Below are 55763 nucleotides of genomic sequence, written 5' to 3'. Positions count from 1 at the left end.
CGCTAACGCTGTGCACTTCGCGAACTTGAAGCAGGTCCTGAGCGAATTCCCAGGATTGCAAACCTTCGACCCGGTGCCGTATTTGTGTAGTCAGTCAAGTTGCCGCGCTATGCAAGATGGCAAATTGCTGTACCGCGACAATAATCACTTGACCTACGATGGCGACTTGATGATCGGTGCGCATTTTGCCGCCGAACAGCAGGCAAAGCTGGCGCAGGCAACGCCAAGATAGGGTTTGTCCCCCACCAAGGCGAAGCGGCCGGTGCAGGCGCTTCGTCTTGCGTACTACGCGTTCCGCGCCTGGCAAGGGCGGGGTGCAACGCGCCATCCCTAGCTGCGCGACGCCCTTGCCGTTCTGGAACGGGGGGCCGGCCGTACCTCAGCAAGCCGACGTTGACGGTACGCGACGGTCAGCATGAATATATCTTTACTGAGCTTTAGCCCTTGCCAAGCCCACCGCTGAATTGGTGGGGTTTTTTGACTTTGTGCATTAGAATGGCTTGCATCCAGGAGACGCAGCCCTATGCCAGGTTACGCAACCCGTTCCATCCTTTTATGTGGCTTGCTCTTGCTGGCGCTCGCACCTATTGCGCGCGCCGCGCCGCTCAGCCTGCGGTTCGAACACCTCGGCATCGAACAGGGACTGACCCAGGAATCCGTCACGGCGGTATTGCAGGACCGTCACGGCTACATGTGGCTGGGCACGCAGGCTGGCCTGAACCGCCACAACGGCTACCGCACCACCGCCTTCAAGAACGATCCGGCCAATCCCCACAGCCTGCTCGACAACTACATCCATGCGCTGTATGAAGACGGCAACGGCACCATCTGGATCGGCAGTAAAGGCGGACTGGACCGCTACGATCCCGCCACCCAGTCGTTTGTCCACCAGCTCCGCCGGAGCGGCAACCTGACGGTGTTGAGCATCGTCGGCGACGGCGCGCAGGGACTCTGGCTGTCCACCAGCGAAGGCTTGCAGCATCTCGACATCGCCAGCGGCCAGGTGCGGACGCTGCGCCACGCGGCCGCCGATGCCGACAGCCTGGGCGACGACCGCATCGGCCCGCTGGCGCGCGATTCGTTCGGCAACCTGTGGGTGGGCACGGCCGGCGGCCTGGAAATGTTGAAGGCCGGCGGCCACAAGTTCAAGCACTGGTCTGCGCGCGATGGCGCTGCGCCGTCCAGCCATATTCTGTCGCTGTCGATCGGCGCCGACGGCGTGCTGTGGGCCGGCACCATGCAGGGCTTGCAGGCATGGCGCCTGGCCGGCGATGGCGCCGAGCGCATGCCGCTGGCGGCGGCCGATGATTTGCACGAACTGCGCATCACGGCGCTGCTGCACGACAGCGACGGCGTGCTGTGGGCCGGCAGCTATAGCGACGGCTTGAAACGGCGCGATCCGGCCACGCGGCGGTTCTACACCTACCGCCACAACAGCCAGGACCGCCACGGCGTCGGCGACAACCAGATCAGCGCGCTGTACCAGGACCGCACCGGCACGCTGTGGGTGGGCAACTGGTACACCGGCCTGGACTGGGTGGACCTGACCAGCGGCGGCTTCGAGCGCTACACCGAATATCCCGGCGTGATGCCCAGCATCAGCAACAACAAGGTGCGGGTGATCACCGGCGCGGGGCCCAACAAGATCTGGCTGGGCACCGGCAATGGCCTGACCCTGCTCGATACCGCCAAGGGCGATACCGAGGTCTGGCATCATGACGAGCGCGATCCGGCCAGCTTGCCGGGCGACCAGATCCAGGCGCTCCAGACCGACCGCCGCGGCCGCCTGTGGGTCGGCAGCATCACCGGCCTGGCCTGGCGCGATGCGGCCGGCGGCCCGTTCACGCGGGTCGTGCTGGATGCCGATCCCGCGGCGGCGACGATACAACGCATCGTGGTCGATCGTGGCGGCGTCATCTGGGTGGCGTCGCGCGCCGGCTTGCACCGGGTTGATCCGCACACCAGCGCAGTCAGCACCTGGCGCCACGACGTCGCCGATCCGAACAGCCTGGGCGGCCGCATCTATTCGCTGATGGAGGACAGCCGCGGCGTGCTGTGGGTGGGCACGGAAAACGGCCTCGACCGTTTCGAGCGCGCCAGCGGCACCTTCCGTCACTATCGCCATGAGCCCGGCAAGGCGGACAGTCTCAGCCACAAACGCGTGCACTACACCTACGAAGACGACCAGGGCCGCCTGTGGATCGGCACGGCGGCCGGCTTGTGCCGCGCCGAGCCGGGCGTCGACGGCGCACTGCATTTCCGCTTTTATCCGACCAGCAGCGGCCGCGCGCCGGACCCGGTCGGCGCCATCCTCGGCGATGACCACGGCCGGCTGTGGATCAGCAGCACCTCCGGCCTGGCGATGCTCAATCCCGACACCGGCGTGTTCAAGGAATACACCTCGCGCGACGGCCTGATCGACGGCTCCTACTTCATCGGTTCCGGCTACAAGGCGGCCGACGGCACGCTGTTCTTTGGCGGCCTGTCCGGCGTGACCGCGTTCCAGCCGTCGCGCATCCACGACAACCCGCATGCGCCGCCGGTGTCGATCACCGATTTCTCGATTTTCAACCAGTCCATCCTGACCGGCCAGGCGCGCAGCGACGTGCTGGACAAGGGACCGATCTACGAAGCGAAGTCGCTCAGGCTGGGCTACCGCGACGCGGTCTTTTCGTTCGAGTTCGCCGGCCTGCACTACGCCGATCCGCAGCGCAACCGCTACGCCTACCAGCTGGAGGGCTTCGATCCGCAGTGGGTGACGGCCGACGCCGGCAAACGCTTCGCCGCCTACACCAATCTCGACGCCGGCCGCTACGTGTTCCGCGTCAAGGCCGCCAACAAGGACGGGGTCTGGAGCAGCGAGCCGGTGGCGATGGAAGTGATCATCGCGCCGCCGCTGTGGAAGACCTGGTGGTTCCGCCTTGCGCTGCTGTGCCTGGCCTTGGGCGGCGTCTACCTGCTGTTCCGCATCCGCATCCGCATGCTGGTGAACCAGAAGCATGCGCTGGAGGCGGAAGTGGGCAACCGCACGCGCGAGCTGGTGCAGCAGAAGGAATCGGTCGAGCGGCAAAAGCGCGAAGTGGAGCACCAGAAGGAAAGCGTGGAGCTGGCGCACCGGAATATCTCGCTGCTGTCCGATATCGGCCGCCGCATCACGGCCAACCTGGACAGCGAAGCCATCATGTCGATGCTGTACCAGCAGGTGCATGCGCTGATGGACGCCAGCGTGTTCGGCATCGGCATCTACCGGCCCAAGGAGGAGGTGATCGAGTATCCGTTCGCGATGGAGAAGGGCAAGCGCTACACGCCCTACACCCGCAGCATGCGCGAGCCCAACCAGCTGGCGGTGTGGTGCATCACGCACGCGCAGGAAGTATTCATCAACGACCTGGAGCATGAGTACCAGCGCTACATCGACCATCTGCAACTGGTCTCCGGCGCCGACGACATGGGCACGCTGGAAGACGGCTCGCTGCCGACCGAGCCGCGCTCGCTGATCTATGTGCCGATCTCGGTGGCCGGCCAGGTGCGCGGCGTGATCACGGTGCACAGCTACCGCGCCAACGCCTACCAGCGCATCGACCTCGACATGCTGACCACGCTGGCCTCCTACGTGGCGGTGGCGTTCGCCAACGCCGATTCCTACCGCCAACTGCAGGACACGCAGCAGCAATTGGTGGAGCGCGAGAAATTGGCGGCGCTGGGGGCGCTGGTGGCGGGTGTCGCGCACGAGCTGAACACGCCGATCGGCAACAGCCTGGTGATCGCCAGCACGCTGGAAGACAAGACGGCGGAGATCGACCTGCGGCAGGCGCAGAACACCTTGCGCCGCTCCGACCTGACCAGCTTCATCGAGGCGGCGCGCGAAGCGTCGCTGCTGCTGATGCGCAGCCTGCGCAACGCGGCGGAATTGGTGAACAGTTTCAAGCAGGTGGCGGTGGACCAGGCCAGCGCCAAGCGGCGTCGTTTCAATCTGCACCAGGCCAGCCAGGAAATCGTGACGACGATGAAGAACCAGATCCGCAAGGCCGGCCATCAGGTGGAGCTGGAAATGCCGGACGATATACAGATGGACAGCTTCCCTGGTCCGTATGGCCAGGTCATCATCAACCTGATCAACAACGCGCTGCTGCATGCGTTCGAGGGACGCAGCGGCGGCGTCATCAAGCTGTGGGCGGTGCGGCTGGGGCCGGACCAGGTGCGCATCGTGTTCCAGGATGACGGCAAGGGCATCCAGCTGGAACACCAGGCGCGCATCTTCGATCCCTTCTTCACCACCAAGCTGGGGCAGGGCGGCAACGGCTTGGGGCTGAGCATCACCTACAACATCGTCACCTCGCTGCTGGACGGCACCATCCGGGTCGACAGCGCGCTCGACGTGGGTACGCGGTTTACGCTGGACTTGCCGCTCAACGCTACGCTGTTGGGCGACTAATTAGCGGGGCTCAGATGCCCCAGATGATGCTCTCGTTTTCCTGCTTGGCAGAGCGCAGCATTTCCAGCAGCGGGAAGGCGCGGGCGGCAAAACCGACCCGTTGCATCACCGCGTGTTCCATCGATTCGCCGTCTTCCTTTTCATGGGTGTGGGCGTCGTGCTCGACGTCGGTTTCCGGATGTAATTTACTCGCAGCAACTTCCCCTTCGAGCAGGGACAGCGCCTGGGCCGCTTCCTCCGCCGTGATCACGCCGCGCGTAGGATTCTTGTGCAGCAAGTCCAAGATGCGTTGGGCATGTTCCTGGTACATCAGGACTTCCGGACTGGACTTCGATTTGAAGGAAATTAACATGGCGTGCTTTCTTAATCTTGTAGTTGGAACGATAGCACGGTGCACCGTTTCTTGCTGTAGCGGTCACCGTATTCCAGACATCAGGCCTGAAGGTCACTATACAAGAGGCAAGTCGATCTGTATGAGCGCTAGCGCACATCGGATTAAGCATTTTCTAAGCCTGCGCCAGCGTCTCAGTTCAGTTTGAAGGAGCTGAGATAGGTTTCGACGTGGTCCTGCACGATATGCTTGTCGCGGCCCATGACGATGACCTGGTAAATCCGCTTGTCCCTGGCGACGAAGTGGCCGATCAGGCGCATCGCCTCGCCGTTCTTGCTGCCCTTGGCTTCGACATCGAGCGTGGCCTGTTTGCCGTCGCCGGATGATTTGGCGCTGGTGACGGTGGCGCCGATATTGTTGACCAGCGCGGTCTTCATGGCCTCGATCGCGGCCGCGCCCTGGGCCGCGTCCGGCAGCTGCGCGCTGCCGACCGCGAAGATGACGCCGTCCACTTCGGCCGCCGTCATGGTCATGTTCACCGACAGGGTATCGAGCTGGATGTTGCGGGTCTGGCTGGCCGGCTTGCCGGGGAACAGCACGGCGTAGGGCGCGTCCGTGCTGCGGTAGTCGCGCCAATCGTATTGCGGGCTGCAGGCCGACAGGGCGGCCGCCAGCAGCAGCGCCAGGGAGATTTTTTTCATCAGGATTTGGCTTTCTTTTTACGTTGTTCTTCCTGGCGTTTCCAGTCGTCGATATGGACTTGCTGGCGCAGCACGCGGGAGTTGGGATCGATGGTGTAAAGCGCTTGCGGCGGCAGCGTCAGTTCGCCCTTGCCGTCAGCCATGGCCAGTGTTTCGATGCGGCCGTTGACGCGCACTTCGAGCGGCATCGGGAAGGCGCCGCCGTCCTTCAGCAACCAGCTCAGCTTGAGCTGCTTGCCGCTGCGCTCCTCGACCAGCTCAGGCAGCGCCGCGTGGTACAGGTAGGCGTCGAAGAACCAGCCCAGGTCGCGGCCGCTGGCCTGGTTGGCGATGGCGATGAATTCGGTGGTGCTGCTGTAGCGCGGCGTGAAGCTGCCCGGCTTGGGTGTCTCGGTGCCGTAGACCATGCGGCGCGTGGCGCGGAAGAAGGCGTCGTCGCCGATCAGCTTGCGCAGCGTGTGCAGGATCAGCGAGCCCTTGGTGTAGATATCGTTGCCGGGGCCGCCCCGTTTGTCGTCGTAGACGTCTTCGATGCGCTTCGACTTGCCGCTGACCACGGGCACCTTGTTGAGCAGCGATTTGCGCTGGGTGAACAGCTCGGCCTGGAATTCCCTGTCGCCGCGCAGGTGCTCCAGGTACAGCGGCTGCATATAGCTGCCGAAGCCTTCGTGCAGCCACATATCGTCCCAGTCGGCGTTGGTCATCTGGTTGCCGAACCATTCGTGCGATAGCTCGTGGTGCAGCAGCCAGTCGTAGCCCAACGGCGACTTGGCGTAGCCGTTGCCGTAGGCGTTGATGGTCTGGTGCTCCATGCCCAGGTGCGGGGTTTCGACCACGCCCATTTTCTCGTCGCCGAAAGGATAGGGGCCGATGCGCGCTTCAAAGAAATCCAGCATCGGTGCGAACTCGGCGAACAGGCCCTGGGCCTGCTTGTCGTGGCCCTTCAGATACCACATGCGTAGCGGGACCTTGTTGCCGTAGCGGCTGTCGTATTCGCCGGACAGCAGCTCGTAAGGCCCAATGTTGAGGGCGACGCCGTAGGTGCTGGGGTTCTGCGCGCGCCAGTGGTAGGTGCGCCAGCCGTCCTTCTCGTCCATGCCGAGCGCGACGCCGTTGCCGGCCACCACCAGCGGCGACGGCACGCTGATGTGCAGGTCGATCAGTTTCGGCTTGCCTTGCGGATGGTCGATGCACGGCCAGAACAGGTCGCAGCCCTCGCCTTCGACGGTGGTGGAAATCCACGGCTGGCCGTCTTCGGTTTTGCTCCACATAAAGGCGCCGTCCCACGGCGCGCGCGAGGCCACGTGCGGCACGCCGTGGTAGCGGATGCGCACGGTGGTGCGGGCGCCGGCGGCGAGCGGCGCCGGCAGCGTCAGGTAGAGGCGGCCGTCCGGGTTGTTGATCGCCGACGGCGCCAGCTGCACGCCGTCCACGCTGGCGTAATCGATCGGCAGGTTGCGGTCCAGCTCGACCGCGATGCGGGTCAGCGGCGCGCTGGCCAGGAAGGTCAGCGCGGCGTCGCCGCTGATGCTGCGGGTGGCGGGATCGACGCGCAGCGCCAGGTCGGCCTGCTCGAACGTGACGGCCAGTTGTTCCGGCGCGCGCGGGTTGCCGGAGTTGGCGGTGAAGTCGGTCAGCGGCAGCTGGCTGGTGGCGCAACCGGCCAGCAAGGCGCTGGCGGCAAGGTAGAGGGGCAGGCGTGTCATCGAATTCCCGGCAGGTTGTGTGGCATCGAGCAATATAGCAGCACGGCCAACAAAGAGGTGATGCTTAGCGCCGGGATCGGCAGAATTTAGCACGGTCGCGTTATCAGCGGTCGCGCAACGCCCGCCGGTACTGGACCGCTTCGCGGACATGCGGTTCAAGGATGCGTTCGCTGCCGGCCAGGTCGGCGATGGTGCGGGCCACGCGCAGGATGCGGTGGTAGGCGCGGCCGGACCACTGGAAGTGTTCCATGCTCTGTTTCAGGCTGGCCTTGCCGGGGCGGTCGAGTTTGCAGTATTGGTCGATCTCGCGCGTGCTCAGGTATTGGTTGCGCTTGCCCTGGCGTTGCAGTTGGCGGTTGGTGGCCGCCTGCACGCGGGCGGCGATCACGCGTGACGGTTCGCCATTGGCGTCCGCCGCTAGGATGTCGGGATCGACCGCGGCCACTTCCGTCTGGATGTCGATGCGGTCCAGCAGAGGACCGGAAATGCGGCCCTGGTAGCGCTGGATGATGTCCGGCGAACAGCGGCAGATGCCGCTGATGTGGCCGTCGTAGCCGCAAGGGCAGGGATTCATCGCGGCGATCAGCTGGAAGTGCGCTGGGAAGTCGGCCTGCCGGGCGGCGCGCGAAATGGTGATGCGGCCCGACTCCAACGGCTCGCGCAACACATCCAGTACGCTGCGCGCGAACTCGGGCAATTCATCCAGAAACAGCACGCCCCTATGCGCCAGCGAAATCTCGCCCGGCCTCGGCACGCTGCCGCCGCCAACCAGCGCCACGCCGGATGAAGTGTGATGCGGCGAGCGGAACGGACGGCGCTTCCATTGCTCGATGCGGAAGGCGCCCGTCAGCGATTGCACGGCGGCCGCTTCCAACGCTTCCTCGTCCGCCATCTCCGGCAGCAGGCCGGGGAAGCGCACCGCCAGCATGGTCTTGCCCGCGCCTGGCGGACCGACCAGCAAAACCGAATGATTGCCCGCCGCCGCCACCTCCAGCGCCCGCTTGGCGAACACCTGTCCCTTGACGTCGGCAAAGTCGGGATACTCCAGCGGCGCCACCAGCGGCGCCGAGTCGTGGCGCGACAGCATGGACTCGACCGACCTGGCCGCGAAATGGCTGCACACCTGCAGCAGCGATTGCGCCGGGTAGATGGCGGCGTTGCCGACCAGCGCCGCCTCGTCGGCATTGGCCAGCGGCAGGATGAAGGCCAGGGTGCCGCCGTCGCGGCGCGTGGCCAGCGACATCGCCAGCGCGCCGCGTATCGGCCGCAACTCGCCGGACAGCGACAGCTCGCCGGCAAACTCGTATTGATGCAGGCGGGACGAGGGGATCTGTTTGGAGGCCGCCAGGATGCCCAGCGCGATCGGCAAATCGAAGCGCCCGGATTCCTTGGGGAGATCGGCCGGCGCCAGGTTGACGGTGATGCGTTGCGCGGGGAATTCGAAGCCGCCGTTCTGGATGGCGGCGCGGACGCGGTCCTTGGCTTCCTTGACCTCGGTGTCGGCCAGGCCGACGATGGTGAAGGCCGGCAAGCCGTTGGCCAGATGCACTTCGACGCTGACCTCCTGCGCCTCCATGCCCGCCAGGGCGCGGCTTTTGAGTACGGCTAGGCTCATGGGTTAGCGGACGACCAGTGGGGAGACCAGCCGCCAGCGTAGCCCAGGCCCGCTGTGGTGCTTTGCGCTAGCCCAAACGGGCGCGGCGCGGACCTGCTTTATTGACCGGCTTTGGCTTCCAGTTCCGCCAGGCGCGCTTCCAGCGCTTCCAGCTTGGCGCGGGTCTTGGCCAGAACTTGCGCCTGCACATCAAATTCCTCGCGCGTCACCAGGTCCAGCTTGGCAAAACCCTGGGTCATCATCGACTTCACATTCTTCTCGATGTCCTTTGCTGGTGAGTTTTCGATGGCTTGATTGATCTTGCTTTGCAAGTCGTTAAAAAAAGTGTTCATATCCATAATATTCCTTGATCTCGCCAGCAATGCACTGCACCATTGCAGTGCACTCCAGCCTTAATGTGGTGCGAAAATCGGCAAAATCACCGCCGCACCCATCCCATTCTCACATTCTTTCAAATGCGGTCCCGTTGCCTTGGTTGATACGGCGGCTATCACCACGACAACATTAGCTGGCACGCATTCTGCTACAGAAGCTATGAAAGCATTCACCGCTTCGCTACACACAGGATTTTAAACCGCAACTGCTAAATAAGTTCAACTACACAAGGAAAACAACGATGAAAAGCTTGAGCAAGAACTTCACCCTGGTCGCAGCGTTGACTTTAGCATTCGCCTCCATGAGCGCCGGCGTGGCGCGCGCCGCAGACGCGGCACCCGCGGCGGAAGCGAAACCGGACAATGAAGTCAGCTTCAACGCGGCCATTGTCAGCGACTACCGCTATCGCGGCGTATCGCAAACCCGTCTGAAACCTGCACTGCAGGGCGGCGCCGACTACATCAACAATCCTACCGGCCTGTACGCCGGCACCTGGCTGTCCACCATCAAGTGGACCAAGGACGCCGGCGGCGACGGCGATGTCGAATGGGATCTGTACGCAGGCAAACGCGGCGAGATCGTCAAGGATGTGAGCTATGACGTCGGCGGCCTGTACTACTTCTACCCGTCGAATGGCCTGCACCCTAGCGCCAACACCTTCGAATTGTACGGCCAGATCGGCTACGGCCCGGTCACGCTGAAATACTCGCAATCGACGACCAACCTGTTCGGCTTTGCCGACAGCAAGAACAGCGGCTACCTCGACGCCTCCGGCAACTTCGAGCTGGCCGACGGCTATGTGCTGAACGCGCACGCCGGCCACCAGAACGTCAAGCACAACGGCGCCTCCAGCTACACCGACTACAAGCTGGGCGTGACCAAGGATTTCGGCGTCGTGACGGTGGCATTGGCGGCGATCTATGCCGACACGAAAGCCTACGTCGGACCGAATGGGAAGAACCTGGCCAAAACCGGGGCTGTCCTGACCATTTCCAAAACCTTTTAAGCGAGGCCAGCATGAAAATGATTACCGCCATTATCAAGCCGTTCAAGCTCGACGAGGTCCGCGAGGCCCTGTCGGCGATCAACGTGCAAGGCATCACCGTCACCGAGGTCAAAGGCTTCGGTCGCCAGAAAGGCCACACCGAGCTGTACCGTGGCGCGGAATACGTGGTGGACTTCCTGCCCAAGACCAAGATCGAAGCGGCGGTGGACGATTCCATCGTCGAGCAAGCGATCGAAGCGATCGAAGGCGCTGCCCGCACCGGCAAAATCGGCGACGGCAAAATCTTCGTGTACAACCTGGAACAAGTCATACGCATTCGTACCGGCGAAACCGGCAACGAAGCTCTTTAAGGGGAAGCTTGATGAAGAAAACTATAACAACGTTGCTCGCTGGGGTATCCATCCTGTTCGCGCTGTCGGCGCCGGTGCACGCCGAGGATGCCAAACCGGCTGCTTCGGCCCCGGTCGCCTCCGCTGTCGCAGCGGCCGCCCCGGCGCCTGAAGCGGCCCCGGTGGCCGCCGCGCCAGCCGCTGCACCAGCCGCCGTAGCGCCGGCGGAAGCCGCCCCGGCCGCCCCGGCCGCCGCCCCCGTCCCGAATAAAGGCGACACCGCCTGGATGATGGTCTCGACCATCCTGGTCATCATGATGTCGATTCCCGGCCTGGCGCTGTTCTACGGCGGTCTGGTCCGTTCCAAGAACATGCTGTCCATCCTGCTGCAAGTGTTCACCATCTTCGCGCTGATCATCGTGCTGTGGTGCGTGTACGGCTACTCGCTGGCCTTCACCGAAGGCAACGCCTTCATCGGCAAGTTCGACCGCCTGTTCCTGAACGGTATCTGGGATCCGGCCAAGGCCACCTTCTCCACCGCCGCCACCTTCAGCAAAGGCGTGGTCATCCCGGAGTTCGTGTACGTGGTGTTCCAGGCGACCTTCGCCGCCATCACCTGCGGCCTGATCGTCGGTTCCTTCGCCGAGCGCGCCAAGTTCACCGCGGTGCTGGCCTTCGTCGTGCTGTGGTTCACCTTCGCCTACCTGCCAGTGGCCCACATGGTCTGGTTCTGGACCGGTCCTGACGCGATCAAGGATGCCGCGACGCTGGTGACCGAAACCGCCAAGGCCGGCTTCCTGTGGCAAAAAGGCGCGCTGGACTTCGCCGGCGGCACCGTGGTGCACATCAACGCCGCCGTTGCCGGCCTGGTGGGTGCCTACATGATGGGCAAACGCGTCGGCTACGGCCGCGAATCCATGGCGCCGCACTCGCTGACCATGACCATGATCGGCGCTTCGCTGCTGTGGGTCGGCTGGTTCGGTTTCAATGCCGGTTCGGCACTGGAAGCGGGCGACGTCGCCGCGCTGGCCTTCGTCAACACGCTGCTGGCCACCGCCGCCGCCACCATGTCCTGGTTGCTGGGCGAGTGGATCGTCAAAGGCAAGCCGTCGATGCTCGGTGCCGCTTCGGGCGCCGTCGCCGGCCTGGTGGCCATCACCCCGGCTTGCGGCTACGTCGGTCCGATGGGCGCGCTGATCATGGGCCTGCTGGCCGGTGTCATCTGCCTGTGGGGCGTGAACGGCCTGAAACGCCTGCTGGGCGCGGACGACTCGCTGGACGTGTTCGGCGTGCACGGCGTCGGCGGTATCCTGGGCGCGCTGCTGACCGGCGTGTTCGCTTCGCCATCGCTGGGCGGCCAGGGCATCTTCGACTACGTCACCAACAAGATGTCGGCCGATCCATACTCGATCGTCACCCAGGTCACCGCCCAGGCGACCGCGATCGGCACCACGGTCATCTGGTCGGCCGTGGTGTCGCTGATCGCCTACAAGCTGGTCGACATCGTCATCGGTCTGCGCGTGCCGGAAGAAGAGGAGCGCGAAGGCCTGGACATCACCAGCCATGGCGAGTCGGCCTACCATGCATAATTGCTAATGTTGTGTGGACCCGCCACGGCGGGCCCATCGAGAAGCGCCTCCAAAAGAGGCGCTTTTTTTATTTCCCGCCTTTAAAATAGGGTTTTCGCCCCGATTTGGGGTATCTGCACGGTAATATCTGATGTTCTGCGTGCCTGGAGGGTCGTCCTCCCGCATCATTTAAGGAAGTAATCATGGTTCCCCATCTTGTCACGGCCCTGACCGGACCGCTGCTCGACCTCGAAGAAAAGATCCTGGCCGCAACGCCAGCCATTGAGCGCTGGTTCCGCCTGGAGTGGCAGGAGCACACGCCGCCGTTCTATTGCTCGGTCGATATGCGCAATGCCGGCTACAAGCTGGCGCCGGTCGACACCAATCTGTTCCCCGGCGGCTTCAACCATCTGGCCACGGAAATGCTGCCGCTGTCGGTGCAGGCCGCCATGGCCGCGATCGACAAGTACTGCCCGGACGCCCGCAACCTGTTGCTGATCCCGGAAGTGACCCAACGCCATCCGACCTACTGGCAGAACGTCGCCCGGCTGATGCAGATCTTCCGCCAGACCGGCCTGCACGTGCGACTGGGCTCGCTGTCGCCGGAGATCACCCAGCCGACCCCGCTGGCCCTGCCGGATGGCAACATGCTGGTGGTCGAGCCGCTGGTGCGCTCGGCCAACGGCCGCCGCGTGGGGCTGAAGGATTTCGATCCCTGCACGATCTTGCTGAACAACGACCTGTCGGCCGGCATTCCTGAGATCTTGCAGAACATCCACGAGCAAAGCCTGCTGCCGCCGCTGCACGCCGGCTGGGCGGTACGCCGCAAGAGCAACCACATGAACGCCTACGACGAGGTGGTCAAGAAGTTCGGCAAGCTGATCGGCGTCGATCCGTGGATGCTCAACCCGTTCCACGCCAAGTGCGACGCCGTCAATTTCCGCACCGGCGAGGGCTACGACTGCCTGGCCGCGAATATCGACGCGCTGCTGTCCAAGATCAAGAAGAAGTACAAGGAATACGGCATCAAGGACCAGAAGCCGTTCGTGATCGTCAAGCCGGACGCCGGAACCTACGGCACCAGCATCCTGACGATCAAGGATTCCGGTGAAATCAAGGACTTGAGCCAGGCCCAGCGCGACAAGATGATCGTCATCAAGGATGGCAGGGAAGTGACCGACTTCATCATCCAGGAAGGCGTGCCGACCTTCGAGAGCATCAAGGACGCGGTGGCCGAGCCGGTGGTCTACATGATCGACCGCTACGTGGTGGGCGGTTTCTACCGCGTGCACGCGGAAAAGGGCATCGACCAGAACCTCAACGCGCCCGGTTCGCAGTACGTGCCGCTGGCGTTCGCCCAGCAGCACGCGGTGCCGGATTTGAAGGCCAAGCCGGGCACGGCGGCGCCGAACCGCTTCTACGTCTACGGCGTGGTGGCGCGGCTGGCCTTGCTGGCGGCGTCGCTGGAAATGGAACGCACCGATCCCAACCCCGAAGTCTACTAAGCCCCAAGGGAGCGGACTGGTCCGCTCCCCCGGTGCGTCAGGCGAATCTCGGCTAAAATCAGGCATTACCCAGAATGGATGCGCCCATGAAAATAGCTTTCCTCGCCGATCCCTTGGCCGGTTTCAAAACCTACAAGGATTCGACCTACGCCATGATGGTGGAAGCGGCCAAGCGCGGCCACACCGTCTACGCCTTCGAGCAAAAAGACATGGCGCTGGACAGCGGCGTGGTCTACGCCAACGCCGCCGCGATCAGCATCACCGGCGACAGCCACGACTGGTACCGCGCGGCGCCCGCCCACGAAACCAATCTGGGCGAGTTCGACGCCATCATCCAGCGCAAGGATCCGCCGTTCGACATGGAGTACATCTACGGCACCTACCTGCTGGAGCTGGCCGAAAAGCAGGGCGCCAAGGTGTTCAACAAGCCTTCCGCGATCCGCGACCACAATGAAAAGCTGGCCATCGCCCAGTTCAACCAGTTCACCTCGCCGACCCTGGTGACGGCCGACGAAGCGCGCATCCGCGCCTTCCACAAGCACCACTGCGACATCATCCTCAAGCCGCTGGACGGCATGGGCGGCGCCGGCGTGTTCCGCGTGGCGGCCGACGGCATGAACCTGGGCGCCATCATCGAAACGCTGACCGACAACGGTGCCCGCACCATCATGGTGCAGCGCTATATTCCCGAGATCGTCAAGGGCGACAAGCGCATCCTGGTGATCGCCGGCAAGCCGGTGCCGTTCGCGCTGGCGCGCATCCCGCAGAACGGCGAAGTGCGCGGCAACCTGGCGGCCGGCGGCATCGGCGTGGCTCAGCCGCTGACCGAGCGCGATTATGAAATTGCCAACACCCTGGGCCCGATACTGGCCGCCCGTGGCCTCTTGCTGGTAGGATTAGATGTTATTGGCGATTGCCTGACGGAAGTAAACGTCACCAGCCCAACCTGCTTCCAGGAAATCACCCAGCAAACGGGCTTCCAGGTGGCGGCGCTGTTCGTCGACGCCGTCGAAGCGGCCGCGCAGGGCAAATAACTCACACACACACGCGCGGACGTTAAAAAAACGTCCGCGCTTACTGGCGGTTTAAGAATATGGTTGGCATACTGCTTATGACGCACGCACCACTGGGACAGGCCTTCATTGCCGCCTGCGCCCATGTGTTCCGTGGTCCCACCGAGCGGCTGGAGGCGATCGACGTGATCGCCGACCAGGACCTCGGCGAAGTCCAGGTACTGGCGGCGGCGGCGATCAAGCGTCTCGACGACGGCGACGGGGTGCTGGTCATCACCGACGTCAAAGGCGGCACGCCCGCCAACTGTTGTAACCGCCTGGCGGACGCCGGCCGGGTGGAGGTGATCGCGGGCATCAGTTTGCCGATGCTGCTGCGCGCCATCACCTACCGCCGCGACGCGCTGGACGTGGTGGTGGAAATGGCCCTGGCCGGCGCGCAGAGTGGGGCAGTGCGCGTCGATAACCGAATCCGGGTCGGGCAATCCTGACTCCGGAATTATTTTTTGCAGTGCGCATTTCTGATTGAGACAAAAGAAAAATGATTCAACAAGAACTTGAGATTATCAACAAGCTTGGTTTGCATGCGCGTGCCTCCGCCAAATTCACCCAACTGGCAGCAAAATTTCAAAGCGACGTCTGGCTGACCCGCAACGCGCGCCGCATCAACGCCAAGTCCATCATGGGCGTGATGATGCTGGCCGCCGGCAAGGGCGCCAAGGTCACGCTGGAAGCCGACGGCGCCGATGAGGGCGATTGCATCGCCGCGCTGACGGCGCTGGTCAACGACAAGTTCGGCGAAGGCGAGTAATGCCCGCGGAACGCAGCCGTCCCCGCACCCCCACCGGCCCGGCCATGGCATCCTTCACGCTGCATGGCATCCCGGTGTCGCGCGGCATCGCCATCGGCCGCGCCCACAAGCTGGCGCCGGCGGCGCTGGACGTCAAGCACTACCTGGTGGCGGAAGAGCACCTGGAAGCCGAAGTGTCGCGCCTGCAGCAGGCGCTGGTGCAGGTGCACAAGGAGCTGCAGACGCTGTGGAACGAACTGCCGAAGGATGCGCCGACCGAACTGGGCGCCTTCATCGACGTCCACGCGCTGATCCTGTCCGACCCGATGATCTCGGAAGCGCCGCTGGACATCATCCGCACCCGCCACTACAACGCCGAGTGGGCGCTGCTGACCCAGATCGACGAGCTGTCGGCGCAGTTCGACGAAATCGAAGACCCCTACCTGCGCGAGCGCAAGGCCGACATCCAGCAGGTCGCCGAGCGCGTGCTGAAGGTGTTGATGGGCACCGCCCAGATCCTGCCCGCCACCACCGGCGAGGACGGCTTCCAGGCGCAGATGATCATCGTCGCGCACGACATCTCGCCGGCCGACATGCTGCAGTTCCGCGACCGCTCCTTCATCGGCTTCGTCACCGACGTCGGCGGCCAGAACTCGCACACGGCCATCGTCGCCCGCAGCCTGGACATCCCGGCGGCGGTCGGCATGTCCGGCGCCTCGACCCTGATCGAGCAGGACGACTGGCTGATCATCGACGGCGACGCCGGCGTGGTGATCGCCAACCCGAGCGCGCTGGTGCTGGAGCAGTACCGCGAACGCCAGGGCGCCGCCGCCCGCGCGCGCAAGAAGCTCAATAAACTGAAGAAGACGCCGGCCATCACCAGGGATGGCGTCGAGATCATGCTGATGGCGAACATCGAGCTGCCGGACGATTGCGTCTCGGCGATGGAGGCGGGCGCCAACGGCGTCGGCCTGTTCCGCTCCGAGTTCCTGTTCATGGGCCGCAACAGCAAGATCCCGTCCGAGGACGAGCAGTTCGAACAGTACAAAAAGGCCGTGGTGGCGATGAAGGGCCGGCCGGTCACCATCCGCACGCTCGACATCGGCGCCGACAAGCCGCTCGACCAGACCGAGCACACGGCGCTCAATCCGGCGCTGGGCCTGCGGGCGATCCGCTACTGCCTGGCCGAGCCGCAGATCTTCCTGACGCAGCTGCGCGCCATCCTGCGCGCGTCGGTGTTCGGCAAGGTGCGCATCCTGATCCCGATGCTGGCGCACGCCTTCGAGATCGACCAGTCGCTGGCGATGATCGCCCAGGCCAAGGCCGAGCTGCGCGAGCAGAACATCAAGTTCGACGACGAGGTCGACGTCGGCGCCATGATCGAAATCCCGGCCGCCGCGCTGGCGCTGCCGATGTTCGTCAAGCGCATGGACTTCCTGTCGATCGGCACCAATGACCTGATCCAGTACACGCTGGCGATCGACCGGGTTGATTATGAGGTCGCACACCTTTACAATCCGCTGCATCCGGCTGTGCTGCAATTGATCTCGATGACGATTGCGGCCGGGCATAAAGCCGGGATCGACGTCGCCGTGTGCGGCGAAATGGCGGGCGACATCAAGCTCACGCGCCTGCTGCTGGGCATGGGCTTGCGCGAATTCTCGATGCACCCGGCGCAACTGCTGTCGGTCAAGCAGGAAATCCTGAACAGCGACCTTGCGCGGCTGGTGCCGCAAACCCGCAAGATCATGCGCTCGATGGAACCCAACGTAATTGCAGACGCGGTCGAACAATTGCAGTTGTTATAGTAAGTGGTGGGACCCATCCTCGCGGTCCCACCTTGATAGATGGCCCGCGGGGCCGACCCCTATAAAAATTAAACCACATGCCATCCTTAGGATACGTTACTCCGCAAACCATGCATTTTGCGCAGCCGCTGCCGCTGCAAAGCGGCGCATCGCTGCACGACTACATGTTGATGTATGAAACCTACGGCACCCTGAACGCCGACCAATCGAACGCGGTGCTGGTCTGCCACGCGCTCAACGCCTCCCATCACGTGGCCGGCGAATACGAAGGCCAGCCGAAAAGCCAGGGCTGGTGGGACAATATGGTCGGCCCCGGCAAGCCGCTCGACACCGACCGCTTCTTCGTCATCGGCATCAACAACCTCGGCTCCTGCTTCGGCTCGACCGGGCCGATGCACATCAATCCCGCCAGCGGCAAGCCATACGGCGCGGCCTTCCCGGTGGTGACGGTGGAGGACTGGGTCCACGCCCAGGCGCGCCTGGCCGACCAACTGGGCATCACGCAGTTCGCCGCCGTCATGGGCGGATCGCTGGGCGGCATGCAGGCGCTGGCCTGGTCCATCATGTACCCGGACCGTTTGCGCCACTGCGTGGTGATCGCCTCCACCGCCAAGCTGTCGGCGCAGAACATCGCCTTCAACGACGTCGCCCGCCAGGCCATCCTGTCCGATCCCGACTACCGCGGCGGCGACTTCTACGAACACGGTGTGGTGCCGAAGAACGGCCTGCGCGTGGCGCGCATGGTCGGCCACATCACCTATCTGTCCGACGACGACATGGCCGAGAAGTTCGGCCGCAAGTTGCGGGATTCCGCCGAGGCGGGCGACTACAAGTTCGGCTTCGGCGTCGACTTCGAAATCGAATCCTACCTGCGCTACCAGGGCGACAAGTTCAGCGAGTACTTCGACGCCAACACCTACCTGCTGATCACCAAGGCGCTCGACTACTTCGACCCGGCGCGCGCGCACGGCGGCGACCTGGCCAAGACCTTGGCGGGCACCAAGGCCAAGTTCTTCCTGGCCTCGTTCACCACCGACTGGCGCTTTTCGCCGGAGCGCAGCCAGGAGATCGTGAAGGCGCTGATCTGCAATCGCCGCCAGGTCACCTACGCGGAAATCGATGCGCCGCACGGCCACGACGCCTTCCTGCTGGAAGACCCGCGCTATATGAACCTGGTACGCGCCTACTACGATCAGGTGTGGAACGACATTGACAAGAAAGTGGCAGCATGAACTTCAGCGAATTAAGCAGCGCCCGGCCGGACCTGGCCTTCATCGCCCACTGGGTGCCGGAGCATGCACACGTGCTCGACGTCGGCTGTGGCGACGGCGTGATGATGGACTATCTGCAAAGCGACAAGCGGTGCAGCGGCTACGGCATCGAGATCGCCGACGACAAGGTGCTCGACTCCACCAGGCGCGGCGTGCGCGTGATCCAGCAGGACATGGAGAACGGCCTGGCCCTGTTCGGCGACAACAGCTTCGACACGGTGCTGTGCCTGTCGTCGCTGCAAATGATGAAGCACGTGGAGCCGCTGTTGCGCGACATCGTCCGCGTCGGCAAGGAGGCGATCGTCTCGTTCCCCAACTTCGCCTACTGGCCGCACCGCGTGGCCTTGCTGAAGGGCCGCATGCCGGTGTCGGAATCGCTGCCCTACGAGTGGTACGACACGCCGAACATGCGCTGCGCCACCATCACCGATTTCCGCGACCTGGCCGAGGAGTGCGGGCTGGAAGTGATCGATTGCGTGGCGCTGGCCGAAGGCCAGCGCGTCTCGTTCCTGCCCAACCTGCGCGGCGACCTCGCCGTGTTCCGCCTGCGTAAAAAGGTCAGCCACTGATGACGATCCAGGAACAGCCAACGAGCGCGCCCGGCTGGCGCACCTACCTGAACGGCCGCACCGTCGCCATCCTGTTCCTGGGCTTCAGCTCCGGCCTGCCGCTGTACACGCTGATCTACCTGATGCAGGCGTGGCTGGCCAAGTCCGGGCTGGACGTGAAGGCGCTGGGGCTGTTCGCGCTGGTGACCTTCCCGTACACCTTCAAGTTCCTGTGGGCGCCGCTGATGGACCGCTACGCCATCGGCTCGCTGGGCCGGCGGCGCGGCTGGATGGCGCTGACGCAGTTGTCGCTGTTCCTGGTGATCGGCGGTCTCGGCATGCTGGATCCCAAGCTGGAGCTGACCCTGATCGCCGGCTGCGTGTTCGTGATCGCCTTCCTGTCGGCCAGCCAGGACGTGGTGATCGACGCCTACCGCCGCGAGATCCTGGCCGAGAACGAGCAGGGCCTGGGCGCGGCCATCATCGTCAACGCCTACAAGGCCGCCAGCCTGATTCCGAGCGCGCTGGGGCTGGTGCTGGCGGACAGCATGTCGTGGCAGGCGGTGTTTTGGATCGTCGCCGCCTTCATGCTGCCCGGTTTCGTCTGCACCTTGCTGGCCAGGGAGCCCGCCGTGTATGGCGCGCCGCCGAAGAACCTGCAGGAAGCGGTGGTGCTGCCGTTCCGCGAGTTCGTGCAGCGCGACGGCTGGAACCAGGCCTTGCTGATCATCGGCTTCGTGCTGCTCTACAAGATCGGCGACAGCATGGCGACCGCGCTGTCGACCAAGTTCTTCCTCGATATCGGCTTCACCACCAAACAGATCGGCCTGGCGGCCAACGCCACCGGCTGGTGGGCGGCGCTGGCCGGCGGCGCCGTCGGCGGCATCTGGATGATCAAGCTGGGCATCAACCGCGCGCTGTGGGTGTTCGGCGTGTTGCAGGCGGTCGCCATCCTGGGCTTCGCCTGGCTGGCCCGGACCGGGCCCGATCCGCTGCTGTTGAGCGCCGTGTTCGGCTTCGAAGCCTTCGCCAGCCTGGGGCTGGGGGCGGCGGCGCTGGTGGCGTTCATGTCGCGCGCCACCGATCCGCGCTACACGGCCACCCAGTACGCCTTGTTTTCCAGCCTGGCCGCGGTGCCGCGCACATTCATCAATTCCTCGGTCGGGTATATAGTGGCGGAAACCGGATGGTTCTGGTTCTTTATTGTGTGCTTCATCCTGGCGTTTCCTGCCATGATGATGCTGCCTAAAATCGCCCCATGGAATACCAGCAATGAAAAAGCTTAAATTAAACGCCGCCTTGCTGGCGCTGGTCTGCTGCGCCGGCGCCATCACGCCGGTCGCCGCCGGCGGCCAGGACGACGGCATCCCCGTCAGCAGCATGTCGCGCCTGCGCGGCCTGGGCGGCGACGCCCGCCAGTTCGACCAGCAGTCCAAGCTGCAATACGACCAGATGCTGGCCCAGGCCCACCAGAAGGACGCCGTCGCCACCGAGCGCAATCCGCAGCTGATACGGCTGCGCGCCATCGCCAAGCGCCTGATCCCGTTCACCGCGCGCTGGAATCCCGACTCCGCCAGCTGGAAGTGGGAAGTCAACCTGCTCAACTCGCAGACGGTGAACGCCTTCTGCATGCCGGGCGGCCGCATCGCCTTCTACAACGGCATCCTGACCAAACTGAACCTGACCGACGACGAAGTGGCGATGGTCATGGGCCACGAGATCGCCCACGCCTTGCGCGAGCACGCGCGCGAGCAGGCCGGCAAGAACACCATCACCTCGGTCGGCACGCGCATCCTTGGCGCGGTGGGCTCGGCCTACTTCGGCGTCGACCCGCGCCTGGGCGACGCCGCCGCCGGCATGGTGGCGCAGGGCGCCGCGCTGAGCTTCTCGCGCGGCGACGAGAGCGAGGCCGACCTGGTCGGTCTGGACCTGGCGGCCCGCGCCGGCTACGATCCGCGCGCCGGCATCGCCCTGTGGCAGAAAATGAGCGCGGTGAACAAGAGCCAGCCGCTGCCCTTCCTGTCCACCCACCCGAGCGGCAGCAAGCGCATCGAGGACATGAACAAGAATATGCACCTGGTGCTGCCGGTGTATGCGCGCGCCAAGGGGCTCAATCCCAACGCGCTGCCGGCGTATCACTCGCTGGCGCTGCCGCGTACATAATGTCGCGTGCTCCGCTGCCGATGCGCGACGGTGTCGCGCCCAGCTATCTGTGGCTGCCGGAAGGGCAGTGGCCGGACCTGCTGACCTTTTTGATCGCGCGCTATCCCGACGTGACGGAAGCCTCGTGGCGCGACCGCATGGCGCGCCATGAGGTGATGGACGGCGACGGCAACGCGCTGGCACCGAACAGCGCCTACCAGCGCGGCATGCGCATCTTCTACTACCGCGAGCTGGATGCCGAGACGCCGATTCCGTTCGAGGAGGAGGTGCTGTTCATGGACGAGCATCTGGTTGTGGTCGACAAGCCGCACTTCCTGCCGATGATACCGACCGGCCGCTTCCTGCACGAGACGCTGCTAGTGCGGCTGAAGAAAAAGCTGGGCGAGCAGGATTTGACGCCGATCCACCGGCTGGACCGTGAAACCGCCGGCGTGGTGATCTTCTCGCGCCGGCAGGACAGCCGTGGCGCCTACCAGTCGATGTTCCAGAAGCGCGTGATCGAGAAAGAGTACGAAGCGCTGGCGCCGCGCCTGCACGGCCGCGACTTCCCCTTTACCTACCGCAGCCGGATGGTCGACGGCGACAAGTTCTTCATCATGAAGGAGGCGGCGGGCGAGCCGAATTCTGAAACGCGGATCGACGTCATCGAGCACCGCGCCGACTGCACCTTGTACCGGCTGCATCCGCACACCGGCCGCAAGCACCAGCTGCGCCTGCACCTGGCGTCGCTGGGCATCCCCATCATCAACGACGCCTTCTACCCGGTGGCACTGCCGTGCAAGCAGGACGACGTCTCGCAGCCACTGAAGCTGCTGGCGCGCCGCATCGCCTTCACCGACCCGCTGAGCGGCGAGCGCCGCGAATTCAGCAGCCGCCGCAGCCTTTAAACCGGTGGGGTCAAGTCTGACATTCGGACACGAGCTCTGCCATAAGCGGCGCTACGGCAGAGCTCGTGTCCGAATGTCAGACTTGACCCCCAATGGGTTAGGCGTAGGTGATCGTCAACGGCGCGTGGTCGGAGAACTTTTCTTCCTTGTAGATCGCCACCGTGGTGGCCTTGGCGGCGATGCCCGGGGTGGCGACGTGGTAGTCGATGCGCCAGCCGACGTTCTTGGCGTAGGCCTGGCCGCGGTTGCTCCACCACGTGTACTGCTCTTCGCGCGGATCGAGGCCGCGGTGCACGTCGACGTAGCCGACTTCGTCGAAGATGCGCGTCATCCATTCGCGCTCTTCCGGCAGGAAGCCGGAATTCTTCTTGTTGCCCTTCCAGTTCTTCAGGTCGATTTCCTTGTGGGCGATGTTCCAGTCGCCGCAGATGACCACTTCGCGCCCTTCGGCGTGCAAGGCTTGCAGGTGCGGCAGGAACAGGTCCATGAAGCGGAACTTGGCTTCCTGGCGCTCCGGACCGGACGAACCGGACGGGCAGTACACCGAAATCACCGTCAGGTTGCCGAAATCGCAACGCACGTAGCGGCCCTCGGCGTCGAACTCCGGCGCGCCGAAGCCGATCACCACGCGGTCCGGCTCGATCTTGCTGTAGACGCCGGTGCCGGAATAGCCTTTTTTCTCGGCATAGTGGAAGTGGCCGTGGTAGCCGCCCGGATTGAGGAATTCCGGCGTCATGTCCGGCGCCTGCGCCTTCAATTCCTGGACACAGACGAAATCGGCGTCCTGCAGGACCATCCATTTGAAAAAGCCCTTGGTGTTGGCGGAACGGATGCCGTTCAGATTGGCAGAGATGATTTTTGGCATGGTCGATTCGATGCGTAAATTTTGGAATGCGCTAGTGTAGCGTTAAAATACAGGCACTTTACAGAAATGAGGCAGTATGACGAATCCACTGAACCCCCTGCGCCAGCAATTTATCGAATTTTCGGTCCAGACCGGCGTGTTGCGCTTCGGCGACTTCACCACCAAGGCCGGGCGCCAGTCGCCGTACTTCTTCAACGCCGGCCTGTTCCATGACGGCGCGACCCTGGCCCAACTGGCCCAGTTCTACGCGCAGACGCTGCTGGACTCCGGCATCGAGTTCGACATGCTGTTCGGCCCCGCCTACAAAGGCATCACCTTGGCCTCGGCCACGGCGGTGGCGCTGGCCGGCAAGGGCCGCAACACCTCGTTCGCCTTCAACCGCAAGGAAGCCAAGGACCACGGCGAAGGCGGCACCATCGTCGGCGCCAAGCTGCAAGGCAAGGTCGTCATCATCGACGACGTGATCTCGGCCGGCACCTCGGTGCGCGAATCGGTGGACATGATACGCGCCGCCGGCGCCGAACCGTGCGCCGTGCTGATCGCGCTGGACCGCATGGAGCGCTCCGGCAAGGACGACCAGCTGTCGCCCAGCTCGGCGGTGCAGGAAGTGGCCAAGGCCTACAACATCCCGGTCATTTCGATCGGCAACCTGGACGACCTGTTCAGCTACCTGAACGGCGCAGGCGCCGATCCGCAACTGTTGCAGTACAAGGACGCCGTGGCCGCCTACCGCAGCCGTTATGGCATTGCCTAACTAGCCATATTGCTAGACTTTGAAATTTCTTTGATGTAACCTTATCCGGTATACCGGAGACTAGGGGCAAACCCATGAACATCGCAACACTGAAGGTGCACGGCGACGACGACGGCCTGTACGACATCCGCGACGGATTGCCGACCGAGCCGGACAGCGACTGGGAAAAGGGCGACGTCAAGCCCGACGGCCGGGTACGCATCGATTCGGGTTTCTACGTGGCCGTCGGCGCCGACCTGAACCCGGACCAGCTGCTCAAGCAGATCCGCCACTACCTGGCCGAGTGCCAGGCGCGCGGCATCCACTTTGAGCGCTCCGATGTGGCGGCCGAACTGCGCATCTCCTTCACCACCGAACGCGGCGAAGCGACCCCCAGCCTGGACTTCACGCTGGCCGACCTGAAGCTGCTGGTCGACATGGGCATCAACCTGAGCATCACCGCTTGATGCGGTTTTCCGAAGACCGCCTGGCCAGCTTCCGCGCCGGTCCGCAGGCCGAGCGCCGCGTCCACATCTGGGAACCGGCCGCGCCGCGCGCGGTGATCCTGGCCATCCACGGCGGCATGGCGCACGCCGGCGACTATGTCACGCCGGCGCTGTACTTCCGCCAGCACGGCATCGCCACCGTGGCCTACGACTTGTGCGGCCACCAGGATGCGCGCCGGGTCGACATTCCCGGCTTCGGCGTCTTCCTGGACGACAGCGTGGCCTTCCTCCAGTGGGTCAAGCAGCAGTATCCGGGCCTACCCGTTTATGTGATGGGCCATTCGATGGGCGCGTTGATCGCCACCCATCTGGGCCTGGGCCACTTCGCCGGCGATGCCGCCATCAAGGGTTTCATCCTGTCGTCGCCGTACTATGTGAACGCGATCAAGGTGTCGCCGGTGCTGCTGGCGCTGGCCGGCGTACTGGGCGCGCTGGCGCCGCGCATGAAAGTGCCGCTGGCGCCGCTGACCGATATGCTGACCCACGACCGCGCCATCACCGCCCGCCATCACGACGATGAACGCGACGGCATCCGCGCCACCGAGATCACGGTCCGCTTCGGCAACGCGCTGACCCATGCGCAGCAAGGGCTGGCGCCGCGCATGGCTGGCTGGACGCATCCGCTGTTCGCGGTGGTGGCCGGCGACGACAAGCTGGCCGACGCCGATGCGGCGGAACGGATGCTGAAATCGGTGCGGCCGGCGCTGTTGACCTATCAGCGGCATCCGCAGAACTACCACGAGAACTTCAATGAGCTCAATCGCGAGCAGATCTTTGCCGACATCCTGGACTGGATGGGGCTCGACGCCAAGCACTGAGCTATAAGGTGATGGTGATGCGGGCGCCGCCCAGCGGCGAACCGTCGATGGCGATGGCGCCGCCGTGCAGCTGCACGGCTTTGGCGCTGATGGCCAGACCCAGGCCGTAGCCGCTGGCGGCGTAGTCCTGTTCGCGGGCCAGCCGGTAGAACGGTTCGAACACGCGCTCCCGCGCCTCGGGCGGGATGCCGGGGCCGTCGTCCTCCACCGTGATGCGCACGGCGGCGCCATCGCGCTCGGCCGACAGCACGATGCGCGAGGCCGCATACTTGGCGGCGTTACCCAGCAGGTTGTTGACGGCGCGCGCCAGCAGGCGGGCATCGCCTTGCAGCTCGCCCAAATCGTCGGGAATGCTGGTGCTGAACTGCTGCGCCGACGCTTGCGGCGGTGCGCAGCCCTGCAGCAGCGGCGCCAGCGCGAACAGCTGGCGCGGCATGGACTGCGCCTGGTCGAGCTGCGTCAGGCCAAGCAGCTCGTTGACCAGGGTTTTCAATTCGTCGACATCGGTCTCCATCGCCACGATGCGCTTTTGCAGTGCCGGGTCGTCGGCCGCATGGCGCTCGCGCAGCAACTCCAGGCCAAACTCCAGCCGCGCGATCGGCGTACGCAGCTCGTGCGATACGGAACGCAGCAGGTTCTTGTGCGCTTCCATCAGCAGGCCGATACGCTCGGCCATGTCGTTGATGCGGCCGGCCAGCGGCGCGATGCTCGACGCCGGCCGCACCGCCGCCCGCGCCGCCAGGTTGCCCTGGCCGAAATCGTCGGCCACCTTCGACAGCGCCAGCAAACCGCGCCAGTGCCGGCGCGTCCACCAGCCTATCGGCACCAGCAGGAACAGCGCGATCACGCCGAAGCGGATCGCCTCCATGCCCAGCGCCTGGCCGATGTCGATCGGCAGGCGCTGGGCGTGGATCACGTCTTCGTCGCTGCCGATGTAGCGCGCACCGGTGGTGTCGACCCGGCGGTAGAACGCCTTGCCGCCGACGTCGATAACCACTGCGCCTTGCAGCAGCTGCTCGCGTTTGGAGGCGGGCAGCGCTGCCAGCACCGCTGGCAGCGGTTGCAGCTCCAGCGTGGCCTCGGACACTACGCGCACCTTGTTCAGGCGCGGCAGCCATTCGTCGCTGGGCGCCTGGTCGATGTACTGCTCCAGCAGGAAGATCTGGCCGGCCGCCTGGCGGCGCGCGATCTCCTCCAGCGGATCGCCGAACAGGCGGCCGAAGGTGAAGTAGATCGCGCAGGTCGCCAGCGTGATGGCCAGCATCACCAGCAGTGCGAAGCGCCAGAAGAGACGGTTCATTCCCAGGCTGAGGGGCTGAACAGATAGCCTTCGCCCCAGACGGTCTTGATGCGTTCCGCGCCGCCGTCGCCGAACTTGCGGCGCAGGCGCGAGATGCAGTTGTCGATGCTGCGATCGAGGCCGTCGAATTCGATGCCGCGCATCTTGACCAGGATGTCGTTGCGCGACATGACCTTGCCCGAGGCGTCGGCCAGGATCACGAACAGCTTGAACTCGGCGCTGTTCATCGCCACTTCGCTGTCGCGCCAGTAGACGGCGCGGTTCTCGCGCGAGATGCGCAGCTGGCCGATGACGATGTCGCTGTTGGCGGCGCCGCTGCCGCGTCGTTGCAGCGCGCGCAGGCGGGCCAGCAGCACGCGCGGCTGCACCGGCTTGTTGACGTAGTCGTCGGCGCCCTGTTCGAGGCCGGAGACTTCGTCGAAGCTGTCTTCGCGCGCCGTCAGTATCAGGATCGGCACGGCGCTCAGCTGGCGCAACTGGCGGCACACTACCAGGCCGTCGACGCCGGGCAGGGTCAGGTCGAGTATCACCAGGTCCGGCTGGGTGTCGCGGAAGTGGTCGAGCGCGCGGTCGCCGCGTGTCACCACGTCGACTACGTAATCGTATTCGTCCAGGTATTCCTTGACCAGCGCGGCGAGCCGCGCATCGTCTTCCACCAGCATTACTCGCTGCATCGCGCCTCCATTTCGCAGGTATTGTAGTGGAGCGCGGCGTCGAAGTGGCATTTTCGACAATCGGGTACACATTCGTACACTTTCTATACAAATGCCGCCTACAAATTGAGGACAATTCAACGACAGACCGAGGCGGATTCCGCAGCGTAGGGTGCCTACCATTGGAGGCTCTTACTTCAACCTGGAATCCGAACATGAAAAAGATTGTATGCAGTGCCCTGATCGCTCTCGCCGCAAGCTCGCTGGCGCATGCCGAAGGCTTGTATGTCGGCGCCAATATCAGCCCGCAGACCAATGGCAATGTCAAATTCACCGAGAACGGCGTAACGACCGGTCGCAGCGAGGTCAAGAAGGCGACGCCATTGGGTCTGTTTGCGGGATATGAGCTGTCGCCGTTGTGGGCGCTGGAAGCCGGCTATCGCACCGACAGCAACTCGACCGCCTTCGACCTGTCCCCCGGCTACCAGCTCAAGACGCGCGTCAGCACGGCCTATCTGGCGGCGCGTGGCACGTGGAAGCTGAGCGAAGACTGGTCCCTGTTCGGCAAGGCGGGCCTGGCGCAGGGGCGCATGAAGATGAATGTCAGTGGCAAGGATGCTCCGCCGGGTGTGTCGGAGCACAAGACCGGCTTGTACCTGAGCGTGGGCGCTTCCTACCTGATCAGCAAGGACGTGGCGTTGCAGCTGGAATTGGAACGCACCGCCAAACTCAAACACGACGGCTTTACCGCCAACACGAATCGTATCGCCTCGGGCGTGCGCTTCGGATTTTAAGGAATACATGAAAAAGCTATCCCCGTTATTTTTGCTGCTGGCCGCGTGCGGTCCGGCGCTGGCCGAGAACACCACCGAGTTGATGATGCCCGATGGGAGCAAGGACATGTATGCGGGGGTGGCCTTCAGCACCAAGACGGCGGTGGAGGAGGGCGAGGTGCGGCAGGTGATGCTGCGTCCGTTGTTCCAGATCCAGTGGAGCAACGGGATATTTGCGTCGGCCAACGGGGTGCTGGGCATGCATCTGTCGCGAACGACGGGCGTGGAATATGGGCCGCTGATCGTTGGCAGCAATACGCGCGACCCCGGCGACAGCAGGCGCCTGCGCGGCACGCATCCGATCCGGGGTTCGGCCGATGTCGGCGGTTTTTTTAACTACTACCTTGGCGATCAGGCCCGCCTGACTTCGAACCTGATATACGACACCAGCGCGCGCGGCTTCCGTGGCCAGCTTGGCTTGCAAAAGACCTTGCCGTCGCCGGCGCCGCACCATACGGTGTCGTTGTCGGCCGCCGTTTCGCTGGCCAGCGATCCGGTGATGCGCGAGCAGTATGAAGTGAGCATCGCCGCCGGTGGCGTGCGCGATTACCGGCCGTCCGGCGGCGTGTCGGCTGTGAATGCCGGCGTCAACTGGAACTGGGCCATGAGCAGCAAATGGCTGGTCAACAGCTCCTTGACCGGCACGCTGCTGGGCAGCGGACCGGCCGAGGCACCCTTCGTCGGTCGCCGCAATTTCATCACCTGGTCCAGCGGACTGGCTTACCGGTTTTAAACGCCATGTTTAAACTCCTCCTGCTCTGTCTTGCCTTGCTGCCGGCGTTCGCCAGCGCGCAGGAGGACTCCGACTGGGTCGAGTATCGGGACGCCTATCGCCAGATGATCTGGTTCGAGAAGTATGGCAAGCCCAAACAGTTTTTGCAGAATCACTTCCGGATCCGGCCGCGCGACAAGAGCGTGTCCACGGACGGCCTGCGGCTGACGCTCAACAGCAAGGCCACGCACCTGGCGCTGCCGCTCGATGCGTTGGGGCGCGCGCTGTTCCCGTTTTCCAAAGCGGCGTATGACGACAACGCGGAACTGACGGTGAACCGCAAGGCGGGACAGCTCAGGTCCGGTGCCTGGGTATCGATCGTGACGCGGCCGGACGGTGTCTACGCGGCCGCCGATCTGCGCACCGCCTGCGATCAATTGCTGGCCTACCTGCGCTACTCCGGCGAGGCTGCGGGAAAAAGCTGCGCCGGCGTGCAGTTGTCGTATCCGAAGAATGACAGCTCGCAGGTGCAGTTCCATGCGGCCGGCGGCGCCGTCACCATGCTGGCCGCGAAAGAGGGGCCGGCTTTTGCTGGCGATGTGGTCGCCACTTTCAGGGTGTTCGTCTATCGCTTTGCGGCGCTGCCGGAAGCGGGGCAGATCGTCACCAGCAGCACCCCGCTGGCGATTGCCGCGCTACTCGAGTGATTCGATAGCCAGCAGCGGCCAGCGCTGCGCAAAGGCTTTGGAAACGACGCGGCGCCGGTAGGTGTCGGCATCGGCGCGGGCCGGATTGTGGCGCACGCGCAGTCCGAACAGATCTTCCAGTCCGTGCGGAGCGACCACGTGGATGGTATTGTTCGCGTCCAGCGAAACGCCGACGCAGGTCGCGTATTCCGGCCAGGTCGCCACGCCTTCTTCCAGCGACAGCAGCGGCGCGACCTCGCGGCCGAATTCGCGCATGAACCATGCGTGGACATGCGCCTGGTTGGTCACTTCCCACGCCAGCGCCGGCATCAGCTGCCGCAGCCGTGCTTCCAGTTCCGCGTCGCGCTGCGGCGGCGCGCCCGGCGCGAAGTAGACCAGGTCGACGTCGGCCAGTGGCGTAGGGCTGGCGTGGCCGTGCAGCGCATCCCACACCAGCGTGCGCACGGCGCCCGCACCGATGCACCAGCTATCGAGTCCAAGACTGCGGGCGGCCGACAGCGCGGCCATCAGCTCCGCCGAGGAATGGACCAGGTCGCGCAGGTCCTGCTCCAGCGAGGACGATTTCATTGTGTGCCAGCCCTGATGGGATTGAAACACACATCATATCGTGGCTGCGTCTTTATAGCGGGTATAGGCATGGCTGGCGATCGTGTCACGCTGTCGTAACACGGCATCAATACACTTCCGCGTTCTTATTCATTCGACAGGAAGTGCCATGCCATCCTCCCGCTTCAACAGCGCCGCGCGCGCCATCGCCTTGTGCGGCGTCTTTGCCTTGCCTGCCGCACCGGCCTCCGCGCTGAACATCCTGCTGTGCAACGATGACGGCATCACTGCCGCCAACCTGCGCGCGCTGAAATCGAAGCTGATCGCCGCTGGACATAGCGTGGCGGTGGCAGCGCCCATCGACAATCAATCGGGGCGCGGCGGCTACATCGCCTTCCTGACCCCGATCGGCGCGCTGACCGGCAAGGAGCGCGGCGCGGTGGCGCTGGGCCTGGCCGCCGGCGCTCCCGGCGTCGGCGTCGATGCCGGCGATGCCGATGTCTCCTACGTCAACGGCACGCCGGTTGCGGCCTGCCTGTACGGCGTCGATGTGCTGGCCAAGAAGAAGTGGGGCGCTGCGCCCGATCTGGTGATCTCCGGGCCCAATGAAGGCAACAACACCGGTGCGATCAACGCCAGCAGCGGCACGTTCAACAACCTGGTCTACATGATCAACCGCGGCTTGCCGGCAATGGCCGTCAGCGACGCCACCACCACCCAGGTGACCTGGAGCGGCGCGCTGCCTGCATCGCATCGCGTGTATGAAGTGGCCGGCATCGTGGTCAAGCTGGTGGATACGCTGATCGCCAACAAGACCAAGGCCGGCGGACTGCTGATGCCGGAAGGCGTGGGCCTGAACGTCAACGTGCCGGACTTCAGTGCCGGCGCCGGCGCGGCGCTGCCGTACCGCTTCACCCGTATCGGTAAAGCCAGCAGCTACCTGCCGGCGTTCTACGAGAAGCTGTCGGACAGCCCGCTGGCCGTGGCTTCCGGCGTCAACTTCCCGGTGCCGGGCATCAGCCTGGCCACCGGCGGCACGGTGCTGCCGAGCGGCGTGACGCTGCCCAAGGATACCGCCGCGACATCGGAAGACAATGTGATCGGCACGAAGACCGCGGTGACGATTTCTCCGGTCGAAGGCGTGCCGCAAGCGCGCCGCGCCTTTGAGGACGCGATGAAGATCAAATTGAACGGGATCGCTCAATGAACAACTCGATGAAGGCGGCCTTGCTGGCCGTGGTTGCCGGGCTGGCGGGATGCAATGGCTCGACCACCAGCGAGCCGGCGCCGACCAGCAGCGTGCCGGTGTTGGCCGAGGGCGCGCTGCAAGGCTATGCCAATGGCGACACAGTGTCCGGCGCCAGCATCTACACCAACAAGGACGGCAAGGGTTATGTGCTGCTGTCGGCCGATGGCGACGGCGCAGCGACGGTGATACACGTGGTCGATGGCAGCAAAGGCCGGCGCGTACCGGTGGCCAGCAGCGGCATGGTGACGCTGGCATACGACCGCACGCAGGCGGTGGCGCTGAACGCGCTATCCGCCGCCAATGCGGCCGGCAGCTACCAGGTGCTCATCGACGGCAAGCCGGTGCTGTTCACGGTGGCCGCCGACGGCGCTATCAGCGCTGGCAGCAGCGACTGCAAACTGTCCGGCAAGGTGGACTTCAGCTCCACCTACGGCGGCGCAGCGGCGCTGACGTTGATCGCCAGCGGCTGCGGCAGTTCCGCCGAAGGAAACTACAAAGGCCTGGCGCTGGCATCGGCCGACACCGCGCCCGCCGCGTTGCAACTGGTCGGCGAGAACGGCAGCGTCGTGCTGGACCTGCTGGCCTATCGCTGACGCCGCCGCCAATATTGATGGGGTCAAGTCTGACATTCGGACACGAGCTCGGCCATATAGGGGCGTTACTGTAGAGCTCGTGTCCGAATGTCAGACTTGACCCCATTGTTTAATGTGTCGGCACCCAGTTCATCAGCCGGTCGTTCTGGGTTTGGTACTGCTTGCCCAGGCAGGCGCTGATGTCGGCGGCGGTGGCGCAGGTGGCGTCGCGCTCTTTCAGCCATTTGCGCTGGAAGTCGCGTAGCTGGTTGCGGGCGTCGACGGTGTCGTGGCCTTGGCGCAGTTCCTTGACCAGCTTGGCCAGCGCCAGATCCTGCCTGGCCAATGCCGCATCGGCGCAGATGGTTTTTTCAACCTTCGTGGCGGCGGCCTTGCAATCGTAGGACGGACCGTCGGCTGCCGGCTCGAAGCGTGCCGTCGGCTTGAATTGTGCGGCGTCCATGTTGGCGCTGGCGCCGGCGCGGTCGACGAATACTACGCTGACGGGCGCAACGTCGTTTGCGCTCATCCAGTCGATCAGCGCGCGGCGTGCCGCCGCTGGAATCTGTTGTGCGGACAGGCTGTTGGAGCCGAGGCGTAGTTCGCCGTCGATGATATTCGCGCCCAGGCCTTGGCCGGTCTGGGTGTCAATCCAGAAGAAGCCCTTGAACGGGCAGGCGTGCGCCTCGCAGGCCGATACGCTGACGTAGCGTTTATCCACCACAAACACCGGGTCCGGCGGGCCGCCCAGTCCCGTCAACACTTCCCTGGAAAATTTTCCGGGAAGGCGAGTCTCGATCAGCGCTTTGGCGCGCTTGTCCCAGATGAAGGCGTTGCTCGACTTGCCCTCGTAGCTCAACGGCCAGTCGATCGTGGCGGCGTGGGCCAGCATGGACAGCGTCAGTGCCAGCAGGGCAATCAGGTTTTTCATTGGGCTTCCGTAAACAGACGCTTGAGTTTGCGGCCGCCGGTGATTTCGAAGCCGTGACGCTCATAGAACGCCAGGCTGCGGTCGAATTCAGGCAGCGGCGGCGTGCACACTTCCAGACGGTTCCAGCGCCGCTTGCGCGCCAGTTCGGAGGCGGCGTTCAGCAGCAGGCCGCCGACGCCGTTGGCGCGGAACGGCGGGGCGACGAAGAATTCCTGCATGGTCGCCAGCGCGCCCTCCGCGTACAGCGCGCGGCCTTCGGAGATGCCGACGAAGCCGATCGTTTCGCCTTCCGCGATCGCGATCAGCGCAAGGTATTTTTCTTCGCGCAGCAGCAAGTGGCACAAGCTGGCGGTTTTTTGCGGATCCAGGTTGAAGGTCTTCACGCCCAGGCGCTGGGAGATTTCTTCGGTCAGCGCCACGGCCATCGCGGCGATGGCGGGTGCGTCTTCAGGAACCGCCAGGCGTATTCTCGTATCGGTCATTGAATTTGTCTTCAGTCGTAGGGTTGAACAGGATAGCAGTTTACGATCCGTGAATACTCGCGCATTCTCACGGATGGGGGATGGAGATAAAAAAACCGTCTGCGCCGAACGCGATCTTGAGCGCGTTCAGGCAGACGGTTTTTGAAGGAATACAGCGCTTAACCGGCCAGCTTGGCCTTCAACAGCTCGGTCAGTTGCGCCGGGTTGGCTTTGCCGCGCGAGGCTTTCATCGCCTGGCCGATCAGCGAGTTGATCGCCGCTTCCTTGCCGGCACGGTACTGTTCCACCGATTTTTCGTTGGCGGCGATGACCTCGTTGACGATCGCTTCCAGCGCGCCGGTGTCGGAGATCTGCTTCAGGCCCTTGGTGTCGATCAGCACGTCCACCAGGTTGTCGTCGGCCGACTTGGCCGCCCACATGTCGCTGAACAGTTCTTTCGCGGTCTTGTTGTTGATGGTGCCGTCGGCGATACGCTTGAGCATCAGCGCCAGTTGCGCCGGCGAGACCGGTGCGTCGGCGATATCCACGCCTTCGCGGTTCAAGGTCGACGCGACGTCGCCCATCAGCCAGTTGGCGGCGGCCTTGGCGTTTTCCTTGCCGGCCTTGTCCACCACGGCGACGAAGTAGGTCGCCATCGCTTTCGACGCGGTCAGCACCAGCGAGTCATATTCCGGCAGCGCGTATTCGTTGACGAAGCGCTCGCGCATGGCGGCCGGCAGCTCCGGCATCGAAGCTTTCACCTGGGCGATCCACTCGTCGGAGATGACCAGCGGCGGCAGGTCAGGGTCCGGGAAGTAGCGGTAATCCTGCGCGTCTTCCTTGCTGCGCATTTCGCGCGTCTCTTTGCGGTCCGGATCGTACAGGCGGGTGGCTTGCACCACCTTGCCGCCGTCTTCGATCAACTCGATCTGGCGGCGCACTTCAACGTGTACGGCTTCTTCGATGAAACGGAACGAGTTCAGGTTCTTGATCTCGCAGCGGGTGCCGAGTTTCTCGTCGCCTTTACGACGCACCGAGACGTTGACGTCGCAGCGGAACGAGCCTTCCTGCATGTTGCCGTCGCAGACGCCGAGCCACATCACCAGCGAGTGCAGGGCCTTGGCGTAGGCCACGGCTTCGGCGGCGCTGCGGATTTCCGGCTCGGAGACGATTTCCAGCAGCGGCGTGCCGGCGCGGTTCAAGTCGATGCCGCTCATGCCGGCGTAGTCTTCGTGCAGCGATTTGCCGGCGTCTTCTTCCAGGTGGGCGCGCGTCAGGTTGACGGTCTTGGTGACGAATTCGCCATCCTTCTCGTAGCCGAAGGTCAGCGAGCCGCCGATGACCACCGGGTCTTCGAACTGGCTGATCTGGTAGCCCTTCGGCAGGTCGGGATAGAAGTAGTTCTTGCGGGCGAAGATGGACGCCGGCGCGATCTTCGCGCCAACCGCCAGTCCGAAGCGAATCGCGCGGTCCACCGCCTGCTTGTTCATCACCGGCAGCACGCCAGGCAGCGCCAGGTCCACCGGGCTGGCCTGGGTGTTGGGCTCGGCGCCGAACTTGATCGGCGATCCGCTGAAAATTTTAGATTCGGTCGTGAGCTGCACGTGGTTCTCAAGACCGATGACGACTTCCCATTCCATATTGTTCTCGCTGTATTTGGTGTATTAGATGCCGGCAGGTGCGCGGGTGTGCCAGTCGGTCGCCAGCTGGTACTGGTGGGCGACGTTGAGCAGTTTCGCTTCGCCGAAATGCTTGCCGATGATCTGCAATCCCACCGGGCGGTTCTTGGCGCCGAAGCCGACCGGGATCGACATGCCTGGCAAGCCGGCCAGGCTGGTGGACAGCGTGTAGATGTCGGCCAGGTAGGCGGCCACCGGGTCGTCGGACTTGTCGCCCAGGTCCCAGGCCACGGTCGGCGCGACCGGTCCCATGATGACGTCGCAGACGGCGTTCGGGCCGTTCAGCACCGCTTCGAAATCCTGCGCGATCAGGCGGCGGATCTTTTGCGCCTTCAGGTAGTAGGCGTCGTAGTAGCCGTGGCACAGCACATAGGTGCCGACCATGATGCGGCGCTTGACTTCGGCGCCAAAGCCTTCGGCGCGGGTCTTGCGGTACATCTCGGACAGGTCCTTGTACTCCGACGTGCGGTGACCGTAGCGCACGCCGTCGAAGCGCGACAGGTTGGACGAGGCTTCGGCCGGCGCGATCATGTAGTAGGCCGGGATCGACAGCGCGGTGTTCGGCAGCGAAATATCCACCAAAGTCGCGCCCAGGGTCACGTATTGCGCCAGCGCGGCGCGCACGGCGTCCTCCACGTCCTTGGCCAGGCCTTCGCCGAAGTATTCCTTCGGCACGCCGATGCGCAGGCCCGCCAGCGGCTGGCCCAGTTCGCGGGTGTAGTCTTCGTCGATGCCGCCCATCTCAGGCGTCAGCGAGGTCGAATCGCGTTCGTCGAAGCCGGCCATGGCGTTGAGCAGCAGCGCGCAGTCTTCGGCGGTTTGCGCCATCGGGCCGCCCTGGTCCAGCGACGAGGCGAAGGCGATCATGCCGAAGCGCGATACGCGGCCGTAGGTCGGCTTGATGCCGGTGATGCCGCAGAACGCGGCCGGCTGGCGGATCGAGCCGCCGGTGTCGGTGCCGGTGACGGCCGGCGCCAGGCGCGCGGCCACGGCGGCGGCGGAACCGCCCGAGGAGCCGCCAGGCACGGCGGTTTTGTCCCACGGGTTTTTCACCGGACCGAAGGCCGAGTTTTCATTGGCCGAACCCATCGCGAATTCGTCGCAATTGAGCTTGCCCAGCGTGACCATGCCGGCCGCGCGGAACTTCTCCACCACGGTGGCGTCGAACGGGCTGACGTAGTTGGCCAGCATTTTCGAGCCGGCGGTCGAGCGCCAGTCGCGGGTGACGAAGATGTCCTTGTGGGCGATCGGCACGCCGGTCAGCGGGGTGGCGGTGCCGGCGGCGATGCGGGCGTCGGCTTCGGCCGCCTGCGCCAGCGTCAGCGCGCGGTCCACGTGCAGGAAGGCGTTCAGGTCGCTCTTTTCGATACGGTCGAGGAAGTGCGTCGCCAGCTCGGTGGCGGTGATGGCTTTGCTTTGCAGCAGCGCGGACAGCTCTTTAATGGTTTTGGTGTGCATGGCGTTTCAATTCAGATTCGGTGATCGGGAAGGGGGCGGGACACAACGGTCCTTACTCGATCACCTTCGGCACCAGGTACAGCCCGTCCTGGGTCTTGGGCGCGACGGCCTGGTAGTCTTCGCGGCGATTGGCCTCGGTGGCCACGTCTTCGCGCAGGCGCAGGGCGATGTTGTTCATGTGCGCCGCCAGCGGGTGGCTCAGCGGGGCGACGCCGTCGGTGTCGACCGCCTGCATCTGTTCGGCCAGCGCAAAAATGCCGTTCAACTGGTCCAGCGCGGTGGCGCTCTGCTGCTCGCTCATCTCAAGTTGTGCCAGTTTGGCAATGCGTGTTACGTCGGATAGGGTCAGGGACATGGCGAATGGCGCGGATGGGCCGCGCAAGGTTTAATTGTTATATTGATAAAAAACTGGAAATACTGCCTTTTCGCTGGCAAAAGCAAAGGATTACCGCTTAACTCGCGGACTCAACCGATACACTTTTGGCGGGATTTTCGGCAAATCGCATTCAAATTATAAGGTAGAATGGCGGGTTGATGCGTTGCCGGCGCTGAATCATTGCAGCCGCCGCGTCACCACAGGATTTCTTTCTAACGGCTTACGCGCACATCAGTCGCGCCACAGGACACACATGTTTGGTTTTTTACGCAGGTATATTTCCACCGATCTGGCCATCGACTTGGGCACGGCCAACACTCTGATCTACGTTCGCGGCCAGGGCATCGTCCTGGACGAACCGTCGGTCGTCGCGATCCGCCAGGAAGGCGGCCCTAACGGCAAGAAGACGATCCAGGCAGTTGGTAAAGAAGCAAAGCAGATGCTGGGCAAGGTCCCAGGCAACATCGAGGCGATCCGCCCGATGAAAGACGGCGTGATCGCCGACTTCACCGTCACCGAACAGATGCTGAAACAGTTCATCCGCATGGTGCACGACTCCAAATTCTTCCGTCCTTCGCCGCGCATCATCATTTGCGTGCCGTGCGGTTCGACCCAGGTTGAGCGCCGCGCGATCCGCGAATCGGCGCTGGGCGCCGGCGCTTCGCAAGTGTACCTGATCGAAGAGCCGATGGCGGCGGCGATCGGCGCCGGCCTGCCGGTGTCGGACGCCACCGGTTCGATGGTGGTCGACATCGGCGGCGGCACCACCGAGGTGGGCATCATCTCGCTGGGCGGCATGGTCTACAAAGGTTCGGTGCGCGTGGGAGGCGACAAGTTCGACGAAGCCATCGTCAACTACATCCGCCGCAACTACGGCATGCTGATCGGCGAACAGACCGCGGAAGCGATCAAGAAGGCCATCGGTTCGGCCTTCCCGGGTTCGGAAGTGAAGGAAATGGAAGTCAAGGGCCGCAACCTGTCCGAAGGCATTCCGCGCTCGTTCACGATTTCGTCCAACGAGATCCTGGAAGCGCTGACCGACCCGCTGAACAACATCGTCTCGGCCGTGAAGAACGCGCTGGAACAAACGCCGCCGGAACTGGGCGCCGACATCGCGGAAAAAGGCATGATGCTGACCGGCGGCGGCGCGCTGCTGCGCGACCTCGATCGCCTGCTGATGGAAGAAACCGGGCTGCCGGTGCTGGTGGCGGAAGATCCGCTGACCTGCGTGGTGCGCGGCTCGGGCATGGCGCTCGAGCGGATGGACCAGCTGGGCTCGATCTTCTCCTACGAGTGATCTGACAAAGACGGGGCCGCGAAACAGCGGCCCCGATGCATTGGGATGAGTTGACAGTCTCGTTGGCGCGCGAGCGCCGGATTATTGGAAGTCATGGAATACAGTCCTCCGCCACTTTTCAAGCAAGGCGCCTCCGCCCGCGTCAAGATGACGGTATTCGCGTGCATATCGATCGCACTGCTGCTGATCGATTCACGCATGCACAGCTTGACCACGGTGCGCAAAGGGGCGGCCACCGTGCTGTATCCGCTGCAAATGGCGGCCTTGCTGCCGCGCGACGCCATCTACGGCGTCGGCGATTATTTCTCCACCTTGTCGTCGCTGGAAAAGCAGGTGCGCGAGCTCAAACGCCAGCAGATCGCCGGCGCGCTGGTGCTGCAGCAGGCCCAGCTCCAAACCGCTGAGAACGGCCAGCTGCGCCGCCTGATGGACGCCCGCCAGCACCTGCCGGTGAAGTCGATGCTGGCCGAGATCCTGTACGACGCGCGCGACGTCAACAGCCGCAAGGTGATCCTCGACCGCGGCACCCAGCAAGGCGTGGCGCTCGGCCTGCCGGTGATCGACAACCAGGGCGTGGTCGGCCAGGTCACGCGCGTGTTCCCGTTTACCTCCGAAGTGACGCTGCTGACCGACAAGGAGCAGGCCATCCCCGTGCAGCTGCTGCGCAACGGCTTGCGCAGCGTGGCGTATGGCCGCGGCAAGTCCGGCGCGCTGGAGCTGCGCTTCACGGCGCCCAACGCGGACATCCAGGTGGGCGACATCGTCGTCACCTCGGGCCTGGACGGGGTCTACCCGGCCGGCCTGGCGGTGGCCCGCGTGAGCCAGGTGGAAAACAGCGCGGCCGGTTCCTTCGGCGGCGTGGTGTGCCAGCCGCTGGCCGGCATCGCCAACAATACGCAGCTGCTGATTTTGATGTCGACGCCGGAGATGCCTCCGCGCCCGCCGGAGGAAGAGCTGCGCGCGCTCAAGAAGCACAACAACAAGATGGCGCCGATCAAGGAGGCGCCGAAAGAGGGCGTCGACCCGGCACCCGCCGCCGCGCCTGCGCCTGCGCCGGCCGGCCCGCCCGGCCTGATGCCGGTGATGCCGCCGCCCGCGCCCAAGCCGGCGCCGGCCGCCGCCACGCCGGCCACCGCACCAACCGCGACACCGGCCGCCGCGGCCGCCCAGCCTGTGCCTGCAGCCACCACACCGAAGGAACCGGCACGATGAACCGTCCCCACTATATCCTGCTGCCGGTCAGCCCGCTGTTCATCGCCTTCAGCCTGTTCTGCGCGTTTCTACTGAACCTGCTCCCCTGGGGGAACTTCGTCGGCGTGCCCGATTTCGTGGCGCTGGTGCTGGTGTTCTGGGGCGTGCACCAGCCGCGCAAGGTCGGCATCGGCACCGCCTTCTTCCTCGGCCTGCTGATGGACGTGCATGACTCCACGCTGCTGGGCGAGAATGCGCTGGCCTACACGCTGCTGTCCTACTTCGCGATCATGCTGCACCGGCGGGTGCTGTGGTTCCCGCTGCTGACGCAGGCCATGCACGTGTTCCCGCTGCTGCTGATGGCGCAGTCGGTGCAGCTGGTGGTGCGCTTCTTCGTGTCCGGCAAATTCCCCGGCTGGTTCTACTTTGTCGAAAGCGTGATCGCCGTGGCCCTGTGGCCGCTGGCGACCTGGTTGCTGCTGGCGCCGCAGCGCCGCGCGGTCGACCGCGACCACACCCGGCCGATCTGACGCCCCGGCCGGGCAGTGACTGAACACCATGACTGAACTCAAGGACAACCAACGCGAGCTGCACCAGTTCCGCCTGCGCCTGACGGTGCTGGGCGTGCTGGTGTTCTTCTGTTTCGCCTCGCTGCTGGCGCGCTTCATCTGGCTGCAGGTCTACAAGCACAGCGACTACGTCGCCCAGGCCGAAGAGAACCGCATCGCCATCGTCCCGATCGAGCCCAATCGGGGCCTGATTTTGGACCGCAACGGCGTGGTCCTGGCGCGCAACTACTCTGCCTTCACGCTGGAGATCACGCCGTCCAAGCTGGTCATGACGCTGGATGAAACCATCGACGAGCTGTCCAAGCTGATCACGGTGGAGACCAAGGACCGCAAGCGCTTCAAGAAGCTGCTGGAGGAGTCCAAGGGCTTCGCGAGCGTGCCGCTGCGCACCCGCCTGTCCGACGAGGAAGTGGCGCGCTTTTCGGCGCAGCGCTTCCGCTTCCCCGGCGTGGAAGTGCAGGCGCGCCTGTTCCGCCAGTATCCGCTGGGCGAGATCGCCTCGCATGTGATCGGCTACATCGGCCGCATCAACACCACCGAGGCCAGGGCCATCGCCGACACCGAGGACGCCGCCAACTACAACGGCACCGACCATATCGGCAAGGAAGGCCTGGAGAAAAGCTACGAGAAGCAGCTGCACGGCATCACCGGCTACGAGGAAGTGGAAAAATCGGCCGGCGGCCGCGCCATCCGCACCTTGTCGCGCACGCCGGCCACGCCGGGCAGCAACCTGATACTGTCGATCGACATCGAGCTGCAAAAAGTGGTGGAGGAAGCCTTCGGCGAATGGCGCGGCGCGCTGGTGGCGATCGAACCGGAGACCGGCGACATCCTGGCCTATGTGTCGCGGCCCGGCTACGATCCCAACCTGTTCGTCGACGGCATCGATACGCAAAGCTGGAACGAACTCAATACCTCGCTGGACCGGCCGATGGTGAACCGTCCGTTGTCGGGCACCTATCCGCCGGGTTCCACCTTCAAGCCGTTCATGGCGCTGGCCGCGCTGGAGCTGGGCAAGCGCACGCCGAGCCAGACCATTTTCGATCCGGGCTCGTTCACGCTGGGCGGCCACAAGTTCCGCGACGATAAACCGGGCGGCCACGGCACGGTCGACATGTACAAGTCCATCGTCGAATCCTGCGACACCTACTACTACATCCTCGGCAACGAGTTGGGCATCGACGCCATCAGCGATTTCATGAAACCGTTCGGTTTCGGCCAGCTGACCGGCATCGACCTGGAACACGAGAAGCAGGGCGTGCTGCCGTCCAAGGAATGGAAGCGCAACCGCTTCAAGAAGAATCTGGCGGCGCAGAAGTGGGTCGGCGGCGACACCATCTCCATCGCCATCGGCAACGGCTTCAACACCTACACGCCGTTGCAGATGGCGCACGCGGTATCGAACCTGGCCAACAACGGCGTCGTCATGAAGCCGCACCTGGTGAAGATCATCGAAGACAGCGTCACGCGCGCGCGCAAGCTGACGGTGCCCAAGGAAAGCTACCGCATCGCGCTCAAGCAGGAGCATATCGATATCGTCAAGAACGCCATGGTGGGCGTGACCACCGGCGGCACGGCGGCGCGCGCGTTCGCCGGCGCCGGCTACACCTCGGGCGGCAAGACCGGCACCGCGCAGCTGGTGGCGATCAAGAAGAACGAGAAGTACAACGCCAACCTGATCGCCGAGCGCCTGCGCGACAACGCGCTCTACACCGCCTTCGCCCCGGCCGACAAGCCGCGCATCGCCATCGCGGTGGTGGTGGAGAACGGCGGCTTCGGCGCCAGCGTGGCCGCGCCCATCGTGCGCAAGGCGCTGGACTACTACCTGCTGGGCAAGCGCCCGCACGAAAAGGAAACCACCCGCGTGCCGAAGGAAGACGCCGAGCTGCGCTCCGTGCAGGACGTCCAGGCCGAGCAGGGCGTCAGCGACGAGAAGAAGCCGGGCGCTGAAACCCCCGGCAACAAGGAATAAAGGATACGCATGCGCATCAACGAAAGGCGTTCCCTGTGGCGCCGCCTTCGCCCGTACTTCATCGTTTTCGACCTGCCGCTGATGTTGATCATCTGCGCGCTGCTGTCGGTCGGCCTGGTCACGCTGTATTCGGCCGGCATCGGCATTCCCGGCAAGGTCGAAGACCAGCTGCGTAACATCTTCCTGGCCTTCGTCGTGATGTGGTTCGTCGCCAATGTCTCGCCGCAGATGATGATGCGGATCGCCGTGCCGGCGTATGTGGTCGCGGTGGCGCTGCTGGTCGGCGTGGCGCTGTTCGGCACCATCAAGCTGGGCGCGCGGCGCTGGCTGCACGTGGGCATCGACATCCAGCCCTCCGAATTCATGAAGATCGCCATGCCGCTGATGCTGGCGTGGTTCTTCCAGCAGCGCGCCGGCCATCTGCGCTGGCAGGACTACGGCATCGCCGCCGTGCTGCTGGCGATTCCGGTGGGCCTGATCGTCAAGCAGCCGGACCTGGGCACCGCCCTGCTGGTGGTGGCCGCCGGCTTCTGCGTGATCTTCCTGGCCGGCCTGGCATGGAGGGCGCTGATCGCGCTGGGCGTGGCCGGCGCCGCCAGCCTGCCGGTGGTCTGGTCGGTGCTGCACGACTACCAGCGCGAACGCGTGATGACGCTGATCGATCCCACCTCCGACCCGCTGGGCAAGGGCTTCCACATCATCCAGTCCACCATCGCGGTGGGGTCGGGCGGCATGACCGGCAAGGGCTGGACCCACGGCACCCAGGCCCACCTGGAGTTCATCCCCGAACGCACCACCGACTTTATCTTCGCCGTGTTTTCCGAGGAGTTCGGCCTGACCGGCAACCTGGTGCTGATGTTCCTGTACCTGCTGCTGATCGGCCGCGGCCTGATGATCGCCGGGAACGCGCCCAACTTCTTCACGCGCCTGCTGGCCGGCGCCATCACGATGATTTACTTCACCTACGCCTTCGTCAACATGGGCATGGTCAGCGGCATCCTGCCGGTGGTCGGCGTGCCGCTGCCGTTCATGAGCTACGGCGGCACCGCCCTGCTGACGCTGGGCCTGGGCGCGGGCATCCTGATGAGCATCCAGCGCCACCGCAAACTGGTGCAGACCTGATGCGCATGCATGACGGGCGTACGCTGTGGCAGCGCGTACGGCCTTATTTCACCGTGTTCGACGCGCAGTTGGCCATCATCATGCTGATGCTGCTGTCGGTGGGGCTGGTCACGCTGTATTCGGCCGGCATCGCGATTCCCGGCAAGGTGGCCGACCAGTTGCGCAATATTTTCCTGGCCTTCCTGGTGATGTGGATGGCGGCCAATACGCCGCCGCAGATGATGATGCGCATCGCCGTGCCGGCCTATGCGCTGGGCGTGGCGCTGCTGGTGGCGGTGGCGCTGGTGGGCACCATCAAGGGCGGCTCGCGCCGCTGGCTGACCTTGGGCGTGCAGTTGCAGCCGTCCGAATTCATGAAGATCGCCATGCCGCTGATGATGGCCTGGTTCTTCCAGCGGCAGCAGGGGCAACTGCGCTGGCATTCCTACCTGATCGCGGCGCTGCTGCTGGCGATACCGGTCGGCCTGATCGCGCGCCAGCCCGACCTGGGCACGGCGCTGCTGGTGGTGGCCGCCGGCGCCTGCGTGATCTTCCTCGGCGGCCTGTCGTGGAAGGCGATAGCGGCGCTGGGCGCGACCGCTTGCGCCGGCCTGCCGGTGCTGTGGTCCGTGATGCACGACTACCAGCGCGACCGCGTGCTGACCTTGATCGATCCATATCACGACCCGTTGGGCAAAGGCTTCCACATCATCCAGTCGATGATCGCCATCGGCTCGGGCGGCATGGCCGGCAAGGGCTGGACCCACGGCACCCAGGCCCACCTGGAATTCATCCCCGAGCGCACCACCGACTTTATCTTCGCCGTGTTCTCCGAGGAGTTCGGCCTGGCCGGCAACCTGGTGCTGCTGGCGCTGTACCTGCTGCTGATCGTGCGCGGCCTGAATATCGCGGTCAACGCTTCCACCTTCTTTACGCGCCTGCTGGCAGGTTCCATCACCATGATTTACTTCACTTACGCCTTCGTCAACATGGGCATGGTCAGCGGCATCGTGCCGGTGGTCGGCGTGCCGTTGCCGTTCATGAGCTACGGCGGCACCGCCTTGCTGACGCTGGGCCTGGGCGCCGGCATCCTGATGAGCATCCAGCACCACAGCCGCGGCGTGCGCGGCGGCGCCTCCACCCGTGCCTGGGGAGCGGCGGCATGATGGAGATTAAGGACACGGAGCGCGAGCTCCAGCAGTTCCGCAGCCGCGTCACGGTGCTGGGGGCGTTGGTGTTCATCTGTTTCGGCCTGCTGCTGGCGCGCTTCATCTGGCTGCAAGTGGTCAAGTACAAGGACTTCGCCGTCAAGGCGGAAGAGAACCGCATCGCCATCGTGCCGATCGTGCCCAATCGCGGCCTGATCTTGGACCGCAACGGCGTGGTCCTGGCGCGCAACTACTCTGCCTTCACGCTGGAGATCACGCCGTCCAAGCTGGTCATGACGATGGATGAAACCATCGACGAGCTGTCCAAATTGATCGAGATCGAGGTCAAGGACCGCAAGCGCTTCAAGAAGCTGCTGGAGGAATCCCGCGGCTTCGAGAGCGTGCCGCTGCGCACCCGCCTGTCCGACGAGGAGGTGGCGCGCTTTTCGGCGCAGCGCTTCCGCTTCCCCGGCGTGGAGGTGCAGGCGCGCCTGTTCCGCCAGTATCCGCTGGGCGAGACGGCGTCGCACGTGATCGGCTTCATCGGCCGCGTCAGCCGCGCCGAGGCCAAGGCCATCGAAGACACCGACGATGCCGCCAACTACAAGGGCACCGACCATCTCGGCAAGGAAGGCCTGGAGAAAAGCTACGAGAAGCAGCTGCACGGCGCCACCGGCTACGAGGAAGTGGAAGTGTCGGCCGGCGGCCGCGCCATCCGCACCTTGTCGCGCACGCCGGCGGTGGCGGGCAGCAACCTGATCCTGTCGATCGACATCGAGCTGCAAAAAGTGGTGGAGGAAGCCTTCGGCGAGCGGCGCGGCGCGCTGGTGGCGATCGAACCGTCGACCGGCGACATCCTGGCCTATGTGTCGCGGCCCGGCTACGATCCCAACCTGTTCGTCGACGGCATCGACACGCAAAGCTGGAACGAGCTCAATACCTCGCTCGACCGGCCGATGGTGAACCGTCCGCTGTCCGGCACCTACGCGCCGGGTTCCACCTTCAAGCCCTTCATGGCGCTGGCCGCGCTGGAGCTGGGCAAGCGCACGCCCAGCCAGACGACCTACGATCCGGGTTTCTACTACCTCGGCGGCCACAAATTCAACGACGACGTGGTGGGCGGCCACGGCTCGGTGGACATGCACAAGTCGATCGTCGTCTCCTGCAATACCTACTACTACGCGCTGGGCCACGACATGGGCATCGACGCCATCAGCGGGTTCATGAAGCCGTTCGGCTTCGGCCAGCTGACCGGCATCGACCTGGAAAACGAAAAGACCGGCGTGCTGCCGTCACAGGAATGGAAGCGCAAGCGTTTCAAGGGTGCGGCGGGCAAGTGGGTGGGGGGTGATACCATCTCGGTTAGCAATGGTTCGGGCTACAACGCCTACACCCCTTTGCAGATCGCGCACGCGGTGGCCAACCTGGCCAACAACGGCGTGGTGATGAAGCCGCACCTGGTCAAGATCGTCGAGGACAGCAAGACGCGCGCCCGCACGCTGACCGTGCCCAAGGAGAGTTATCGGATTCCGCTCAAGCAGGAGAATATCGACTTTATCAAGGATGCGATGGTCGGCGTGACCACCCAGGCCGGCGGCACCGGCGTACGCGCCTTCGCCGGCGCCGGCTACACGGTGGGCGGCAAGACCGGCACCGCGCAGGTGATCACCATCCGCTCGGGCGAGAAGTACAACGCCGCGCGCCTGGCCGAACGCCTGCGCGACAACGCGCTGTTTACGGCCTTTGCGCCGGCCGACAAGCCGCGCATCGTGCTGGCGCTGGTGGTGGAAAACGCCGGCAAGGGCGGCGCCGAAGCCGCGCCTATCGCCCGCAAGGCGCTGGACTACTACCTGCTGGGCAAACGCCCGGCCGGGAAGGACACCACCAAGGTGCCGAAGGAAGATGCCGAAACGGTGCTGCCGGTCGAAGGGCAGACGCTGGAAGAACAAGCCGCAGCGGCCGAATTCGAGCGGCGCGCGCCGACGCAGCCAGTGCCGCCGGTGCCGCCGGTGCCGAAGAAACCGTAAGGAAGAAGTGATGGGGATGAACCGTAGCCGTATTTTGAATGTCTGCACCGGGCTGGCCTTGCTGGCGCTGGTCGGCTGCGGCACTGCGCCGACAGTGACCGATACCAGCACCACGCCCAAGGCGCCCCGTACCTCCGGCCCGGTCATCAAGGCGCCGTCCAGCGGCAAGCCGGATACCAGCCTGCCGGTGCTGCCGCCGGCGAATTCGGGACGCGGCGGCTACTACCAGGACGACGGTCCCGGCGACGCGCCGCCATCCAACCTGGCCAACGTGCCGGACGCCGATGTGCGCAACGATCCGCTGCTGCCGTACTCCAACCGTCCCTACGTCGTCTTCGGCAAGACCTACACGCCGATCAGCGGCAACCAGCCGTTCACGCAGATCGGCGTCGGCAGCTGGTACGGCAAGAAGTTCCACGGCCAGCGCACCTCGTCCGGCGAGATCTACGACATGTACAAGATGACGGCCGCGCATCCGACGCTGCCGATTCCATCCTACGCGCGCCTGACCAACCTGGTGAGCGGCGCGGTGGTCATCGTGCGCATCAACGACCGTGGGCCGTTCCATGCCAACCGCGCCATCGACGTGTCGTACACGGCGGCGCTGAAACTGGGCCTGCTGGGCAAGGGCAGCCATGAACTCCAGATCGAACGCATCCTGCCCGATGAGGTGGACCGCATGCTGGCCACGCGCGCCGGCGTGTCGGGCACGGTGGCGCCGCGCTTGCAGTCGCAGTCTTCGCCGCGGAAGGCGTCCACCGGCGGCCTGGGCAACAACAACGGCGGCGGTCCGCTGTTGCTGATGCCATCGACGACGCTGAGCGAGCCGCTGGTGCTGGCGCCGAAGGCCATGCCGGCCGCGCCATCGTCCGAAGCGGAAGCCCTGATGCTGACCGACCGCGCGCCGGCCAACAGCGAAGCGCTGGCGGCCAGCACCGCCAGGGGCGGCTTCTACCTGCAACTGGGCGCCTACTCGCGCGCCGAGAATGCGGAGGTGGTGCGCAACAAGCTGTCCGGCAAGGGCCTGAATGGATTGGAAGTGGTGCAGGGCGGCGCCGTGCACCGATTGTTCACCGGCCCGTTCGCCACCCGCCAGGAAGCGCTCCAGGCGGCGCAAGGCCTGCCTTCATCATTGAACCTCAAGCCCATGGTCGTCCAGCGCTGACGTCCGACCGGCGCGGCCTATCCATGCGCTACATCAATGGGGGACATGGGTTCGCTGACTAAACTGGATTTCCACTATCAATGGAGGAAATCATGGAAATCCAGGACGATACCGATGTACTGCGCAAGCTGTTCGCAGAGATGAATCCCGACTCGGGCGAAGTGGAGTCTATCCACCGGGCCGAGTTGGATCCGGATGCGGCGCTGACGCTGATGGCCAATCCCAAGGCGGCGCTCAAGGCGATGAATATTCCGGTCAGCGCCGAATCGCGCGTGGACCTGACGATGAAAAACCGCGCCGACCGCGCCACGACGGAGCTGGGGTTGGCGTCGGCGGCCCGGCTGCGACGCATCATCGTCATCGTCATCCACTACCGCAACTGCGACGCCGACATCATCATCATCGCCACGCGCTGAGTGCCGCGCCCATCGTCGTCCAGCGCTAATCCGCCGACAGTAGTTGCGCCAGCCGCTCGGTGCGGAAGCGCTCGACGACAAATTCCACGAAGGCCCGCGTCTTTGCCGGCAGCAGTTTCTGCGCCGGATAGTAGATCGATACGGAGCCGCCATCCACATGCCAACCGGGCAGCACGCGCACCAGCGTGCCCGCTTCCAGGTGCGCCAGCGTTTCCGAGTAGTTGATCAAGGCGATGCCCAGGCCCAGTGCCGCGGCGTCGCAGGCGGCGCCGGGATCGCTCATCGTCATGCGCACGCGCAGCGTGACGGGCGCCTGCTGCTTGCCGCGATTGACCAGCGCCCACGGGCGTATCCGGCCCGTTTGCGGCGAGCGGATCAGGATGCCGTCGTGTTGATGCAGGTCGGCGGGCGACTTCGGCGCGGGATGTTCGGCCAGGTATGACGGCGACGCCACCAGCACCCGGTTCGCGGGCGCCAGCTTGCGCGCCACCACGCCGGGCGACAAGTCGATGCCGCCGCCCAGCGCGGCGTCGAAACTCTGCGCGATCAGGTCCACCGGACGGTTGTCGAACGCCCAGTCGGGCGCGATGGCGGGATAGCGCTGCAAAAAATCGCCCAGCATCGGCACGATGTACTTGCGGCCGAAATTGGTCGGCATGCTGACCCGCAGCGTGCCGGCGGGCTGGCCGCCGGCGCTGGACAGGTTGGCGACCGCGTTCTGTATCGTCGACAGGCTGCCGCCCACTTCATCGAGGAACTGCCGCCCGGCCTCCGTCAGCGACAGGCTGCGCGTGCTGCGCTGGAACAGGCGCACGCCCAGCCGCGCCTCCAGCCGGGCGATGTTCTTGCCGACGGCGGCCGGCGTCAGGCCGAGCCGGCGCGCCGCTTCCGAGAAGCTGCCCGCTTCGGCGCTGCGCACGAAGCATTCGATGCTGGTCATGGTTTCCATGGTTTTCATTTTAAACCAATTGGATCAACTGCTTAGAGCGATTACCGTCTAGTCGCGACATAATCATCGGCGGATACTACAGGCTCCAAATCACCAACCAGGAGCTACACATGAGCAACGGTAAAATCGCATTGGTACAAGGCGGCTCGCGCGGCATCGGCGCGGCCATCGCAAAACGGCTGGCGCGCGACGGCGCCACCGTCGTGCTGACCTATTCCAGCTCGGCCGACAAGGCCGCGCAAGTGGTGGCGGAGATTGAAGCCGCCGGCGGCAAGGCGCAAGCCGTCAAGGCCGACAGCGCCGACGCCTCCGCATTGAAAGCGGCCATCCGCAACGCGGCCGAAGCCCACGGCCGTATCGACATCCTGGTCAACAACGCCGGCGTGTTGGCGATCGCGCCGCTGGAGGAATTCACGCTGGAGGATTTCGACCGCACGCTGGCCGTCAACGTGCGCAGTGTGTTCGTGGCGACGCAGGAGGCGGCGCGCCACATGGGACAGGGCGGGCGTGTGATCACCATCGGCAGCACCAACGCCGACCGCATGCCGTTCGCCGGCGGCGCGGCCTACGCGATGAGCAAAGCGGCGCTGGTCGGCCTGACCAAGGGCATGGCGCGCGACCTCGGCCCGCGCGGCATCACGGTCAACAACGTGCAGCCAGGTCCGGTCGATACCGATATGAACCCGGACGGCAGCGATTTCGCCGGCGCCCTGAAAGCCATGATGGCCTTGCCGCGCTACGGGACGGTGGAGGAAATCGCCAGCTTCGTCGCCTATCTGGCGGGACCGGAAGCGGGCTACATCACCGGCGCCAGCCTGACGATCGACGGCGGCTTCGGCGCCTGACGCTTACCTGCAGGCGTGGCTTTCCGCGTTCGGGTAGCCGGCGCGGAATTGTTCCAGCTTGGTCTTGAGCTCCGGGTCCACATCGCGGAACTGGAAGGCCAGCAGCTTGCTGCCGCTCATGCGCGGGGCCACGCGCGCGCTGCGCACGCCTTGCTTCATCACGATCGCCAGCTGGTTCTGCGCCGCGCTTTCGGTCTTGAACACGCCCAGCGAAATCCCCCAGCGCAGCGGCGAGTTGTCGTTCATGATGAAGTAGTTGGTCACGCCCAGCGCGCGCAGTTCGCCGGCTTTCTTGTCGGCGCCCTCCTTGCTGCCCTGCGACGGCATATAAACGATATAGCTCGATACCTCGGTGCCCGGCAGGTTGTGGCGCGACTGGCGGTCGCCCAGGTTCAGCGGCGCCAGCTGGGTTTCGAAGCGGCGCGCTTCGGCCAGCACGAAGCTGCCGATTTCCACGCAGGCCAGCAGTTCCGGCGCCGGCTTGGCGCTGGCGGCGGCGCTGGCCGTCGCGGCCGATGCGTCGTTGGCCTTCTCGGGAGAGATGATGGCCAGTTTGCTGGCGTTGAGTTGATTGAGCAGGCGCTCCGGTTCGCGCTCGTTGCCGCTGAAATGGCCGAGATACCCTTTGCCGTACGCGAACAGCGCGGCATTGATGGCGACCAGCGACCAGAAAATAAACTTCAGCACGTAGCTTCCCTTGCAACCTTAGTCGGCGCTGCCGGCGGCAGCATGCAAACCGATTAACACGATATTGTCGACGATACGGTACGGCACCTTCAGCATCGGCGCGATATACGGCGCCGCGCCGCCGGAGATGATGCACTCGCTGGCGCCGTGGCGCGCGTACGCGTGCTCGATGGCGCCGCTCTGCGCGGCCAGGCAGCCGCTCAGGATGGCGTCGTCGGTATTGTCGGCGAATCCGTCCGGCAGCTTACCGTCTTGCGCAATTTGCGGCAACTGCGCCGTGTTGCGCGCCAGCGAACTGGCCATCAGGCCCAGTCCCGGCAGGATCATCCCGCCCAGGAACATGCCGTCGGCCGTGATGGCGTCGATGGTGGTGGCGGTGCCGCAGTTGGCGACGATGACTTCGCGCCCGGCCGCCAGCGCGTGGCCGGCGATGGCGGCGGCGAAGCGGTCGCAGCCCAGCTGCGCCGGATTGCGGTAGCCGTTGCTCACGCCGGCCAATGCCGGCACAGAGGCGAACCATTCGATCGCCTGCTGCGGCAGGATCATCGCCGGGAAGGTCCGCTGCAACACGTATTCCAGCTGCACCCGCAGCGCGCCGCCGGCCACGTTGGCGATCAGGATGCGGTCGACGCCGCGGTCTGCCACCGCCTCGCTCAGGTGCAGCTCCAGCTGTTGCAGGTCGGCGTGCATGACGGCGCCGTGGGCGATCCATGCGCCCAGTTCCGTGCCCGGTTCGGCCAATGCCCATTTGACGCGGGTGTTGCCGGCGTCGATCAGTAGAATCATGTTAGTCCGATCAAAGAAGCGATAGTTGACGACAGGCGCAGCGAAACGTCGCCGGACAGCACTTCGGCGCGGCCCTGTTCCGTGTCGAGCATCAGGCGGCCGATGGCGTCGACGCCGGCGGCGCGGCCTTGTTGCAGCACCTTGCCCTGGTCGAGGATGACGACTTCCCGGCCCTGCCACGCGTGCAGCAGGTTCCAGCGCTCGGCGAAGGGGGCGAAGCCGGTGTCGTCGAATTCGGCCAGCACGGCGGCCAGGCGGCTGAGCAGCGCGGCCATCAGCTGGTTGCGGTCCATCTTGGCCAGCCATGGTGCGGCGGCCACTTCGCGGCCGATCTGCGCTTCCAGCTGGTCCGGCATGAGCAGGTTGATGCCGACGCCGATCACGGCCCAGATGGCGCCATCGCCGTCCTTGCGGGCGGCCTGGGTTTCGACCAGGATGCCGGCCAGTTTTTTACCGTCGCGCAGCAGGTCGTTGGGCCACTTGATCTGCACCGGCACGCCGAGCGAGGCGATGGTCTCGGCCAGCGCGACGCCGACCGCCATCGGCAGGCCGGACATGCTGTGCAGCGGGCCCTTGAAGCGCCAGGCCAGCGAGAACATCAGCGCGGCGCCGGGCGCGGACAGCCAGCTGCGGCCGGCGCGGCCGCGACCCGCCGTCTGGTTGCCGGCGATGCGCAGCACCGGGCCTTCGAGCGTGTCGATGCGGGCCAGCAGGTCGGCGTTGGTGGAGCCGGTTTCTGCCACGGTTTCTATCGCCACGTGCGCGGCGCTGGTGGCGCAGTGGCGCTGGATGGCGTCCGCAGCGAGAGTGATCATGGCGCGGCCTTGCGTGGTTTGTGCGGCGCCTTGGCAAAGGCCAGGTCGTAGAGTGGATTGGGCAGCATGCGCAGCACCTTGGCGACGATGCCCATCTGCCACGGGATCACCTTGTAGCTGCTGCCGGCGGCGATGGTGCGCGCGGCCTTGGCGGCGAAGGTGGCGGGCGCCATCAGGAACGGCATCGGGTAGGGATTCACCTGCGTCATCGGCGTGTCGATGTAGCCGGGGCAGAGGGTGACGACGCGGATGCCGTAGGGCTTCATCTCCAGCCGCAGCGATTCGCAGTAGCTGATCACGGCCGCCTTGGAGGCGCTGTACGCCTCGGCGCCGGGCAGGCCGCGGATGCCGGCCACGCTGCCGATGCCGACCAGCCGCGCCGGTCGCGCTTGCGTTGCCTGCTGCGCTTTCATCACCGGGATGAACGGCGCGAAGGTGGCGGCGGTGGCCACCACGTTGGTGGCGATGACGGCTTCGAATACCGGGATGTCCTCGGCGAACTCGGTCAGCGTGCCGACCGAGATGCCGGCGTTGGCGATCACCACGTCGATGCCGCCGGCGTGCGCCATGAAGGCTTGCGCGGCGGCGGCGATGGCGGCATGGTCGCGCACATCGACCGCGTAGGCGCGGTGGCGTTCGGGGTTGGGGAGGGTGGCGATCAGCTGGTCCAGCAGTTCGCTGCGGCGGGCCAGCAGGCCCAGTGTGGCGCCTTGCGCCGCGTATTCGGCGGCGAGGGCCGCACCCAGGCCGCTTGAGGCGCCGGTGATGAAGACCCGCTCCGGCCCGGCGCCCTGTTTGCTCATCTTTATTTCTTTTCCGCTTTCGCCTTGGCGACCAGGATGTCCATCACTTGCGTGACGCCAGCGTGCAGTTCGGCTTCGGTGGTGGCGGCCTTGGTGCCTTCGTTGGACATGGTCGGCGAGGTGATGAACTTGCCGTCGATGGCGATCATCGGCCACGAATCGACGCCGTAGGCATCCATCATCGAAGTCGCGCGACGCACGCTGCCGGCGACGCCCAGGCCGCGATAGACCTCGATGAACTTCTGGCGGTCCACGCCCTGCTTGGCGGCGAAGTCGAACGCCATTTCATCGCGGTTCATGCGGTTGCGGTTGACGTGCATCTCGGTGAAGATCTTGGTCTGCATGGCGTCGTTCAGCAGGCCCATGGCGCCGAGCGTGAAGAACAGCTTCTGCTGCGGCAGGTCGGTGCCGCTGCGCGAGATGTGCATGCGCTTGAAGACGATGGCGTCGCCCTGTTTCTTGACCCAGGCCGTCAGCGACGGATCGAAAGCGAAGCAATGCGGGCAGGCGTAGTCGAAGAACTCGATGACTTCGACCTTCTTTCCGCTATCGACGGCTTGCGGCGTCGGCAGCGTCTTGTATTCGACGCCGTTCTTCGGATCGGCCGGGGAGGCCGACGACAGGGCTGCAACGCTCAACATCAATGCACCGACTACGAATTTCATGAATCGCATCTGAATACTCCTGGCTTGTTTTTGCTTATTTCTGATTCCGCACGACGGCGACGTCGATGCCGTTTTCGGACAGCTTGCTACGAACTCTGTTCATCGTTTCGACCTGGTTGAACGGGCCGAGGCGCACGCGGTGCAACACGCCGGTGTCGGTGGCGCGGTCGGACAGGTTGGCCTCGAAGCCCAACAAGGCCAGCTTGGCGCGGGCGTTTTCGGCGTCGGCGACTTCGCGGAAGGCGCCGGCTTGCAGGTAGTAGATGAATTTGTCGTCGCCATTGTCGGCGGCGGCCGGCTTGGCAGGCGTCGGTGCGACGTTGGCGGCGGCAGGGACGGCTGGCGCCGCGGCCTTGGGCTTTTCAACCGGCGCCGGCGCTGGCGCTGGCGCGGCCTGGATCTTGTCGACCACCGCTTGCAGCGGATCGGCCGGAGGCGGCGCCTTCGGCGGTTCCTTGGCGAAGTCCTTGGCCGCTTCGCGCACCGCTTCCTTGTTGCCGTACATAGGCTTGTTCGGATCGGCGGCTTGTCCCGCGGTCGGTTCCGCAACCTTGCTGGTACGCCCCTTGTCGGTGAACGGCGTCGAGCCCTTGTTGATCACCAGGGCGACGACGACGGCAATCGCCAGGCCGATGACCAGGCCGATGACGATGCCGATGATGGTGTTGCCGTGCTGGCGCGAACGTGGAGTGGAGCGAGGGCTGGTGCGGAAATTCATTGTGCGGGATGTCCTTCGCAATTACATTTTGTTGGGAGCGGAGACGCCGATCAGCGCCAGGCCGTTGCGCAGCACCTGGCGGGTGGCCACCATCAGCGCGATACGGGCCGCCTTCAGCGCCTCGTCGTCCACCAGCACGCGTTCGGCGAAGTAGAAGCTGTGCAGGTTGGCGGCCAGGTCGCGCAGGTAGAACGCGATCTGGTGCGGGCCCAGCTCCGCTTGCGCGCGCGCCAGCGTTTCCGGGTAGGCGGCCAGGGTGGCGAGCAGCGTCGCTTCGGTCGGCGCGGTCAGCGGCGACAGGTCGACGTTGGCCAGGTCGGCTTGGTTGCCGGTCCACTGTTCCAGCATGCGGCAGATGCGCGCGTGGGCGTACTGCACGTAATACACCGGATTCTCGTCCGAGGTTTTCAGCGCGACGTCGACATCGAATACGAATTCGGTGTCGGCCTTGCGCGAGATGAGGAAGAAGCGCACCGCGTCGCGGCCTTTTTCGATGTCGCCGCCGCCCGACCATTCGATCAGGTCGCGCACGGTCACGTAGGAGCCGGCGCGCTTGGAGATCTTGACCTCTTCGCCGCCCTTCATCACGGTGACCATCTTGTGCAGCACGTAGTCCGGGAAGCCTTGCGGCACGCCGACGTTGACCGCCTGCAGGCCGGCGCGCACGCGGGCGATGGTGCCGTGGTGGTCGGAACCCTGGACGTTGATCGCCTGGGTAAAGCCGCGCTGGAACTTGACGATGTGGTAGGCCACGTCCGGCACGAAGTAGGTGTAGGTGCCGTCCTTCTTGCGCATCACGCGGTTCTTGTCGTCGCCGTAGTCTTCGGTGCGCAGCCACAGCGCGCCTTCTTCCTCGTAGGTCTTGCCGGACTTGTTGAGCATGTCGACCGCGGCGTCGACCTTGCCGTCGGCGTACAGCGACGATTCGAGGTAGTAGTTGTCGAACTTGACGCCGAAGGCCTGCAGGTCGATGTCCTGCTCGTTGCGCAGGTAGGTCACGGCGAAGTGGCGGATCGATTCGATGTCTTCGATATCGCCCGAGGCGGTGGCCGGCGTGCCGTCCGAGGCCGAGACGGTTTTCTTGAGCAGGAAGTCGGCGGCGATGTCGGCGATGTAGTCGCCGTTGTAGGCCGATTCGGGCCACTCGGCGTCGCCCGGCTTGTGGCCGCGCAGGCGCGCCTGCACCGAGTTGGCCAGGGTCTGGATCTGCACGCCGGCGTCGTTGTAGTAGAACTCGCGGGTGACCGCGTAGCCCTGGGAGCCGAACAGCGAGGACAGCGCGTCGCCCAGCGCCGCCTGGCGGCCGTGGCCCACGTGCAGCGGGCCGGTCGGGTTGGCGGAGACGAATTCGATGATGACTTTCTTGCCGGCGCCGGCGGTGGCGCTGCCGAACGAGGCGCCCTGCGCCAGCACGGCCTTGACCACGGCCTGCTTGGCGGCGTCGCTCACGCGCAGGTTGATGAAGCCCGGGCCGGCGATGTCCGCCGCTTCGACCAGGCCCTTGCCGGCCGGATTGGCCAGCAGCGCGTCGACCACTTTGGTGGCCAGCTCACGCGGGTTCATTTTCAGCTGCTTGGCCAGTTGCATGGCGATGTTGCAAGCCACGTCACCGTGCGACGGGTCGCGCGGTCGCTCCAGCACAACGTTGGCGGAAACGTCGGTTCCGGCCAGGATAGGTGCGAGGGCGGCCTGGAACAGGGCGGTGATATCTTGTTTTTGTTGGGCGAGCATGAGCAAAATGGCGGCTGAACCGCGTGGTTGAATACATCCGAAAGCGAAAACGGCCGGCACTCTGGCACCGGCCAAACAGCGGTAATTATACTGGTTTGCCGCAGCGGGGTCACCGCTGCCGGACGGCGGGGCCTGGAAGCGCAGTCTAGCCCGATTGTTGACGCAAAACAGATGGGAAGTGTTGAAAAAGTAAAATCATTGATGTTGTACGCAACCGGTTGGAATGGACGCCGCCATGTTTCGACGATTCAGATCGAATCTTTCGCATGAGAACCGGAAATCCTATGCGGAATCGGTGATCGGTCTGGTCGGTCACCTGCTTGGTACTGGCGTGATTTTCGTATCCTTCTTTCTGGGGGGTGTACTGGATTCTGTGTAAACGGGTTTTCGTTTAAGTCTGCGGCACCCGGTCTTCAAACTGGATGGCGAAC

General features: G+C 64.7%; 55 protein-coding genes (1 of these 55 running past the window's edge). 33 read left to right on the top strand and 22 right to left on the bottom strand.

Annotated features, from left to right (window positions below):
* On the top strand, nt 1–232 hold the final stretch of the coding sequence (locus AC1RMD_RS29545; RefSeq protein WP_492932154.1) for an SGNH hydrolase domain-containing protein. Its footprint begins 614 nt before the window's first position; the window shows 232 of its 846 coding nt (coding positions 615–846); its start codon lies beyond the left edge, outside the window; its stop codon occupies nt 230–232.
* A gap of 291 nt (nt 233–523) precedes the next feature.
* Nucleotides 524–4435, top strand: coding sequence for a sensor histidine kinase (locus AC1RMD_RS29540; RefSeq protein WP_492932149.1), 3912 nt, complete (start codon nt 524–526; stop codon nt 4433–4435).
* 10 nt (nt 4436–4445) lie between these two features.
* Here the strand turns inward: AC1RMD_RS29540 and AC1RMD_RS29535 are convergent, their stop codons facing one another.
* The 5 genes from AC1RMD_RS29535 to AC1RMD_RS29515 all read right to left on the bottom strand — a co-directional run bounded on the left by AC1RMD_RS29535 (nt 4446) and on the right by AC1RMD_RS29515 (nt 9126).
* Nucleotides 4446–4787 (bottom strand): DUF1840 domain-containing protein, encoded by a 342-nt coding sequence (locus tag AC1RMD_RS29535; RefSeq protein ID WP_492932147.1) that lies wholly within the window; start codon nt 4785–4787, stop codon nt 4446–4448.
* A gap of 173 nt (nt 4788–4960) precedes the next feature.
* Entirely contained in the window at nt 4961–5467 is a 507-nt protein-coding gene (locus tag AC1RMD_RS29530; RefSeq protein WP_492932145.1) for a hypothetical protein, read from the bottom strand.
* Nucleotides 5467–7173: a M1 family metallopeptidase gene (locus AC1RMD_RS29525; RefSeq protein ID WP_492932143.1), complete on the bottom strand. Its 1707-nt coding sequence runs from the start codon at nt 7171–7173 to the stop codon at nt 5467–5469. The genes AC1RMD_RS29530 and AC1RMD_RS29525 overlap by 1 nt, the downstream gene beginning before the upstream one ends.
* A gap of 103 nt (nt 7174–7276) precedes the next feature.
* Nucleotides 7277–8788 (bottom strand): YifB family Mg chelatase-like AAA ATPase, encoded by a 1512-nt coding sequence (locus tag AC1RMD_RS29520; protein ID WP_492932141.1) that lies wholly within the window; start codon nt 8786–8788, stop codon nt 7277–7279.
* A 98-nt stretch (nt 8789–8886) separates the two neighbouring features.
* Nucleotides 8887–9126 (bottom strand): accessory factor UbiK family protein, encoded by a 240-nt coding sequence (locus tag AC1RMD_RS29515; protein ID WP_008444917.1) that lies wholly within the window; start codon nt 9124–9126, stop codon nt 8887–8889.
* Between the two features lie 278 nt (nt 9127–9404).
* On the opposite strand from AC1RMD_RS29515, the gene AC1RMD_RS29510 reads away from it, so the two are divergent.
* The 13 genes from AC1RMD_RS29510 to AC1RMD_RS29450 all read left to right on the top strand — a co-directional run bounded on the left by AC1RMD_RS29510 (nt 9405) and on the right by AC1RMD_RS29450 (nt 22048).
* Nucleotides 9405–10169, top strand: a complete 765-nt coding sequence (locus tag AC1RMD_RS29510) for a TorF family putative porin (protein ID WP_492932139.1) — start codon at nt 9405–9407, stop codon at nt 10167–10169.
* A gap of 11 nt (nt 10170–10180) precedes the next feature.
* Nucleotides 10181–10519, top strand: coding sequence for a P-II family nitrogen regulator (locus tag AC1RMD_RS29505; protein ID WP_008444920.1), 339 nt, complete (start codon nt 10181–10183; stop codon nt 10517–10519).
* Nucleotides 10520–10530: 11 nt separating this feature from the next.
* Nucleotides 10531–12087 (top strand): ammonium transporter, encoded by a 1557-nt coding sequence (locus AC1RMD_RS29500; protein ID WP_492932136.1) that lies wholly within the window; start codon nt 10531–10533, stop codon nt 12085–12087.
* 182 nt (nt 12088–12269) lie between these two features.
* Entirely contained in the window at nt 12270–13571 is a 1302-nt protein-coding gene (gene gshA / locus AC1RMD_RS29495) for a glutamate--cysteine ligase (protein WP_492932134.1), read from the top strand.
* 86 nt (nt 13572–13657) lie between these two features.
* Nucleotides 13658–14605 carry a glutathione synthase gene (gene gshB / locus AC1RMD_RS29490; RefSeq protein ID WP_492932132.1) on the top strand — a complete coding sequence of 316 codons (948 nt, stop codon included), beginning with the start codon at nt 13658–13660 and terminating at the stop codon, nt 14603–14605.
* A 59-nt stretch (nt 14606–14664) separates the two neighbouring features.
* Nucleotides 14665–15072 carry a PTS sugar transporter subunit IIA gene (locus AC1RMD_RS29485; protein ID WP_492932130.1) on the top strand — a complete coding sequence of 136 codons (408 nt, stop codon included), beginning with the start codon at nt 14665–14667 and terminating at the stop codon, nt 15070–15072.
* A 50-nt stretch (nt 15073–15122) separates the two neighbouring features.
* Nucleotides 15123–15392: an HPr family phosphocarrier protein gene (locus tag AC1RMD_RS29480; protein ID WP_008444930.1), complete on the top strand. Its 270-nt coding sequence runs from the start codon at nt 15123–15125 to the stop codon at nt 15390–15392.
* A gap of 44 nt (nt 15393–15436) precedes the next feature.
* Nucleotides 15437–17179 carry a phosphoenolpyruvate--protein phosphotransferase gene (gene ptsP, locus AC1RMD_RS29475; RefSeq protein ID WP_492932152.1) on the top strand — a complete coding sequence of 581 codons (1743 nt, stop codon included), beginning with the start codon at nt 15437–15439 and terminating at the stop codon, nt 17177–17179.
* Nucleotides 17180–17256: 77 nt separating this feature from the next.
* Nucleotides 17257–18411, top strand: a complete 1155-nt coding sequence (gene metX, locus AC1RMD_RS29470; RefSeq protein WP_492932128.1) for a homoserine O-succinyltransferase MetX — start codon at nt 17257–17259, stop codon at nt 18409–18411.
* The gene (gene metW / locus AC1RMD_RS29465; protein ID WP_492932126.1) at nt 18408–19019 is read left to right on the top strand and encodes a methionine biosynthesis protein MetW; all 612 of its coding nucleotides are present in this window, start codon (nt 18408–18410) and stop codon (nt 19017–19019) included. Before metX ends, metW begins: the two co-directional genes overlap by 4 nt.
* Nucleotides 19019–20284, top strand: a complete 1266-nt coding sequence (locus AC1RMD_RS29460; protein ID WP_492932124.1) for an AmpG family muropeptide MFS transporter — start codon at nt 19019–19021, stop codon at nt 20282–20284. The genes metW and AC1RMD_RS29460 overlap by 1 nt, the downstream gene beginning before the upstream one ends.
* Complete coding sequence (locus AC1RMD_RS29455; RefSeq protein ID WP_492932122.1) at nt 20271–21161, top strand: M48 family metallopeptidase; 891 nt, start codon at nt 20271–20273, stop codon at nt 21159–21161. Before AC1RMD_RS29460 ends, AC1RMD_RS29455 begins: the two co-directional genes overlap by 14 nt.
* Nucleotides 21161–22048 (top strand): pseudouridine synthase, encoded by an 888-nt coding sequence (locus AC1RMD_RS29450; RefSeq protein ID WP_492932120.1) that lies wholly within the window; start codon nt 21161–21163, stop codon nt 22046–22048. The genes AC1RMD_RS29455 and AC1RMD_RS29450 overlap by 1 nt, the downstream gene beginning before the upstream one ends.
* Before the next feature lie 97 nt (nt 22049–22145).
* Here the strand turns inward: AC1RMD_RS29450 and AC1RMD_RS29445 are convergent, their stop codons facing one another.
* Nucleotides 22146–22913 carry an exodeoxyribonuclease III gene (locus AC1RMD_RS29445; RefSeq protein WP_492932118.1) on the bottom strand — a complete coding sequence of 256 codons (768 nt, stop codon included), beginning with the start codon at nt 22911–22913 and terminating at the stop codon, nt 22146–22148.
* A gap of 76 nt (nt 22914–22989) precedes the next feature.
* On the opposite strand from AC1RMD_RS29445, the gene pyrE reads away from it, so the two are divergent.
* From pyrE to AC1RMD_RS29430, 3 genes are all read left to right on the top strand, one after another.
* The gene (gene pyrE / locus AC1RMD_RS29440) at nt 22990–23667 is read left to right on the top strand and encodes an orotate phosphoribosyltransferase (RefSeq protein WP_492932116.1); all 678 of its coding nucleotides are present in this window, start codon (nt 22990–22992) and stop codon (nt 23665–23667) included.
* A 74-nt stretch (nt 23668–23741) separates the two neighbouring features.
* Complete coding sequence (locus AC1RMD_RS29435; RefSeq protein WP_492932114.1) at nt 23742–24113, top strand: hypothetical protein; 372 nt, start codon at nt 23742–23744, stop codon at nt 24111–24113.
* Complete coding sequence (locus AC1RMD_RS29430; RefSeq protein ID WP_492932112.1) at nt 24113–24970, top strand: alpha/beta fold hydrolase; 858 nt, start codon at nt 24113–24115, stop codon at nt 24968–24970. Before AC1RMD_RS29435 ends, AC1RMD_RS29430 begins: the two co-directional genes overlap by 1 nt.
* Before the next feature lies 1 nt (nt 24971).
* Here the strand turns inward: AC1RMD_RS29430 and AC1RMD_RS29425 are convergent, their stop codons facing one another.
* Both AC1RMD_RS29425 and AC1RMD_RS29420 read right to left on the bottom strand, forming a co-directional pair.
* The gene (locus AC1RMD_RS29425) at nt 24972–26270 is read right to left on the bottom strand and encodes an ATP-binding protein (RefSeq protein ID WP_492932110.1); all 1299 of its coding nucleotides are present in this window, start codon (nt 26268–26270) and stop codon (nt 24972–24974) included.
* A complete protein-coding gene (locus tag AC1RMD_RS29420; protein WP_492932108.1) occupies nt 26267–26944 on the bottom strand; it encodes a response regulator in 678 nt (225 codons plus the stop codon). The genes AC1RMD_RS29425 and AC1RMD_RS29420 overlap by 4 nt, the downstream gene beginning before the upstream one ends.
* A 194-nt stretch (nt 26945–27138) precedes the next feature.
* On the opposite strand from AC1RMD_RS29420, the gene AC1RMD_RS29415 reads away from it, so the two are divergent.
* Genes AC1RMD_RS29415 through AC1RMD_RS29405 form a run of 3 tightly spaced genes read left to right on the top strand, consistent with a single transcriptional unit; the run spans nt 27139 to nt 29175 of the window.
* Complete coding sequence (locus AC1RMD_RS29415; protein ID WP_492932106.1) at nt 27139–27717, top strand: porin family protein; 579 nt, start codon at nt 27139–27141, stop codon at nt 27715–27717.
* A gap of 7 nt (nt 27718–27724) precedes the next feature.
* Nucleotides 27725–28489, top strand: coding sequence for a MipA/OmpV family protein (locus AC1RMD_RS29410; protein ID WP_492932104.1), 765 nt, complete (start codon nt 27725–27727; stop codon nt 28487–28489).
* Between the two features lie 5 nt (nt 28490–28494).
* A complete protein-coding gene (locus tag AC1RMD_RS29405; protein ID WP_492932102.1) occupies nt 28495–29175 on the top strand; it encodes a hypothetical protein in 681 nt (226 codons plus the stop codon).
* On the opposite strand, the gene AC1RMD_RS29400 is transcribed toward AC1RMD_RS29405, so the two are convergent.
* Nucleotides 29164–29742 (bottom strand): nucleotidyltransferase family protein, encoded by a 579-nt coding sequence (locus AC1RMD_RS29400; RefSeq protein ID WP_492932100.1) that lies wholly within the window; start codon nt 29740–29742, stop codon nt 29164–29166. The genes AC1RMD_RS29405 and AC1RMD_RS29400 overlap by 12 nt on opposite strands.
* Before the next feature lie 148 nt (nt 29743–29890).
* On the opposite strand from AC1RMD_RS29400, the gene AC1RMD_RS29395 reads away from it, so the two are divergent.
* Nucleotides 29891–30928 carry a 5'/3'-nucleotidase SurE gene (locus AC1RMD_RS29395; RefSeq protein ID WP_492932098.1) on the top strand — a complete coding sequence of 346 codons (1038 nt, stop codon included), beginning with the start codon at nt 29891–29893 and terminating at the stop codon, nt 30926–30928.
* On the top strand, nt 30925–31563 hold the full coding sequence (locus AC1RMD_RS29390; protein WP_492932096.1) for a hypothetical protein: 639 nt from the start codon (nt 30925–30927) through the stop codon (nt 31561–31563). The genes AC1RMD_RS29395 and AC1RMD_RS29390 overlap by 4 nt, the downstream gene beginning before the upstream one ends.
* Nucleotides 31564–31672: 109 nt before the next feature.
* On the opposite strand, the gene AC1RMD_RS29385 is transcribed toward AC1RMD_RS29390, so the two are convergent.
* The 5 genes from AC1RMD_RS29385 to gatC all read right to left on the bottom strand — a co-directional run bounded on the left by AC1RMD_RS29385 (nt 31673) and on the right by gatC (nt 36426).
* Nucleotides 31673–32473 (bottom strand): lysozyme inhibitor LprI family protein, encoded by an 801-nt coding sequence (locus AC1RMD_RS29385; protein ID WP_492932094.1) that lies wholly within the window; start codon nt 32471–32473, stop codon nt 31673–31675.
* The gene (locus AC1RMD_RS29380) at nt 32470–32955 is read right to left on the bottom strand and encodes a GNAT family N-acetyltransferase (RefSeq protein ID WP_492932092.1); all 486 of its coding nucleotides are present in this window, start codon (nt 32953–32955) and stop codon (nt 32470–32472) included. The genes AC1RMD_RS29385 and AC1RMD_RS29380 overlap by 4 nt, the downstream gene beginning before the upstream one ends.
* A gap of 158 nt (nt 32956–33113) precedes the next feature.
* Complete coding sequence (gene gatB, locus AC1RMD_RS29375) at nt 33114–34574, bottom strand: Asp-tRNA(Asn)/Glu-tRNA(Gln) amidotransferase subunit GatB (protein WP_492932090.1); 1461 nt, start codon at nt 34572–34574, stop codon at nt 33114–33116.
* A 24-nt stretch (nt 34575–34598) separates the two neighbouring features.
* A complete protein-coding gene (gatA, locus tag AC1RMD_RS29370) occupies nt 34599–36071 on the bottom strand; it encodes an Asp-tRNA(Asn)/Glu-tRNA(Gln) amidotransferase subunit GatA (RefSeq protein WP_492932088.1) in 1473 nt (490 codons plus the stop codon).
* A gap of 52 nt (nt 36072–36123) precedes the next feature.
* Entirely contained in the window at nt 36124–36426 is a 303-nt protein-coding gene (gene gatC / locus AC1RMD_RS29365; protein WP_492932086.1) for an Asp-tRNA(Asn)/Glu-tRNA(Gln) amidotransferase subunit GatC, read from the bottom strand.
* Nucleotides 36427–36700: 274 nt separating this feature from the next.
* Here gatC and AC1RMD_RS29360 point away from each other — a divergent pair, with 274 nt between their 5' ends.
* The 9 genes from AC1RMD_RS29360 (at nt 36701) to AC1RMD_RS29320 (ending at nt 47333) form a co-directional block, all read left to right on the top strand.
* A complete protein-coding gene (locus AC1RMD_RS29360) occupies nt 36701–37744 on the top strand; it encodes a rod shape-determining protein (protein WP_008445008.1) in 1044 nt (347 codons plus the stop codon).
* Nucleotides 37745–37837: 93 nt separating this feature from the next.
* On the top strand, nt 37838–38956 hold the full coding sequence (gene mreC, locus AC1RMD_RS29355; RefSeq protein ID WP_492932083.1) for a rod shape-determining protein MreC: 1119 nt from the start codon (nt 37838–37840) through the stop codon (nt 38954–38956).
* Nucleotides 38953–39465, top strand: coding sequence for a rod shape-determining protein MreD (gene mreD / locus AC1RMD_RS29350; protein ID WP_020704839.1), 513 nt, complete (start codon nt 38953–38955; stop codon nt 39463–39465). Before mreC ends, mreD begins: the two co-directional genes overlap by 4 nt.
* Nucleotides 39466–39493: 28 nt before the next feature.
* Complete coding sequence (gene mrdA / locus AC1RMD_RS29345; protein WP_492932081.1) at nt 39494–41476, top strand: penicillin-binding protein 2; 1983 nt, start codon at nt 39494–39496, stop codon at nt 41474–41476.
* A 9-nt stretch (nt 41477–41485) separates the two neighbouring features.
* Entirely contained in the window at nt 41486–42598 is a 1113-nt protein-coding gene (rodA, locus tag AC1RMD_RS29340; RefSeq protein WP_492932079.1) for a rod shape-determining protein RodA, read from the top strand.
* On the top strand, nt 42598–43743 hold the full coding sequence (rodA, locus tag AC1RMD_RS29335; RefSeq protein WP_492932077.1) for a rod shape-determining protein RodA: 1146 nt from the start codon (nt 42598–42600) through the stop codon (nt 43741–43743). The genes rodA (AC1RMD_RS29340) and rodA (AC1RMD_RS29335) overlap by 1 nt, the downstream gene beginning before the upstream one ends.
* Complete coding sequence (mrdA, locus tag AC1RMD_RS29330) at nt 43740–45752, top strand: penicillin-binding protein 2 (protein WP_492932075.1); 2013 nt, start codon at nt 43740–43742, stop codon at nt 45750–45752. Before rodA (AC1RMD_RS29335) ends, mrdA (AC1RMD_RS29330) begins: the two co-directional genes overlap by 4 nt.
* Before the next feature lie 10 nt (nt 45753–45762).
* The gene (locus tag AC1RMD_RS29325) at nt 45763–46917 is read left to right on the top strand and encodes a septal ring lytic transglycosylase RlpA family protein (RefSeq protein ID WP_492932073.1); all 1155 of its coding nucleotides are present in this window, start codon (nt 45763–45765) and stop codon (nt 46915–46917) included.
* Between the two features lie 92 nt (nt 46918–47009).
* Nucleotides 47010–47333 carry a hypothetical protein gene (locus AC1RMD_RS29320; RefSeq protein ID WP_492932071.1) on the top strand — a complete coding sequence of 108 codons (324 nt, stop codon included), beginning with the start codon at nt 47010–47012 and terminating at the stop codon, nt 47331–47333.
* 25 nt (nt 47334–47358) lie between these two features.
* Here the strand turns inward: AC1RMD_RS29320 and AC1RMD_RS29315 are convergent, their stop codons facing one another.
* On the bottom strand, nt 47359–48282 hold the full coding sequence (locus AC1RMD_RS29315; RefSeq protein WP_492932069.1) for a LysR family transcriptional regulator: 924 nt from the start codon (nt 48280–48282) through the stop codon (nt 47359–47361).
* A 110-nt stretch (nt 48283–48392) separates the two neighbouring features.
* Here AC1RMD_RS29315 and AC1RMD_RS29310 point away from each other — a divergent pair, with 110 nt between their 5' ends.
* On the top strand, nt 48393–49127 hold the full coding sequence (locus AC1RMD_RS29310; RefSeq protein ID WP_492932067.1) for a 3-oxoacyl-ACP reductase family protein: 735 nt from the start codon (nt 48393–48395) through the stop codon (nt 49125–49127).
* Between the two features lie 3 nt (nt 49128–49130).
* On the opposite strand, the gene AC1RMD_RS29305 is transcribed toward AC1RMD_RS29310, so the two are convergent.
* The 7 genes from AC1RMD_RS29305 to argS are packed head-to-tail and all read right to left on the bottom strand — an operon-like array spanning nt 49131 to nt 55332.
* Entirely contained in the window at nt 49131–49814 is a 684-nt protein-coding gene (locus AC1RMD_RS29305; protein WP_492932065.1) for an SPOR domain-containing protein, read from the bottom strand.
* Between the two features lie 18 nt (nt 49815–49832).
* Entirely contained in the window at nt 49833–50600 is a 768-nt protein-coding gene (locus tag AC1RMD_RS29300; RefSeq protein ID WP_492932063.1) for a type III pantothenate kinase, read from the bottom strand.
* A complete protein-coding gene (locus AC1RMD_RS29295) occupies nt 50597–51415 on the bottom strand; it encodes a biotin--[acetyl-CoA-carboxylase] ligase (protein WP_492932061.1) in 819 nt (272 codons plus the stop codon). The genes AC1RMD_RS29300 and AC1RMD_RS29295 overlap by 4 nt, the downstream gene beginning before the upstream one ends.
* Nucleotides 51412–52218 (bottom strand): SDR family oxidoreductase, encoded by an 807-nt coding sequence (locus tag AC1RMD_RS29290; RefSeq protein ID WP_492932059.1) that lies wholly within the window; start codon nt 52216–52218, stop codon nt 51412–51414. The genes AC1RMD_RS29295 and AC1RMD_RS29290 overlap by 4 nt, the downstream gene beginning before the upstream one ends.
* A gap of 2 nt (nt 52219–52220) precedes the next feature.
* Nucleotides 52221–52892 (bottom strand): thiol:disulfide interchange protein DsbA/DsbL, encoded by a 672-nt coding sequence (locus AC1RMD_RS29285; protein WP_492932057.1) that lies wholly within the window; start codon nt 52890–52892, stop codon nt 52221–52223.
* A gap of 25 nt (nt 52893–52917) precedes the next feature.
* Nucleotides 52918–53601 (bottom strand): SPOR domain-containing protein, encoded by a 684-nt coding sequence (locus tag AC1RMD_RS29280; RefSeq protein WP_492932055.1) that lies wholly within the window; start codon nt 53599–53601, stop codon nt 52918–52920.
* 21 nt (nt 53602–53622) lie between these two features.
* Nucleotides 53623–55332: an arginine--tRNA ligase gene (gene argS / locus AC1RMD_RS29275; RefSeq protein WP_492932053.1), complete on the bottom strand. Its 1710-nt coding sequence runs from the start codon at nt 55330–55332 to the stop codon at nt 53623–53625.
* Nucleotides 55333–55763 lie beyond the last annotated feature (431 nt).

It is taken from the genome of Duganella sp. GW822-FHT06D06, assembly GCF_058799615.1.
Note: the sequence above shows the minus strand (reverse complement) of the source record. Positions and strands in the feature narration are given on the sequence as shown.

Bases quoted from the DNA above. Each gene is read 5' to 3' on its own strand.
- AC1RMD_RS29455 (WP_492932122.1), top strand. From the start codon at position 20,271: ATGAAAAAGCTTAAATTAAACGCCGCCTTGCTGGCGCTGGTCTGCTGC.
- AC1RMD_RS29505 (WP_008444920.1), top strand. From the start codon at position 10,181: ATGAAAATGATTACCGCCATTATCAAGCCGTTCAAGCTCGACGAGGTC.
- AC1RMD_RS29300 (WP_492932063.1), bottom strand. From the start codon at position 50,600: ATGATTCTACTGATCGACGCCGGCAACACCCGCGTCAAATGGGCATTG.
- AC1RMD_RS29285 (WP_492932057.1), bottom strand. From the start codon at position 52,892: ATGCGATTCATGAAATTCGTAGTCGGTGCATTGATGTTGAGCGTTGCA.
- AC1RMD_RS29315 (WP_492932069.1), bottom strand. From the start codon at position 48,282: ATGGAAACCATGACCAGCATCGAATGCTTCGTGCGCAGCGCCGAAGCG.
- rodA (WP_492932079.1), top strand. From the start codon at position 41,486: ATGCGCATCAACGAAAGGCGTTCCCTGTGGCGCCGCCTTCGCCCGTAC.
- AC1RMD_RS29450 (WP_492932120.1), top strand. From the start codon at position 21,161: ATGTCGCGTGCTCCGCTGCCGATGCGCGACGGTGTCGCGCCCAGCTAT.
- AC1RMD_RS29540 (WP_492932149.1), top strand. From the start codon at position 524: ATGCCAGGTTACGCAACCCGTTCCATCCTTTTATGTGGCTTGCTCTTG.
- gshA (WP_492932134.1), top strand. From the start codon at position 12,270: ATGGTTCCCCATCTTGTCACGGCCCTGACCGGACCGCTGCTCGACCTC.
- AC1RMD_RS29480 (WP_008444930.1), top strand. From the start codon at position 15,123: ATGATTCAACAAGAACTTGAGATTATCAACAAGCTTGGTTTGCATGCG.
- AC1RMD_RS29420 (WP_492932108.1), bottom strand. From the start codon at position 26,944: ATGCAGCGAGTAATGCTGGTGGAAGACGATGCGCGGCTCGCCGCGCTG.
- AC1RMD_RS29535 (WP_492932147.1), bottom strand. From the start codon at position 4,787: ATGTTAATTTCCTTCAAATCGAAGTCCAGTCCGGAAGTCCTGATGTAC.
- AC1RMD_RS29445 (WP_492932118.1), bottom strand. From the start codon at position 22,913: ATGCCAAAAATCATCTCTGCCAATCTGAACGGCATCCGTTCCGCCAAC.
- AC1RMD_RS29400 (WP_492932100.1), bottom strand. From the start codon at position 29,742: ATGAAATCGTCCTCGCTGGAGCAGGACCTGCGCGACCTGGTCCATTCC.
- gatC (WP_492932086.1), bottom strand. From the start codon at position 36,426: ATGTCCCTGACCCTATCCGACGTAACACGCATTGCCAAACTGGCACAA.
- AC1RMD_RS29425 (WP_492932110.1), bottom strand. From the start codon at position 26,270: ATGAACCGTCTCTTCTGGCGCTTCGCACTGCTGGTGATGCTGGCCATC.
- AC1RMD_RS29280 (WP_492932055.1), bottom strand. From the start codon at position 53,601: ATGAATTTCCGCACCAGCCCTCGCTCCACTCCACGTTCGCGCCAGCAC.
- mrdA (WP_492932081.1), top strand. From the start codon at position 39,494: ATGACTGAACTCAAGGACAACCAACGCGAGCTGCACCAGTTCCGCCTG.
- AC1RMD_RS29515 (WP_008444917.1), bottom strand. From the start codon at position 9,126: ATGGATATGAACACTTTTTTTAACGACTTGCAAAGCAAGATCAATCAA.
- mreD (WP_020704839.1), top strand. From the start codon at position 38,953: ATGAACCGTCCCCACTATATCCTGCTGCCGGTCAGCCCGCTGTTCATC.
- argS (WP_492932053.1), bottom strand. From the start codon at position 55,332: ATGCTCGCCCAACAAAAACAAGATATCACCGCCCTGTTCCAGGCCGCC.
- AC1RMD_RS29435 (WP_492932114.1), top strand. From the start codon at position 23,742: ATGAACATCGCAACACTGAAGGTGCACGGCGACGACGACGGCCTGTAC.
- AC1RMD_RS29415 (WP_492932106.1), top strand. From the start codon at position 27,139: ATGAAAAAGATTGTATGCAGTGCCCTGATCGCTCTCGCCGCAAGCTCG.
- AC1RMD_RS29395 (WP_492932098.1), top strand. From the start codon at position 29,891: ATGCCATCCTCCCGCTTCAACAGCGCCGCGCGCGCCATCGCCTTGTGC.
- gatA (WP_492932088.1), bottom strand. From the start codon at position 36,071: ATGCACACCAAAACCATTAAAGAGCTGTCCGCGCTGCTGCAAAGCAAA.
- mrdA (WP_492932075.1), top strand. From the start codon at position 43,740: ATGATGGAGATTAAGGACACGGAGCGCGAGCTCCAGCAGTTCCGCAGC.
- ptsP (WP_492932152.1), top strand. From the start codon at position 15,437: ATGGCATCCTTCACGCTGCATGGCATCCCGGTGTCGCGCGGCATCGCC.
- metX (WP_492932128.1), top strand. From the start codon at position 17,257: ATGCCATCCTTAGGATACGTTACTCCGCAAACCATGCATTTTGCGCAG.
- AC1RMD_RS29380 (WP_492932092.1), bottom strand. From the start codon at position 32,955: ATGACCGATACGAGAATACGCCTGGCGGTTCCTGAAGACGCACCCGCC.
- AC1RMD_RS29485 (WP_492932130.1), top strand. From the start codon at position 14,665: ATGGTTGGCATACTGCTTATGACGCACGCACCACTGGGACAGGCCTTC.
- AC1RMD_RS29320 (WP_492932071.1), top strand. From the start codon at position 47,010: ATGGAAATCCAGGACGATACCGATGTACTGCGCAAGCTGTTCGCAGAG.
- AC1RMD_RS29295 (WP_492932061.1), bottom strand. From the start codon at position 51,415: ATGATCACTCTCGCTGCGGACGCCATCCAGCGCCACTGCGCCACCAGC.
- AC1RMD_RS29385 (WP_492932094.1), bottom strand. From the start codon at position 32,473: ATGAAAAACCTGATTGCCCTGCTGGCACTGACGCTGTCCATGCTGGCC.
- AC1RMD_RS29520 (WP_492932141.1), bottom strand. From the start codon at position 8,788: ATGAGCCTAGCCGTACTCAAAAGCCGCGCCCTGGCGGGCATGGAGGCG.
- AC1RMD_RS29510 (WP_492932139.1), top strand. From the start codon at position 9,405: ATGAAAAGCTTGAGCAAGAACTTCACCCTGGTCGCAGCGTTGACTTTA.
- AC1RMD_RS29500 (WP_492932136.1), top strand. From the start codon at position 10,531: ATGAAGAAAACTATAACAACGTTGCTCGCTGGGGTATCCATCCTGTTC.
- AC1RMD_RS29525 (WP_492932143.1), bottom strand. From the start codon at position 7,173: ATGACACGCCTGCCCCTCTACCTTGCCGCCAGCGCCTTGCTGGCCGGT.
- AC1RMD_RS29360 (WP_008445008.1), top strand. From the start codon at position 36,701: ATGTTTGGTTTTTTACGCAGGTATATTTCCACCGATCTGGCCATCGAC.
- AC1RMD_RS29430 (WP_492932112.1), top strand. From the start codon at position 24,113: ATGCGGTTTTCCGAAGACCGCCTGGCCAGCTTCCGCGCCGGTCCGCAG.
- gatB (WP_492932090.1), bottom strand. From the start codon at position 34,574: ATGGAATGGGAAGTCGTCATCGGTCTTGAGAACCACGTGCAGCTCACG.
- AC1RMD_RS29290 (WP_492932059.1), bottom strand. From the start codon at position 52,218: ATGAGCAAACAGGGCGCCGGGCCGGAGCGGGTCTTCATCACCGGCGCC.
- AC1RMD_RS29530 (WP_492932145.1), bottom strand. From the start codon at position 5,467: ATGAAAAAAATCTCCCTGGCGCTGCTGCTGGCGGCCGCCCTGTCGGCC.
- AC1RMD_RS29310 (WP_492932067.1), top strand. From the start codon at position 48,393: ATGAGCAACGGTAAAATCGCATTGGTACAAGGCGGCTCGCGCGGCATC.
- AC1RMD_RS29325 (WP_492932073.1), top strand. From the start codon at position 45,763: ATGGGGATGAACCGTAGCCGTATTTTGAATGTCTGCACCGGGCTGGCC.
- rodA (WP_492932077.1), top strand. From the start codon at position 42,598: ATGCGCATGCATGACGGGCGTACGCTGTGGCAGCGCGTACGGCCTTAT.
- metW (WP_492932126.1), top strand. From the start codon at position 18,408: ATGAACTTCAGCGAATTAAGCAGCGCCCGGCCGGACCTGGCCTTCATC.
- gshB (WP_492932132.1), top strand. From the start codon at position 13,658: ATGAAAATAGCTTTCCTCGCCGATCCCTTGGCCGGTTTCAAAACCTAC.
- mreC (WP_492932083.1), top strand. From the start codon at position 37,838: ATGGAATACAGTCCTCCGCCACTTTTCAAGCAAGGCGCCTCCGCCCGC.
- AC1RMD_RS29410 (WP_492932104.1), top strand. From the start codon at position 27,725: ATGAAAAAGCTATCCCCGTTATTTTTGCTGCTGGCCGCGTGCGGTCCG.
- AC1RMD_RS29405 (WP_492932102.1), top strand. From the start codon at position 28,495: ATGTTTAAACTCCTCCTGCTCTGTCTTGCCTTGCTGCCGGCGTTCGCC.
- AC1RMD_RS29390 (WP_492932096.1), top strand. From the start codon at position 30,925: ATGAACAACTCGATGAAGGCGGCCTTGCTGGCCGTGGTTGCCGGGCTG.
- AC1RMD_RS29460 (WP_492932124.1), top strand. From the start codon at position 19,019: ATGACGATCCAGGAACAGCCAACGAGCGCGCCCGGCTGGCGCACCTAC.
- pyrE (WP_492932116.1), top strand. From the start codon at position 22,990: ATGACGAATCCACTGAACCCCCTGCGCCAGCAATTTATCGAATTTTCG.